The organism is Sinomicrobium halophytocola, assembly GCF_052983395.1.
Genome location: NZ_JBRKIT010000028.1, coordinates 288358 through 337290, shown reverse-complemented (window position 1 = coordinate 337290; position 48933 = coordinate 288358). Strand labels below are relative to the sequence as shown.

32 protein-coding genes (1 of these 32 only partly in view) are annotated in these 48933 nt (G+C 46.0%); 16 read left to right on the top strand and 16 right to left on the bottom strand.

The window, feature by feature from the left end; translation table 11 throughout:
• The first annotated feature begins 41 nt into the window (after positions 1-41).
• Positions 42-440, top strand: a complete 399-nt coding sequence (locus tag ACVBDY_RS12340; protein WP_447173800.1) for a hypothetical protein — start codon at positions 42-44, stop codon at positions 438-440.
• Positions 441-445: 5 nt separating this feature from the next.
• The gene (locus ACVBDY_RS12335) at positions 446-1333 is read left to right on the top strand and encodes an IS3 family transposase (protein ID WP_447173799.1); all 888 of its coding nucleotides are present in this window, start codon (positions 446-448) and stop codon (positions 1331-1333) included.
• 82 nt (positions 1334-1415) lie between these two features.
• On the opposite strand, the gene ACVBDY_RS12330 is transcribed toward ACVBDY_RS12335, so the two are convergent.
• From ACVBDY_RS12330 to tamL, 5 genes are all read right to left on the bottom strand, one after another.
• Positions 1416-3572 (bottom strand): polyribonucleotide nucleotidyltransferase, encoded by a 2157-nt coding sequence (locus tag ACVBDY_RS12330; protein ID WP_447175789.1) that lies wholly within the window; start codon positions 3570-3572, stop codon positions 1416-1418.
• Positions 3573-3729: 157 nt separating this feature from the next.
• On the bottom strand, positions 3730-3999 hold the full coding sequence (rpsO, locus tag ACVBDY_RS12325) for a 30S ribosomal protein S15 (protein WP_447175788.1): 270 nt from the start codon (positions 3997-3999) through the stop codon (positions 3730-3732).
• A gap of 160 nt (positions 4000-4159) precedes the next feature.
• Entirely contained in the window at positions 4160-5017 is an 858-nt protein-coding gene (gene accD / locus ACVBDY_RS12320) for an acetyl-CoA carboxylase, carboxyltransferase subunit beta (protein ID WP_447175787.1), read from the bottom strand.
• Positions 5018-5322: 305 nt separating this feature from the next.
• A complete protein-coding gene (gene fbaA, locus ACVBDY_RS12315; RefSeq protein ID WP_447175786.1) occupies positions 5323-6390 on the bottom strand; it encodes a class II fructose-bisphosphate aldolase in 1068 nt (355 codons plus the stop codon).
• A 132-nt stretch (positions 6391-6522) separates the two neighbouring features.
• Positions 6523-9084 (bottom strand): translocation and assembly module lipoprotein TamL, encoded by a 2562-nt coding sequence (gene tamL / locus ACVBDY_RS12310; RefSeq protein WP_447175785.1) that lies wholly within the window; start codon positions 9082-9084, stop codon positions 6523-6525.
• Positions 9085-9271: 187 nt separating this feature from the next.
• Here tamL and ACVBDY_RS12305 point away from each other — a divergent pair, with 187 nt between their 5' ends.
• Positions 9272-10009: a TrmH family RNA methyltransferase gene (locus ACVBDY_RS12305; protein WP_447175784.1), complete on the top strand. Its 738-nt coding sequence runs from the start codon at positions 9272-9274 to the stop codon at positions 10007-10009.
• Between the two features lie 878 nt (positions 10010-10887).
• On the top strand, positions 10888-11022 hold the full coding sequence (locus ACVBDY_RS12300; protein WP_447175783.1) for a hypothetical protein: 135 nt from the start codon (positions 10888-10890) through the stop codon (positions 11020-11022).
• A gap of 383 nt (positions 11023-11405) precedes the next feature.
• Here ACVBDY_RS12300 and ACVBDY_RS12295 read toward each other — a convergent pair whose 3' ends face one another.
• Both ACVBDY_RS12295 and ACVBDY_RS12290 read right to left on the bottom strand, forming a co-directional pair.
• Complete coding sequence (locus tag ACVBDY_RS12295; RefSeq protein ID WP_447175782.1) at positions 11406-11546, bottom strand: hypothetical protein; 141 nt, start codon at positions 11544-11546, stop codon at positions 11406-11408.
• A 185-nt stretch (positions 11547-11731) separates the two neighbouring features.
• Positions 11732-12928: a hypothetical protein gene (locus tag ACVBDY_RS12290; RefSeq protein WP_447175781.1), complete on the bottom strand. Its 1197-nt coding sequence runs from the start codon at positions 12926-12928 to the stop codon at positions 11732-11734.
• Between the two features lie 404 nt (positions 12929-13332).
• Here ACVBDY_RS12290 and ACVBDY_RS12285 point away from each other — a divergent pair, with 404 nt between their 5' ends.
• From ACVBDY_RS12285 to ACVBDY_RS12240, 10 genes are all read left to right on the top strand, one after another.
• Positions 13333-16038, top strand: a complete 2706-nt coding sequence (locus ACVBDY_RS12285; RefSeq protein ID WP_447175780.1) for a GH92 family glycosyl hydrolase — start codon at positions 13333-13335, stop codon at positions 16036-16038.
• Positions 16039-16074: 36 nt separating this feature from the next.
• A complete protein-coding gene (locus tag ACVBDY_RS12280; protein ID WP_447175779.1) occupies positions 16075-19188 on the top strand; it encodes a SusC/RagA family TonB-linked outer membrane protein in 3114 nt (1037 codons plus the stop codon).
• An 11-nt stretch (positions 19189-19199) separates the two neighbouring features.
• A complete protein-coding gene (locus tag ACVBDY_RS12275) occupies positions 19200-20669 on the top strand; it encodes a RagB/SusD family nutrient uptake outer membrane protein (RefSeq protein WP_447175778.1) in 1470 nt (489 codons plus the stop codon).
• Between the two features lie 41 nt (positions 20670-20710).
• Positions 20711-21565 carry a hypothetical protein gene (locus tag ACVBDY_RS12270; protein ID WP_447175777.1) on the top strand — a complete coding sequence of 285 codons (855 nt, stop codon included), beginning with the start codon at positions 20711-20713 and terminating at the stop codon, positions 21563-21565.
• A gap of 33 nt (positions 21566-21598) precedes the next feature.
• Positions 21599-22786: a DUF5005 domain-containing protein gene (locus ACVBDY_RS12265; protein WP_447175776.1), complete on the top strand. Its 1188-nt coding sequence runs from the start codon at positions 21599-21601 to the stop codon at positions 22784-22786.
• Positions 22787-22796: 10 nt separating this feature from the next.
• Positions 22797-24173, top strand: coding sequence for a sugar porter family MFS transporter (locus ACVBDY_RS12260; protein ID WP_447175775.1), 1377 nt, complete (start codon positions 22797-22799; stop codon positions 24171-24173).
• 99 nt (positions 24174-24272) lie between these two features.
• Positions 24273-25226 (top strand): ROK family protein, encoded by a 954-nt coding sequence (locus ACVBDY_RS12255; RefSeq protein ID WP_447175774.1) that lies wholly within the window; start codon positions 24273-24275, stop codon positions 25224-25226.
• Positions 25201-26958: a class I mannose-6-phosphate isomerase gene (locus ACVBDY_RS12250; RefSeq protein WP_447175773.1), complete on the top strand. Its 1758-nt coding sequence runs from the start codon at positions 25201-25203 to the stop codon at positions 26956-26958. Before ACVBDY_RS12255 ends, ACVBDY_RS12250 begins: the two co-directional genes overlap by 26 nt.
• 26 nt (positions 26959-26984) lie before the next feature.
• On the top strand, positions 26985-28952 hold the full coding sequence (locus ACVBDY_RS12245; RefSeq protein WP_447175772.1) for a sialate O-acetylesterase: 1968 nt from the start codon (positions 26985-26987) through the stop codon (positions 28950-28952).
• Positions 28953-29052: 100 nt separating this feature from the next.
• Complete coding sequence (locus tag ACVBDY_RS12240; protein WP_447175771.1) at positions 29053-29799, top strand: GntR family transcriptional regulator; 747 nt, start codon at positions 29053-29055, stop codon at positions 29797-29799.
• A 76-nt stretch (positions 29800-29875) separates the two neighbouring features.
• On the opposite strand, the gene ACVBDY_RS12235 is transcribed toward ACVBDY_RS12240, so the two are convergent.
• Positions 29876-31645 carry a RagB/SusD family nutrient uptake outer membrane protein gene (locus ACVBDY_RS12235; protein WP_447175770.1) on the bottom strand — a complete coding sequence of 590 codons (1770 nt, stop codon included), beginning with the start codon at positions 31643-31645 and terminating at the stop codon, positions 29876-29878.
• Positions 31645-34683 carry a SusC/RagA family TonB-linked outer membrane protein gene (locus tag ACVBDY_RS12230; protein ID WP_447175769.1) on the bottom strand — a complete coding sequence of 1013 codons (3039 nt, stop codon included), beginning with the start codon at positions 34681-34683 and terminating at the stop codon, positions 31645-31647. The genes ACVBDY_RS12235 and ACVBDY_RS12230 overlap by 1 nt, the downstream gene beginning before the upstream one ends.
• Before the next feature lie 474 nt (positions 34684-35157).
• Here ACVBDY_RS12230 and ACVBDY_RS12225 point away from each other — a divergent pair, with 474 nt between their 5' ends.
• A complete protein-coding gene (locus ACVBDY_RS12225; RefSeq protein WP_447175768.1) occupies positions 35158-36225 on the top strand; it encodes a phosphatidylinositol-specific phospholipase C1-like protein in 1068 nt (355 codons plus the stop codon).
• Between the two features lie 31 nt (positions 36226-36256).
• Here ACVBDY_RS12225 and ACVBDY_RS12220 read toward each other — a convergent pair whose 3' ends face one another.
• Positions 36257-38107 carry a metallophosphoesterase gene (locus ACVBDY_RS12220; protein WP_447175767.1) on the bottom strand — a complete coding sequence of 617 codons (1851 nt, stop codon included), beginning with the start codon at positions 38105-38107 and terminating at the stop codon, positions 36257-36259.
• Positions 38108-38465: 358 nt separating this feature from the next.
• Here ACVBDY_RS12220 and tssD point away from each other — a divergent pair, with 358 nt between their 5' ends.
• On the top strand, positions 38466-38852 hold the full coding sequence (gene tssD, locus ACVBDY_RS12215; protein ID WP_447175766.1) for a type VI secretion system tube protein TssD: 387 nt from the start codon (positions 38466-38468) through the stop codon (positions 38850-38852).
• A gap of 146 nt (positions 38853-38998) precedes the next feature.
• Here tssD and ACVBDY_RS12210 read toward each other — a convergent pair whose 3' ends face one another.
• The 6 genes in view from ACVBDY_RS12210 to ACVBDY_RS12185 are tightly spaced (at most 51 nt apart) and all read right to left on the bottom strand, a layout consistent with a single transcriptional unit that may run on beyond the window.
• Positions 38999-40498, bottom strand: coding sequence for a family 43 glycosylhydrolase (locus tag ACVBDY_RS12210; RefSeq protein WP_447175765.1), 1500 nt, complete (start codon positions 40496-40498; stop codon positions 38999-39001).
• 23 nt (positions 40499-40521) lie between these two features.
• Complete coding sequence (locus tag ACVBDY_RS12205; protein ID WP_447175764.1) at positions 40522-41622, bottom strand: glycoside hydrolase family 88/105 protein; 1101 nt, start codon at positions 41620-41622, stop codon at positions 40522-40524.
• A gap of 21 nt (positions 41623-41643) precedes the next feature.
• A complete protein-coding gene (locus tag ACVBDY_RS12200) occupies positions 41644-42798 on the bottom strand; it encodes a DUF4998 domain-containing protein (RefSeq protein ID WP_447175763.1) in 1155 nt (384 codons plus the stop codon).
• Between the two features lie 50 nt (positions 42799-42848).
• A complete protein-coding gene (locus ACVBDY_RS12195) occupies positions 42849-44057 on the bottom strand; it encodes a DUF5000 domain-containing lipoprotein (protein WP_447175762.1) in 1209 nt (402 codons plus the stop codon).
• An 18-nt stretch (positions 44058-44075) separates the two neighbouring features.
• The gene (locus ACVBDY_RS12190; RefSeq protein WP_447175761.1) at positions 44076-46016 is read right to left on the bottom strand and encodes a RagB/SusD family nutrient uptake outer membrane protein; all 1941 of its coding nucleotides are present in this window, start codon (positions 46014-46016) and stop codon (positions 44076-44078) included.
• 51 nt (positions 46017-46067) lie between these two features.
• A protein-coding gene (locus tag ACVBDY_RS12185) for a SusC/RagA family TonB-linked outer membrane protein (protein ID WP_447175760.1) crosses the window boundary here: on the bottom strand, positions 46068-48933 show its 3' portion. 371 nt of this gene lie beyond the right edge of the window; 2866 of the gene's 3237 nt are visible here — the last part of the coding sequence; its start codon lies off the right edge, out of view — the gene reads right to left on this strand; the stop codon is at positions 46068-46070.

The following is a 48933-nucleotide window of genomic DNA, read 5'->3' as shown; positions in this document are numbered from 1 at the left end:
TGTCTCGTCCTGAAATAGCGTTACACTAAAATGAAAGTGTAATGAAAAAAGAACCACAGACGACTTATGTAAAGCGCACACAGAAAGACTATACGATGTCTTTTAAACTTCGAGTAGTGGGCGAAATAGAGCGCGGAGAGCTTACCCGATCACAAGCGTTAAGCAAATATGGGATTCAGGCTAAATCGACTATAGTGGATTGGTTGAAAAAATATGGTAATTTTGATTGGGATAATCAAAGTTATAACCCCATGCCCAAGAGTCCAGAACAACGAATCATCGAGTTAGAGCAAAAAATAAAGCTCTTAGAAAAACAGAAAGCCCGTGCAGAGCATATCGCCGAACGAGCAGACAAAAAGGCTATTTTGTTCGATATGATGATAGAGCTTGCTGAAAAAGAATATAACATTCCTATCAGAAAAAACTCCAAACCCAAGTAATCGATATGTTTAGGGCATATTATGATGAAAGTATCTCATCGACCTGTGAGTTACTTGGGGTCAGCAGGCAGGTGTATTACAGAGCAATTACATCCAGAAAAAAACGGCAAGCCACGGCCGAAAAAGTCCTCGAACTGGTCAAAGAGGTCCGTATGGAACTTCCTAAGGTTGGAACAAGGAAGCTGTACCATATCTTACAAGACCCCTTACAAGATCTGTCCGTAGGGAGGGATCGTTTATTTGCTATACTTAAGGCTAATCATTTGTTGATAAAGCACAAGCGAAGTTACCATATAACCACCAACTCGCACCATCGCTTCAAAAAGCATAAAAACCTGATCGAAGATAAGGTTATTGATAGACCAGAACAACTATGGGTAGCGGATATTACCTATATAGGAACCAGGCAAAACCCCATGTATTTATCGCTTATCACAGATGCATATTCCAAAAAGATTGTTGGATACTCCCTATCCAATACCTTGGAAACAGATAGCTCTGTTAAAGCATTAAAATTTGCTATTAAAAACAGAAGTTACCCTAAAAAGCGATTAATACATCATTCCGACAGAGGTTTTCAATATTGCAGTAAAGAGTACCAGAAAATATTGGCGAAAAACCACATAAAATGCAGTATGACTGAATCCTATGACCCTTATCAAAATGCTGTTGCCGAACGTATCAATGGTATTTTAAAGCAGGAGTTCTTGATCGATATCCAAAAGTTAGATATCAATACCGTGAAACAAATCGTGAAACAAAGTATCGCTATTTACAACGCAAAAAGACCACATCTGTCATGTGCTATGAACACGCCAGAAGACATGCACAAACAAAATGAAGTAAAAATAAAATCGTACAAAAAGAAAATATCCCATCAAACGATCGTTTGATGGGATATTTAGTATTTTTAATCCTGTTAATCCTGTAACGCTTTTTTAGGACGCTACATTGAAAAATATATATAACGCTTGATTAAGATCTGTGTTTAGTTTCTCTTCGTTCCGGTCTTTCGGATCTTTCCGGTCTTGGCAGTAACGCTTTTCTGGATACTTTGGGTTTTTTTGTCCTCGGGTCGAGGCCAAAGTATTTTACTTCGAAGACATCTCCCATGTTAACTACATCAGATACATTTTCCGTACGTTCCCAGGCAAGTTCAGATACGTGCAGTAACACTTCGTTTCCGGGAGCTTCAGTAAATTCAACTACAGCACCGAAATCGAGCATTTTGATCACCTTTACTTCATAAACCTTGCCGACTTCCGGTTTGAACAACAAAGAATCAATTTTTGCCAGAACGGCATCGATGCCTTCCTGGTTGGTTCCCAGGATCTCAACAATACCTTGCTCATCCACTTCGTTGATAACGATGGTCGTATCCGTAGTTTTCTGTAATTCCTGTATCACTTTTCCACCAGGGCCGATCAGGGCACCGATAAAGTCTCCCGGAATTGTTCTGGTAACAATTTTTGGAGCGTGAGGTTTTACTTCTGCATTAGGCTGAGCAATGGTATCCGTTAGTTTTTCCAGGATGTGTAAACGTCCTTCACGGGCTTGCTTTAAGGCTTGTACCAAAATTTCATAAGGCAAACCTTTTATTTTAATGTCCATCTGGCAGGCAGTAATTCCATCTGCGGTTCCGGTCACTTTAAAGTCCATATCTCCCAGATGATCTTCATCTCCCAGTATATCGGACAATACCGCATGGCGTTCACCGTCTGAAATAAGTCCCATAGCAATACCGGATACCGGCTTTGTCATCTGGATACCTGCATCCATAAGCGCCATAGTTCCGGCACATACGGTTGCCATAGAAGAAGAACCGTTGGATTCGAGTACTTCTGATACTATCCGAACGGTGTAAGGGTTCTCTTCCGGGATCATTCCTTTTAATGCGCGTTGCGCCAGGTTTCCATGACCGATCTCACGACGGGAAGTACCCCTTATCGGGTAAGCCTCACCGGTACAGAACGGGGGAAAATTATAATGCAAATAAAAGTTTTCTTCTCCCTGTTGTGTCGGCAGATCGATAATATTCGCCTCCCTGGAAGTTCCGAGTGTTACCGTTGCCAGCGCTTGTGTTTCTCCCCGAGTAAAAATCGCCGAACCGTGTACGGAAGGCAGATAATTTACTTCACACCAGATAGGGCGGATCTCATTGGTCTTTCTTCCGTCTAAACGAATGCCTTCGGAAAGCGTAAGTTCTCTTACGGCTTCTTTTTCGGTTTTTTTGAAATAGCTCTTGATCAAGCTTTCGTTCTCTTCCAGTTCCTCTTCACTAAAGAGGGCTAATACTTCGTCTTTTACTGCAGAAAATGCTTCACTACGTTCTTTTTTGCCATAGCCGCTTTTTGCAATATCGTATATTTTCCGGTATGCTGCTTCGTGAACTTTTTCAGCGATTGCATCGTCAGTCTTCTGAAGAGTGTATTCCCTGACCGGTTTTTTGCCGAAAGCTTCTGCCAGTCGTAATTGGGCTTCACACTGAACTTTGATGGCGTCGTGAGCAAACTGAATGGCTTCTGCCATTTCTTCTTCGGATATCTCTTTCATTTCGCCTTCCACCATCATTACAGAATCCGCAGAGGCACCGATGATCATGTCAATATCAGATTCTAATAATTGACTACGGCTCGGGTTAAGGACAAACTTGCCGTTTATCCTGCCCACACGTGCTTCAGAAATAGCACATTCAAAAGGAATATCAGACAATTGAATAGCAGCAGATGCAGCCAAACCGACTAAGGCATCTGGCATAACTTCTTCGTCATGTGACATCAACTGGATCATCACCTGGGTTTCCGTTCTGTAATCGGATGGGAATAATGGACGTAATACACGATCCACGATCCGCATTGTCAGGATCTCCCTGTCGCTGGGTCTCGCTTCTCTTTTAAAGAAACCACCCGGATAACGACCTGCGGCTGCAAATTTTTCTCTGTAGTCAACGGTTAACGGAAAGAAATCCATTGTACTTTCATTGTAAGACGATACTACGGTACAAAGTAACATTGCATCGCCCATTTGTACAACAACAGACCCATGGGCTTGTTTTGCCAGCTTTCCTGTTTCTATGGAAATGGTCCTGCCATCTCCTAAATCAATAATTTCTTTTTTTACTTCAGGAATCATAAATTCTTTTTAATTAATTATACAAAGGGTTCCCGTTTGTAACGGGGTAGTTGTGTTGTTGTAGTTAACCCAATGAAAATTACTTTGCCCTGAGAAATGTCCCGGATAAAACCGGGTATAATAAAACAAAAAAGAGGCACTAAGGCCTCTCCCGGAATTATTTTCTAAGTCCTAATTCTTTTACAATTGCACGATATCTTTCGATATCTTTTTTCTTGAGGTAATCAAGCAGGCTTCTTCTTTTACCTACCAGGCTAACCAATGCCCTTTCGGTGTTAAAGTCTTTACGGTTTCTTTTCAGGTGTTCCGTAAGGTGAGATATCCTGAAAGTGAACAGGGCTATCTGGCCTTCTGCCGAACCGGTGTTATTTCCGGAACCTCCGTGTTTTTTAAAAATGTCTTCTTTTACTTCTTTGCTTAAATACATGCCAATATTATTTAAATGATTCTTATGTATTGAGATAGCTCGTCTATCAGGGCGCAAATATAGGGTAAATAGTTGTAATATTTATGTTTTGTAATAAAAAAGTAGAGACGCAGTACATTGCGTCTCTATTTCGTATTTCTTACCTGTATTGCGATAGTAATTACGACCGTACCTCCTGGTTAAGAATAAGATCCAGGTAGAGATTGATGTTTTTCTTCAGGTCTTTGCGATGGGTTATAAAGTCGAGGAAACCGTGTTCCTGAAGAAATTCGGATGTTTGAAATCCCTGGGGCAGATCCTGACCGGTAGCTTCTTTTACCACTCTGGGACCTGCAAAACCGATAAGCGCTCCAGGTTCGGCGATGTTAATATCACCCAGCATGGCATACGACGCTGTTGTACCCCCGGTAGTGGGGTCCGTACAAAGCGAAATGTATGGGATCCGGGCTTCGGCAAGTTGTGCCAGTTTAGCGGATGTTTTGGCCAGCTGCATCAGTGACAGGGCTGCTTCCATCATCCGTGCTCCTCCGGATTTGGAGATCATCAGGAAAGGTACATTGTTCTTAATGGAATAGTCTATGGCCCTCGCGATCTTTTCTCCGACCACACTCCCCATAGAGCCTCCTATAAATGCAAAGTCCATACAGGCAATAACAAGGTCCTTACCCATCGATTTTCCGACTGCGGTACGAACGGCGTCTTTCAGGTTTGTCTTTTCCTGGGCTTCCTTAAGGCGGTCCGTATATTTTTTGGTATCGACAAACTTCAACGGATCCTTGGAAGTCAGGTTAGGGTCCAGTTCTTCGAATTTATTACCGTCAAAAAGAATGGAAAAATACTCTTTACTACCTATTCTTACGTGATAATCGTCTTCCGGGCTGACGTAAAAGTTTTTCTCCAGTTCCTCGGCTCCGACAATTTTTCCTGTGGGGGACTTATACCAAAGTCCTTTGGGAGTGTCTTTTTTTTCTTCCGTTGTGGTCTGGATACCTTTTTCTTTTCGTTTGAACCAAGCCATGTTTTTATTTTTCGTTATGTAAGTATTGTTGAGTTGTCCGTTTACCGGGCTTTTCTGTGGTGCAAGTTATAAAATCTGCACGACAATACATTAAACCCGGTAAGCGGCTGTACTCGTCAGCTTGTTTAGAGCATGTTTAAAAAGAATTCAATTGGCTAAAAAAATGCCCTTTTTGCCCCATATTTTGTCTTTTTCTCGCCCCATAGCTACGGCTATGCTCCCGATAATCATCGGGATCAAAAAAGCCTTCATATGGAACAAAAATCATCATTTTTCGCTACAATCAATCCTTTTTAAACATGCTCTTATAAGGTATTTACATTATTCAGGTCTTCGAATGCCTTTTTCAGCCTGGCAATAAAGGTTTTTTCTCCTTCACGTAACCATACCCTCGGATCGTAGAATTTTTTGTTGGGTTGATCGTCTCCTTCCGGGTTTCCTATCTGGGCTTGCAGATAATCTTTTTTACCCTGGATATAATCTCTTATACCTTCCAGGAATGCATACTGAAGGTCGGTATCAATATTCATTTTAATAACACCATAACCGATAGCCTCACGGATCTCTTCCAGGGTAGACCCGGAACCTCCATGGAATACAAAGTCTATGCTGTTTGCAGGTACATTGTATTTTTCGGATACGAACTCCTGAGAGTTTTTCAGTATTTTGGGAGTAAGTTTTACATTCCCCGGTTTGTATACGCCGTGAACATTACCAAAAGCAGCGGCTATGGTAAATTTAGGACTTACTTTCATCAGTTCTTCATAAGCGTAGGCTACTTCTTCAGGTTGTGTATAGAGTTTGGAAGAATCCACGTCCGTGTTGTCCACACCGTCTTCTTCACCACCGGTAACACCGAGTTCGATCTCCAGAGTCATACCCATTTTGCTCATGCGCTCCAGGTATTTTTTACAGGTTTCAATATTCTCTTCGATAGGTTCTTCCGAAAGATCTATCATGTGAGAACTGAAAAGTGGTTTTCCTGTTTCTGCGTAGTGTTTTTCACTGGCATCCAGCAGCCCGTCGATCCACGGCAACAGTTTTTTTGCACAGTGGTCCGTATGCAGTATAACGGTAGCCCCGTAAGCTTCCGCAAGTTCGTGTACATGTTTAGCCCCGGCAACAGCCCCGAGTATCGCGGCTTTTTGCCCGTCATTGGAAAGTCCTTTTCCGGCATTGAACTGGGCCCCTCCGTTCGAAAATTGCAGAATGACCGGAGAGTTCAGTGTTGCTGCGGTTTCCAGTACGCCGTTTATGCTATCCGAACCTATTACGTTTACGGCAGGCAAAGCGAACCCTTTACTTTTTGCATAGGCAAAAATCTCCTGTACCTCATCTCCGGTAGCTACCCCGGGCTTAATGTTATGACTCATAGTTTTTAAGTTTTCCAGAATTTGAAATTAGTAAAAGGCAAAAATAATAAATTTCAACGGCTAAAACCCAAAATAGGATTCTAAATTAGCACCTGGAAGGTCTATGGGATATGTAAGGAAGAAATATACTGCTCAGAAAGGATAATTGATACCTATATTATAAACGGCATTACCAAAGTTGTAGTCCCTGAACCAGCGTCTGGACATTTGTTCGGCCGGATTATAAGTCTTGAATCCGGTATCGAGACGAATAACAAAGAAACCGAAATCGTATCGCAAACCGAAGCCGGTTCCGAGAGCGATGTCTTTTAAAGAAGAGATGCCGGAAAAAATGGCTTCTTCATCCGCAACATCATCCAGGGCATTCCATATATTTCCCGAATCGGCAAACAGGGCGCCGTTAAGGCTTCCCATAATATTAAAGCGGTATTCCAGGTTTATGGCTATTTTGAGGTTAGCTTCGTTAAAATCATTCCGGGCATCAGTTCTTCCGGGACCTAAAGAGTAAGGCTGCCATGCCCGGTTATCGTTGGTCCCCCCGGCAAAATAACTCCTGGAAAAGGGAATGTTGGTGGCATTGCCGTAGGGAATGGCAAAGCCGAAGAAACTCCGGAATGCGAGGATACCTTCCCTGGATATCTGCATGTGTTTTATAAAATCGAGCTCTGTTTTTACGTATTGGGAGTACTGTACATCAAACACAAGTTTCTTACCGTTTTCGTTTTTGTTGAACTCAATGATTTTAGAAACGGCGGACAAGAAGTTACCCGCAGTCTCCAGTTTGACTTTAAACTGGGAAAAAGTATTGTCACTGGTCCCCCGGCGTGTGTTTTTGGTATAGGTGAAATTGGAGGCAAAAATAAGGTTATTGGCGCTGAGCCTTCTTCTTCGTTCGTCTATACTCGATATGGTCCGGTAATCATCTGAGTTGGGAGTCAGCCCGGTGACCTGTCCGGACAGGGCATCCTGGGTAAACTGATTTGTCCCTTCCGGAATGAGGAGATTTCCGCTATCGTCATAGTAGGCGGGGTCTACTGTGTACCTCTCGGATATATTGTTTAGCCTCTCGTAGCTATTCTGGTATACCGTGAAATAACGGTCTATGTTCAGATTCCGTATAAACTCTATGTTCATCAGCTCGAAGATGTGTTTCTTCTGGAAGGATGGTGTCCAGTTATACCTCAATATGGTATTAAAACTCTGTTTGTCGAGTCCTATGTTTTTCTGAAAGGAGCTACCTACGGATATGCGTGTTTGGGGCAACATATATTTCGGAATAAATTTCCTGGTGTCGAACAGGAAAAATATCCTGGGAAAATTGAGCCGGATGTCGCCGCCGAATTCGGAAATATTGAAAAACCTGTCATTGGGATTGCTGGCTTCTCTTGATGATCCCACGGTACCCCTAACAGAGACCTCCAGGGTCTCCGCTCCCCGGAAAACATTCCGGCTTATGAGTGACGTGCTGAAAGAAACACCGATATCCTGGATGTTGGAGTGCGATATGTCCGTATTGAGACCAAGTGAGAATTTAGGCCGGTGTGTCAGGTAGATATTGGTATTTAGCTGGTCGTCTTTTCCGGAGACATACAGGTATTCTATGTTAGGGTATTTAAAAGTGTTTAAGTTACTTATTTGCCTGTAGGTACGCGTACGGTCTATTTCGCGGTATATATTCCCGGGAGATATGCCAATAGCATCTGCAAGTGCTTTCGGTTTATAGCGAAGCTTATCACGAAAGTAAATGGTGAATTTATCATAGGAGATGGAGTCGAGCGAATCCCGGTCTATGCCAAAAGTATAGTCTGCATAAATATTTACGTTCTTGATGCGGTGTATTTTATACGGGATCTCCCGCAGGGAATCCCCGTCTCTCTCATGGCGGTTATCAATCTGTATTTCTACCGGCATTTTGTAATCGTCATTAGCTACCAAAGTATCGCGGAGCACATTAAAGCGAATGGAAGAATTGGGCTGGAACTGGTATATTCCGGAATTGATGAGAATAGAATTTATACGTTCCCTTTCCGCTTCAAAATGGGTCAGGTCAAATTGCTCCCCTTTTTTTATCAGCTTTCGGGCATCGTACCGGGCATAAATGGAATCTACGTCCTTCGATTTTATTTTCTTGGTTATGCTGTCTACAAAATACGGTTTCCCGGTAGCAACGTGGTAACTTACTTCCCCTCGTTTTTTCTTTTTGGGTACGGAATCAACGGAATAGGTCACCTTATTGTTGAAATAGCCTTTACTGTTGTAATACAGATTGAGCCGTTCTTTCGACTTGATTGCTTTCGATTCGTTGATAATCACGGGGGCTTCGCCGGTTTCTTTCAGCCATTTGTTAAACCCGGATACGGACCTCCCCAGTTCCAGTACCTGCTTTTCAGACAATAGGCGAGTCAGGTGTTTTTCTCTTTTTTCCTTTCGGTGCAACCATGCCAGGTAAGCCGAATCGGATTTGGGCGTGGCCATGTTGTAAATATGGAGTTTCAGGTTAAATCCCAGCAGTGAACTGTTGGAATGCTGTAAAATAAGATTGCGAAGCGTTTCATCTGTTTCCTTTTCCCCGTTTACATAAATATTGTTTTTGGTCAAAAGCAGTTGATCGTCATTCACTCTTTTTACCGCATTACACGATGCTATAGACAGTATTAAAAAGATTACCGCTATTTTTGTGATCAGAGTTTTCAATGGAAAAAAGAAAGGTTTAACAGATTATCGATCCAAAACACATAAAATACATGCCTTTGCAATTAAGCAAAAACAAAGATGAAAAAATTTTGTGTGAATTCCTCCCGGAAAATAGGGTCACAGCCTAATTTTTACCGAATAACCTGAAGTCGGTTCCGGCTTTATAGGGAAAAATACACGATAACGGATGGTTAGCAAGAGCGAAATTAAACTAATAACGGGTTTACACCAAAAAAAGTACCGCAGTATAAACGGAATGTTTGTGGCGGAAGGAGTAAAAGTCATTACAGAACTATATGAGGCCGGAGTGACAATGAGGGAGTTGTATACGACAGATGCCGGTCGTTTTGCCTTTGCGGCAGACTTTGTCCGGGAGATTTCGGACCAGGAACTGAAAAAAATAAGCCAGTTGAAAACCCCTAATAAGGCGCTGGCGCTTTTTGAGATCCCTGAAGCAAGAAAGGCAGGAAATTCCGGTCTTGTACTGGCTTTGAACGATATACGCGACCCCGGTAACCTGGGGACCATTATCCGGTTGTGTGACTGGTTCGGGATTGAAGACCTGGTATGTAGTATGACTACCGTAGATTGCTATAATGCCAAGGTGGTACAGGCGACTATGGGATCACTGGCCAGGGTGAATATTGTTTATACTGAACTGGAAACCTATATTGGTGAATCCGGACTACCGGTTTTTGTTGCCGATATGAACGGGGAAAACATCTATGAAGCAGCTCTCCCGCAAAAAGGTATCCTGGTGATGGGAAACGAAGCTAACGGGATATCGGGAGAGATCCGGTCTCTGGCAGATCGTATGGTCTCCATTCCCCGTTTTGGTCGTATACAGGAGACCGAAAGTCTTAACGTAGCTACAGCCACAGCTATACTTTTAAGTGAATTCCGGAGACAAGGGAGCAGGAGTTGATGAGTCTTGATATTCGGAGTTTTGTAGCGTAATTTTTACAACACATTTATTTGATTCTCCGAATGCTTAATCGATTGTTATAAAGTTGATTAACTAACGACTCCCACTAATGTCTACTAAAAATGAATATGCGTTCTTTGCACTCCTTGTACGCCATAGCTTTCCATCCTTTTTTATGACGTGACGATTTGAATTGTATGAATGGCACTTCCCTTGCTACTTCACCAGGTACGGACAGGTTTTCAAAACTCTGCCCATCTTCAGAAGACCGGGGTACTCATCATAAGCGTATTTCTTTTCCATACCCTCCTGTACCGGGACCCACAGAAAAACGCTCCGTTTCTTTCCGCTTTAAAGGCCGGAAAACGGTCATTTAAGGGATTGTGTATATGCCGAACCGGGTCCGGTATGCGGCTTATCTGTTTCTTTTAACCGCTTACCGGGTTACTTATGATATCATATACAACTGCTTTAGTCGCTAACCGGGTTATATTTACGGCTTAAGGGAACGGGTGTGAAATCCTAAGGGATCCGGTTTGCGGCATACACAGTTCCGTTGACTGTTTACCGGGTTACCTGTGAAATCATACGCAATTGCTCAGGCGGCTAACCGGGTTTTGTTTGCGGCGTAAGGGAATGGGTACGCGGCCTAAGAGATTTCGTTTGCGGCATACACAGTTGCGTTGACCGTTTACCCCCTAGCTTGTGAAATCACAAGCAATTGCTTAGGCAACTAACCGGGTTGTGTTTACGGCTTAGGGTAATGGATATGAAATCGTAGGGGATCCTGTTTGCAACATACGCAGTTCCGTTGACCGCTTACCGGTTTGCTTGTGATATCATAAGCAAACCGGTTCGGTGTAAACACAATCCCTTAAATGGCAAAAACCGGCTCCGGATTATCCGGCCGGGGATACGATATGACGGTCGGGCGGCAAAGGCAGGCATATCTTTACAGGCAGGCTACCCGTCCCGAAGTTGCCGGGAAACCGGCGGTGGTGCCATCCGTTTGACAGTTATATCCCTACCGGCATCCCACCGGCAGCGATGCTTTTGGTTGTAGCCCGGGGGTTTTACCGAACGGGGACTGGGAAGTCAGAGATATTCGCAATACCAGAAGGAGTACATTCCGTATCCGGATTTCCAAGGTGATAATAGCCTATTACTCAACAGTAATAATACATGATAACCGGAGAGTGGATCGTTTAACTTACGAAACAGTACTAACTCCGGATACCTCGCTACCGGACAAAGTAGCTGTAAAAAGAACTGCTTGGAAATACAGACTACCATTATCTCAAAGAACACAAGTGTAAATATATGAAAATCAAACTCCCATAAGTGGGCGCCAGCCAACAACCCCTAAGCTGATCAACTCCAGGACTAAAAAAGCTCCTCAATCCTTTCCCCGGTTGAAAAGAAACCCCAGGGGCAGAATTAAAAAAAGAAAGAAAAACTTGCCGGTCACCACGCCGATAATGGTCAGGGCCGCAGCTATAAGCATGATGATCTGAGATGTTTTTTTGTTTTTGAACATGATAAGCGGTCAATTAGATGTAATGTACAGGTCCATCTTCTCAGTTTCAAAAGTATTGCTTTTTGCAGGATAACCCAAGCGAGGGGCGCATACATTTTGATGATCTTTCTCCGCGGGTATCTACCAATAGAAACCCTCCGGGATGATTATATCCGGGAGGGTTACTTTATAAAACCATACTTTATTTAATTCCTGCTGCGCGACGTTGTGGTTTGTCTGCCGGTGCTACCGGAAGTCCGTGTTGCAGCATTGCTCTGTCTGCTGGCCGGAGTGCCGGTTTGTACTCTCGTCGTATTTTGTGAAGCAGCCTTGGTCTTGCTTCGGGGTGTTGTATTGTTTCTGCTCGCATTGCTGTTTACACTGTTTGTCGAACGGCTCTGCCGTGCAGTGGTACCGGTACTTCCCGATGTGCTTGAGGAAGTACTGTTCCTTCTTTCGGTAGCAGCGGTTGTACTGCTACGGTTTGTACTGTTCCCGGTCGTAGCGGAACTGTTACGCTTTGTGGTAGGCGCAGTGTTATTTTCCATACTGCTCCTACTTGCTTCGGCTCCGGTAGCAGAGTTTCGTCTCGCAGTGTTGCTATTGGTATTTGCAGTGGCAGAAGTCCTCCTTGTGGCGGAAGCATTGTTCCTCAAAACCGTATCATCTCTTCTGTAGGTAGTGCTATTAGTGCTATTTCTTCTCTCCGTATTGCTATACGACTTGTTTATAGCAACCCTTCCGTCCTGATAGTGCATCCTGCTCCCCGGCAGGTAAAAATCCCTTCGGCTGTTGGAATAGGACCTGCTGTTTGCGTAATGGGACTTATGATAGGTATAATTATATCGTACCGGGGTGTAATATCTTCGGTACGGAGTGGTGTAAACCACACTATATGTATAGTAAGGAATCGTGTAATAGGTATGCCACGGTCTGTAAACATACGTTCTGTTAAGCGCGTTTATGTATCCGGTATAATGCGTATAGTGACCGAAATTGTCATAATGTACCACCAGTCCGCCTATCTGAGTAAGATAACGGTCGTTATAACGGATAAATACATTCCCGGCCCTCATAATACGACCGTAATCGTCATAGTAAACAGGGACATTTTCTATCTGGATCACGGCTCCGTAGTTATCGTATTGAACATACGGATCGTAGTTATAGCCCGAATTAAAATTTATGGCTACACCGGGAGAACCGATACTTATCTGTGTTCCCCCGCCACCCAGGTAGGCAAAATCGAATTGTCCGTCCGGAAAAACGGAAAACTCTATATTACCCTCTACGAAAATAAAGGAATCGCCGGTATACGAACGAAAATTATCTGAGGTTTCTGTCGCTGCTTTTATACCCGTACCCAGGAGCATAGAAGCCAATAGTATAAATATATTTTTCATAACGTCAATTTTTAAAGGGTTAGTAATTGTTTGTTGTGGCCACAATTACTTCACAGCAATGGTATACCAAAGGTTGTGCCAAAAATAATGGCGTTGCGTAACTGTTTGATATTCAAGTTTTAATTTTTGAACCGTAGAGATATACATTTAAGGAGCATTCTCCGGATTACTTCTTTTTACATAGAGAAGAAGGGGAAGTAACCCGTTTCTGTTTTCATGCTAAATTTCATGTCTTTATCGGAAGATGGTGCTGTTTCATGAAAATAAATTCTCTCAAAAACATAATAATTCAATAAATAGCAGAAAAAAATATGTAATCGGTAATTATTGTATTGTTTTTTATTTACATTTGTATAATGTTCATATGTATGAACATATTAACATCAACCTATAACTTTTTCACAATGACACCATATAAAATCAGGCTTTGGAGTATCGGTTTATTTTTCTGTCTGGTTCATTTCGCAAAGGGGCAGACGGGAAACATAGCGGGTGAGGCAAAAATATCCGCTTCTACCGCTTTATCCGAAATGTTTCTTCCCGAAAATGTAGCGGACGGGATCATTGGAATTCCGGGAACAGGGGAGTGGGCTTGTGAAGGTGTTACTACGGATTGGGGTTATATACGTTTTCCATGGATAGAACTTCGGTGGGACAAACCCAGGAAAATAAATCGTATCGTTTTATACGACCGTCCTTCCGAAAGCGAATTTACTGCAGGGGGAAAACTGGTTTTCAGCGACGGAAGCCTTATTTGGGTCAACCGTATACCGGATAACGGGGAAGGCAAAGAAGTAAAGTTCGATACCAAAACCGTGGACTGGGTGAAGTTCCGGGTGACGGATGGCAACGGTAAAGATCTCGGGCTGTCTGAAATAGAGGTGTTCGCAGCCCCGGAAGATAATAATGATTTTGTCTCATGGGTAGATCCTTATATAGAGACCAATCGCGGGCGGTACCTGTTTTTTATTACCGGGTCCAGGCCGTTCGGTATGGTAGGGGCAGCTCCTTTAACCCGCAACAAGAACCAGAACGGGGGTGGCTATAACTATAACGACGAATACATCCTGGGGTTTGAACAGATACACAGCTGGATGCTGGGCGGCCTGGAGATTATGCCGGCCCCGGCGGTTATAGATCCTACCCAAGGGCAGGAGGGATGGAAGTCGGCATTCCGTCATGAAGATGAGGTCGTACAGCCCGGATACCAACGGGTCTATTTAAGCGATCACCACATATGGACTGAACTAACCGCTACCGAACGGGTGAGTTTTTACCGTTTTCGTTTTACCCGGGATATGGAAGCCCAGGTATTGACCAATCTCGGCGGATATGTCAGTAATGTACAGATGGAAAATGCCCGTGTCTCGCGTGTGTCAGATACGGGAATTGAAGGATATTTCAGCACCACAAAACGTTTTTGGGGCGGCCCGAAAGATGTTAAGGTGTTTTTTGTAGCCGAATTCGATAAACCTTTTCAAAGGTTGGATGGCTGGACGGGTACGAAGCGAATCAAAGATATTCGGGAGATAGAAGGGGACAGTACCGGGATTACGGCGATCTATAACGCTGTTGCCGGGGACGAGCTGCAAATGAAGATCGCTATTTCCTATACCAGTGTAGAGAACGCCAGGAATAACCTGGATACGGAATGTCCGCATTGGGACTTCGATAAGGTTCACAGCGAATCTGTAAAGATATGGAACGATTGGCTCGGAAAAATAGAGGTAAAAGGAGGAAGCAGGGAACAAAAGGTTAAATTTTATACCGATCTGTGGCATGTGCTTCTCGGCAGGCAAAAGATCAATGATGTCTCCGGCGATTATCCGGATCGTACTTCCGGAACCCGGGAAGGCTCCTTTACGGATGCTGAATTCAAAATAAAGACGTTACCGAAGGATAAAAACGGGAACCTTAAATTTAATATGTACAATTCCGATGCCTGGTGGCTTACACAATGGAATTTAAATGTGCTGTGGGGGCTTGCGTGGCCTGAGGTCATGGACGAAATGTCCGCTTCCATGGTACAATATGCCGTCAACGGGGGCCTTCTCCCCCGGGGCCCTTCCGGTGGCGGTTATTCCTATATCATGACCGGGTCTCCCGCGACCAACCTCATTGCCGCAACTTTTCAGAAAGGCTTACTTACCAAAATAGATAAACAAACGGCTTATGATAAGGTAAAAGAAAACCTCCTGCCCGGCGGGATGCTCGGAGATGCCGACGATATCCGGTTTTACACGGAAAATGGCTACTGGCCCGGAAACGCAGGCATTACCCTGGAAGCGGCTTTTCAGGATTATGCCCTGTCACAGATGGCAAAAGCGCTTGGGAAGAAAAAGGATTACAGTTTTTTCAGCCAAAGAGCAGCCGGATGGAAAACCCTTTTTAACCGGGAACAGAAACTCATTTTTCCCAAAGACCGGGATGGAAATTTTATGCATAACGATCCTCTTTCCGGCGAAGGCTGGATAGAAGCCAATGCCTGGCAGGCTACCTGGTCGGTATCGCACCAGATCGACGAACTGGCTTCACTTATGGGCGGAGAAGATGTTCTGTGCGAAAAGCTCAATCACGCTTTTGAAATGGCAGAAAATGATGATTTTGTCTTTGCTTACAATGATGGTTATGTGAGTTATGCCAACCAGCCCGGTTGTTCCAATGCCCATGTTTTTAATCATGCCGGGAAACCGTGGCTTACCCAATACTGGGTACGGAAGGTCAAGGAACAGGCATACGGAGGCACTACACCGGACCTGGGCTATGGCGGCCACGATGAAGACCAGGGACAAATGGGAGGCGTCAGCGCCCTGATGGCTATAGGGCTTTTCAGCCTGGACGGCAATGTTTCCGAAAACCCGGTGTACGATATCACCAGTCCCGTTTTTGATGAAGTGGTCATTAAACTCGATCCGGATTACTACAGCGGAACCGAATTCAGGATCATTACCCATAATAACAGTACGGATAATATGTATATCCAAAAAGCCCTTTTGAACGGAAAAGAACATACGAAGTTCCGGTTTCCGCACCAGGTTTTTCAAAAGGGAGGAAGCCTCGAACTTTACCTCGGACCAGAACCTAATATGCAATGGGGAACTAAGGATTAAAACCGAAAATTAGTATCAACCAAAAATCTGTTTCTTATGGAAATATACCGATTAATAAGGGCGTGTGTCCTGTATCTGCCCCTGCTTTGTTTCGGATTATCCCTGCAGGCCTATGCTCTTCCGCAGCAGGAAGGAATAAGGGTCACCGGAACGGTCCGGTCTGCCGAAGGAGAGGTCCTGCCGGGGAGTAATATTGTGGTAAAGGGAACCAATACCGGTACCATTGCGGACTTTGACGGGAATTTTGAAATTGAAGTTCCCGACAGTGATGCCATATTGGTATTCAGTTATGTAGGATTTGCTTCCAGAGAAGTGAAAGTGGGGATGCAGACCACAATTCAGGTGGAACTGGAACCCGACATGGGAAAACTCTCTGAAGTTATTGTCATCGGGTATGGTAGTCAGCGTAAATCGGACGTTACCGGAGCGGTTTCATCTATAAGCGCCAAAGAACTCCAGGCGGTCCCGGCTTCCAGTTTCGAGCAGGCCCTGCAGGGCAGGGCTGCCGGCGTACAGGTAACCCAGGCTTCCGGAGTACCCGGGGGAGGGACCAACATCCGGATACGGGGAACGAGCTCCGTAAACGCCAGTAGCGAACCATTGTATGTTATAGACGGAATGCTCGTAAACAGTGACGCTAATGAAACGTCGGCCGGTAACAGAGGGCCGGGGACGAGTCCGCTTTCTTCTATTAATCCCAATGATATAGAATCAATCGAAATACTGAAAGATGCTTCCGCAACAGCCATTTACGGTTCCAGGGGAGCCAACGGGGTCGTATTGATAACGACCAAAAAAGGAAAAGAGGGGAGAGAAACCATAAGTTTTAATGCCTATCACGGCGTACAGCAAGTGGCTAATAAGCTCAATCTCCTCAACGCGCGGGAATATGCGGAACTTGTAAATGAGGCGGAGATGAATGCCGGCAGAAACCCCGTTTACGTAAATCCGGCATCACTTGGTAAAGGCACCGACTGGCAGGAAGAACTTTTCAGGGCAGCACAGATATCCGATTACCAGCTCAGTTTTTCGGGAGGAGATGCCAAGACCAGGTATGCGCTTTCCGGGGGATTATTTACACAGGACGGTATAGTCACAGGCTCCGATTTCCAAAGATATTCTTTCCGGGTAAACCTGGAACGGAATGTAACGGACAAACTGAAAGTAGGGAACAATCTTTCCTATGCGAGAATTACATCCAACGGGGTACTTACAGGGCCAGGACAGATCGTACCGGGGGTAATTGCCAATGCCTTGCAGATCAATCCAGTCCTGCCGGTATACAACCCGAACGAACCGGGAGGTTATACCTTTGAACACGACCGCAAAGATGCCGTGGCCAACCCGGTGGCGGAAGCCAGGGAATACGAATCGAAAACCGTAACTTCCAGGCTTTTGGGGAATGTGTTTGCCGAATATGCCCTGACCGAGAACCTCGATTTCCGGACCAGTTTCGGTATAGACCTGTTACACACCAAAAACAGCGCTTTCGGACCTAACTTTCTGAAACGTACGGAGAGCAGCCGTGGCGAAGCCTCGATCTCTACGCTGGATGCACTTACCTGGCTGAATGAAAATACGCTTACCTATAACAAAACCTTTGAAGGCGGGGATAACCTTACGGCTCTTTTAGGGTTTACATTGCAGGAATTTCAAAACGAGTCCCTTACCAGTATAGCTTTCGGTTTTCCCGATGGCCGGACAGGGTATCACAACCTTTCCGCAGCAGAAAACCCGCAGCCGCCTGTCAATAGCGAATCCCGGTGGGCATTGGTGTCTTATCTCGCACGGGTAAATTACGTTATGGATAATAAATATCTCTTTACTCTTTCCGGAAGGGTAGACGGATCGTCCAAATTCGCAAAGGGAAACCAATACGGTTTCTTTCCCTCCGGGGCATTTGCCTGGCGGGTGATCAATGAAGATTTTATGAAAGACTCGCAACTTTTCAGTGATCTGAAGTTGCGGTTGAGTTACGGGGTTATCGGTAACCAATCCATAGGGCCGTATAATTCGCTTGCCCTGGTAGCGCCTTTCGGTGAAGGTGTTTTTAACAATGGTCCCGGAAGCCCGGAAGTATTTTACGGACAGGAACCCAGCAGCTATCCCAATAGTGACCTGAAATGGGAAACCACACGGCAGGCCAACCTGGGACTCGATATGGCATTCTGGAACGGCAAGCTGCGGTTTACTGCCGAGGTATACGATAAGAAAACCTCCGACCTCTTATTGGGAACCCCCATTCCCTTTACCACCGGGTTTCAGAATACGTTGTTGAATGTAGGAAATGTACAGAACCGGGGTTTCGGGCTGGAAGTAGGTGCGGATATCCTTAACGGACCGTTCTCCTGGAATGCTTCCGGAAACTTTTCCGTCAACCGGAATAAAGTGACCAACCTGGCCAGGGACGAAGATATCAACCTCCTGGTAGCCGGTAGCATACTGAGGGAAGGGAAACCCATAGGGACTTTCGAAGGTTATGTTTTTGACGGCATCTATCAGACCAATGAAGAAGCTGCCACGGGTCCGGCTCTACGTGGACAGGCACCGGTTGCGGGAGATCGTAAATACAAAGACATAAGCGGTCCGGACGGTAGCCCCGACGGATTTATAGACGAATATGACCTGGCTATCATAGGAACCGCTCAACCCGATTTTACCTGGGGATTAAATAACGAGTTCTCCTTTAAGAATTTTAGTCTCAGTGTCTTTATACAGGGAAGCCAGGGGAACGACATGGCAAACATGAACCTGCTCAACCTGGAAAATATGAACGGCCAGCAGAACGTATTGGCAAAAGCTGGCAAAAACCGGTGGACACCCGATAATCCGGGTAATGTTTATCCCCGGGCATCCGGAAATGATTCCTTTAACAGCACTTTCTCTTCTGCTTTTGTAGAGGATGCTTCTTATGTAAGGGTCAAAAATGTAACGTTTGGGTATAATTTCTCCCAAAAATGGATGGAATATATCGGGGTGAGTAACCTGCGTATATATGCCAGTGCTACCAACCTGTTCACCTGGACGAACTACAGCGGTTACGATCCGGAAGGTAATGCCTATGGCGGAACCACCAATATTGTTGGAGTAGATGACGGTAACTATCCCCAGACGAGAATGTACACCTTTGGAATTAACCTTGGATTTTAACACAAAAAGACATGATGATGAAATCAACAAATAATTTTCCGGTAAAGGTATGGAGCAGTGTACTGTGTGTATTACTCCTTTTTTCCTGTAGTGATTTCCTGGAAGAAAATCCGAAAAACCAGGTAGGAACCAGTAATTATTATACCACAGAACAGGATGCCCTTGCGGCGGTAAACTCCATATACGCCAATCTCGGTTCTTACGATGCTTCGCGGGGTAATACCGCCGGGATATATCACAGTACCTTCTGGGTAACACAGGGACTGGCATCTGACGAAATGGACAACAACCAGTTGGGAGCACCGCAGTACGATCAGCTTGCCACTTTTACACATAATGCCGATAATGCTGCCCTGCAGGAAATATGGCAGGTACATTACAAGACCATTTATCTTGCCAATGTGGCTATAGACCGTATTCCTGCTATCGAAATGGATGAAACCCTTAAAAACCGTTTTATTAACGAAGCCAAATTCCTCCGGGGATTGCTCTATTTCAACCTGGTACGTATGTTTGGAGATATTCCCTTGATTATTACCGAAGAAGCGCCGCTAAACCCGGAAGCCGCTCCGGCAGATGAGGTCTATGCCTGGATAATTCAAGACCTTACCGATGCGGAAGCCCTGCCTCCGGATGGCGAAATACAGGAAGGACGAGCCACACAAGGAGCGGCACAGGCATTGCTGGCAAAGGTATATCTGCGTACAGGAGAGTACCAGCTTGCTTCGGAGAAAGCCCTTGATGTCATGGATTCCGGGTTGTATGGGCTTTGGAACCGTTTTAAGGATGCTTTTCGTATTGAGAACCGCGGGGGAAAGGAAGCCGTTTTCTCCGTAGGGTTCGGAGACGCGGGCGGAGCCATTTCTTTCTGGGAAGTAGGACAGTTTAACGTAAGGCTGTTACCGGCAGCCCTGAGCGCCGAAGTAGACGGGATTTCCAATACACAGGGCTGGCAGATAGCCAATGCGAATATGTATAACACTTTCGCCGCTTCCGACGAACGTCGCGAGGATACATTTATGACCAGTTTTATTGCTTCCGATAATTCTACCGTAAACCTGGACCACGTGTACATCGATAAATACTGGGACATGGACGCAGACCCGACCGCAGGGGGATCTTTCAATGATTTCCCCGTGATCCGTTATTCCGATGTAGTGCTTTCCTATGCCGAAGCACAGGCCAGGCTCGGAAATTTTGATGTAGCCAATGATTACCTGAACGACATAAGGCAGAGAGCTAACCTGGGAGAAGCGGAAGCGGACAATATCGAAGGCTTTGTAGACCTGCTGGCAGAAGAAAGAGGTAAGGAGTTTGCAGGCGAAGGACAACGATGGTTTGATCTTACCAGGCTGGGCAGGCTCAGACAACGTGTGGAAGCCATAAAGGGGATTTCGGTAGGAGAACAATATAACCGGTTCCCCATTCCGCAACGCGAAAGACTGGTAAATCCCAATTTACCACAAAACCCCGGCTTTTAGTACCGGTATGCCAACCTATTGTTCAACCAAAAATACTGTATATGAAAACCAGAATATATCACCTGATTTTTCCTGTGATCCTTGGATTGCTGGTAAGTTGTAACGAAGACGAGCAAGGCCCGGAGGATTATTACGATCAGGGAAACTTCCTGGTTAGCCTGGGAGCCGAAAAAATACCCGGCCAAGGCCAGTACCGCAGCCGCCTGGAATCCGGGGACACCCTGAACCTTGCAGTGCTTGTGGAAGCACCAGAAGACCTGGAGAAACTCGAAATAACCAAGACGATAAACCTGCAGAAAGATACTTCATTCGGACAGGAAGGAGTATTGCGGGTAGATGCTTCGGGAAAAGAATTCAGTTATACGTTTATCTATATTCCCCCGGTGGAAGATGTGGATAAACTGGTAGGGTTTAGTTTTAAAGCCGCTACATCCGGAGGGAAAGAAAGAACCAGTGACCTAACTGCGAATGTAACCCTTAGTCCGCGGGATAACCTTCCGCGCCGCAGGTGGGAGTGGAAATCCATTCTGCATGTCAATAATGAAGACGATCCGAATGCTGAAGTCATAGAAGATTGTGAAAAAGACAATGCCTATCTTTTCAATGCGGATGGTAGCATGAGCCTGGAATACGGTGCCGATACCGGCGCCGGGGCCTGCGCCTTTGACGGGCTGAATGTTTTTAGCGGCTGGTACATTACCGAAGACGAACAACATTTTATCATGGAAAAATACAATGTTTTTACGCCCAATACCATTGTGGCCGATACGTTTGCAATAAAGACACTTACCGTAGAAAAACTGGCTTTGGAACTTACGGTGGATCTGTCCGAACTGGGACTCCGGGAAGAAGAGGTTTTCCTGTATACGTTCGAAGCCGCCCAAAGGAATGATTAAACCAAAGGATGAAAACCAAAAACAACGCATATAATGAACCTTAAAAAAAGAAAATATATAAGCATTTTCGGCGGGATATTTACCGTTCTCTTTACTTCCTGTAAAGACGATACCCGGGATAAAAATGCAGAAGATGATCCTTCTCCGGAAGAAATCACCTTTACCGTAGAACGGGCGCCGGAATGGACGGCGGTATTTAAAAGAGATTCCGGCTGGTTCGGCGGGGACGGTATTTTTGCCATACCTTATTCCGGGGAAGACAACAGTAAAGAAGCAGATAGTATTGTTTTTTTGTTCAGTGACACTATGGTCGGGGAAATCATGGGGGATTCCCTGGTGCCGGGTTACAGCATGGTGAATAATTCCATGGCGCTGTACCGCAAAGGAGATGTCCCGGCAAGCACATCGTTTTTCCTGGCTAAAGACAGTGAAGGAAAAGCTACGACTATGTTGCTGCCGGATACGGAGAATGAAGAATACTACTGGCTGGGCGACGGTTTTGTAAACAGGAAAGCAGGAGGAAAGCTATATGTATTTGCCTATCGCATCCGCAATACCCATACGGACGACCTGTTGCCGTTTGAAGAAGTGGGGAACGACCTCCTGGTAATAGATGATAAAAGCAAAATACCTTTTCAAAAGCCCCGTTCCTCGGAGATACCCTTTTTTACTTCCGGGGATGATTCGGATAAGATATCTTTCGGGGTGGGAATATATGATGGTGAGGGAGAAGAATATGTGTATGTATACGGTGTTCGGGGACAGCATAAAGAACTCGTATGTGCCCGGGTAAAATATGAGGAAATAGAAGATTTCAACGCCTGGGAATTCCGGAAGACAGACGGCTGGACCCAAGACAGGGAGCAAATGACTGCTCTTGCGGACAGCGTATCTAACGAGCTTAGCGTATCCCGGCTGCCCAATGGCCGTTATGCCCTTATTTACCAGTACGGGGGAATTTATCCGAATATATATATGCAAACCGGGGAAACTCCCTATGGCCCGTTCGGAGAAGTAAAAGAAATATGGAATACTACGGAGGACATAAGCGATCCGGACCTTTTTACATACAATGCCAAAGCTCACCCGGCAATTTCCGCGGAAGGAGAATTACTCGTAAGTTACAATGTCAACAGTTTTAAGTTTTTCGATGTTATCGGAGATAACCCACACCTGTACAGACCGAGGTTTATCCGTATTAAATTCGACTCCGGGAACTAAAATAAGATACATGAAGGATCAAAATAATAATGGGGGAACATCCCGAAGATATATTATCCGCATAACCGTAGTGGCAGCCCTGGGCGGATTGTTATTCGGGTATGATACGGCGGTGATAGCAGGGGCGATCGGCTATCTCCAGGAGAAATTTTCCCTAAGTCCGGCCCTTGTGGGCTGGGCGGCCAGTAGCGCCATTTGGGGATGTATCCTGGGTGCGGCAGTAGCCGGTTACGTCAGCGACCGTTTCGGCAGAAAGAAAGTACTTATTATCACCGGGCTGTTATTTTTTATTTCGGCCCTCGGATCTGCCGTTGCTTCGGACCTGAATGGTTTTATTATAGCGCGGCTTGTCGGCGGAATAGGAGTGGGGGCAGCTTCCATGTTGTCCCCGCTATACATTTCGGAAGTCGCCCCGGCAAAGTTCAGGGGGCGGTTGGTGAGTGTATATCAACTGGCCATTGTATTCGGTATCAATATTATTTACATAGTCAATTACCTGATCTCCGTTTCCGGAAGCAATGCATGGAATGTGGAATACGGGTGGCGATACATGATAGGCTCGGAGGTTATACCGGCCATAATCTTTTTCGTACTGCTGTTCACCGTACCCGAAAGCCCGAGATGGCTTATGAAAAAAGGTAAGGATACAAAGGCCGGAGAAATACTTTACCGGATAAACGGAGATAAGGCAGAAGCTATCCGGAAAGAGATCCGAAGCACCCTCAATATGGAATCCGGCAGGTGGAGCGACCTTTTCGGCAAAGGATTACGACTGGCCCTTATCGTTGGCGTTGTCCTGGCCCTGTTTTCACAGATTACGGGGATCAATGCCGTTATCTATTTCGCTCCCGAGATATTCAAAAGCATAGGTTTCGCAGTGGAATCGGCATTCTACCAGACTATTTTTATCGGGATAATCAACACGGCTTTCACTTTTGTCGCCCTGTGGCTTATTGACAAAACGGGACGTAAAAAACTGTTATTGTGGGGTGTATCCGGAATGGTACTATGCCTGTTTGCTATAGGTATTTGTTTTTATTTCGAAATCACCAAAGGCCCCTGGCTTATACTGTTTGTTCTCGGTTTTATAGCGTGTTTTGCATCTTCGCTCGGACCTATCCCCTGGGTGATGATCGCCGAGATATTTCCCACTAAGATCAGGGGGATAGCCATGTCGTTCTGCACATTAATTCTGTGGATAGGCGTCATACTCATTACCCAGCTTACCCCGGTGATGCTGGACAGCCTGGGAGGAGCCTTTACTTTCTGGATATTTATGGTTAATTCCGTATTCCTGCTGCTCTTTACCTGGAAATTTGTCCCCGAGACCAAAGGGAAAAGCCTGGAACAGATAGAAAAAGGCTGGATCGAATCCGATGAAGAATAGTTTATGAAATGCCTATTAACATAAGTTTCATAATACCGTTCTGATTATTCTTAACAGAATAAGGCCCGACTTATGAAAAACGAATTAAAAAATTAACAGATGATAAGTGTGAATATCGGCATCGATATGGGAGGAACCCGTATAAAAATGGGACTGGCAGACGAAGAAGGGAATATCCGGGAAAGCCGGTCTTTCGATGCCAGATCAGGACGTAGCCTGTACCATGTGCTGAAAGACCTGTCAGTTCCGGTAAACGAACTTTGTAACGATAAGGAATACCGTGTAAAAGGTATAGGTATAGCCTTTCCCGGAATAGTGGATGCCGGGAAGAACACGGTGCTATCGGATTACGTAAAATACCCCGGAGCAGGGCAGACGGATTTTGAAAGCTGGGGAAAGGAAAACTGGGGATTACCCGTAGCCCTGGAAAACGATGCCCGTGCAGCTCTGTTAGGAGAATGGCAATATGGCGCGGGAAAGGGTTGTGACAATCTCGTAATGATCACCCTGGGAACGGGAGTCGGATCGGCAGTACTTATAGAAGGAAGATTGTTGCGGGGCAAAAACTTCCTCGCGGGGAACCTGGGCGGACATATGAGTATAGATTATAACGGGCCGGAATGCAATTGCGGCAACATCGGATGCGTGGAAAGCCTGGCGTCTACCTGGGCATTGAAAAAACACCTGGAAAAAAGTAAGGATTATGCAGGGAGCGCCCTGTACTGTGAAGAAAACCCGGATTACGAAAGTATTTTCCGTTTTGCACGTTCCGGGGACAGGATGGCTATGGAGGTGCGGGACAAAAGTATAAAGGCATGGGGTACAGGGATTGTAAATCTCATTCACGCTTACGATCCGGAAAAAATAATTATCGGGGGAGGCATTATGAAAAGTAAAGAAGATATACTTCCGGGAATAGAAAAAATAGTGGAAAAACACAGCTGGATACCATCCGGAAGTCTGCCTATAGTGGTTGCCAGCAAAAAGGAAACAGCAGGAATATTAGGAACAAGTTACATATTAAACAATGAAAGGAAAAAAAATAACATCTAATTACGACAAGTATCCCAGAATACGGGTTAGTGGAGGCAAATACGAATGTATACGTGGCTGGGAAGCCATATGCCGTGCTATAAAAGACAAAGCAGGAGACAAGGGGAAGATCGTTATCGAAACCTACCAGGGTGTCGATACCGAAGAGATAAAGACTGCTCTTAAAAAAGTATTCGGTTCCTGTAAGATATACGACAGTACCGATGCGATGAAATCTGCCCCGGAGATTGAGAAAATGGTCTATCCCTATGTTACGGACGACAGGGTCTTCGGGTATATGACAGACCTGGATCTTAAAGATTTTTTCGATCCTGAGAATTGCCGGAAGTTACGGGAAGAGACCGGAAGAACAAATGAAGAGATACAGGTTGTACTGGGGCCGGGAGCGAGCTTTTGTTGTGACAAAAATCATCTCCTGGTATATATGGATATGCCCCGGTGGGAATTGCAGCTTCGTATGCGCAGGCATGAGGTGAATAATCTCGGGGTGTTCAATAAGGAAACGGAATTTGCCTTACGTGTCAAACAATCCTTTTTTGTAGATTGGAGAGTGTTGGACAGGCATAAAACAGCCCTTTTTGAAAAAACAGATTTTTTTGTCGATACCGTCCGGTCCTCAGATCCTAAGATGATTTCCGGTGAAGCGCTGAAGTATGCACTGGAAACAGCCAGCAGGCAACCTTTTCGCGTTGTCCCGTTTTTCGATCCGGGCCCCTGGGGAGGACAATGGCTGAAAGAGGTCATCGATCTCGACAGGGACAAGGTGAATTTCGCCTGGGGATTCGACTGTGTTCCGGAAGAGAACAGCCTGCTTTTTGATTTCGGGGGAATTACTTTCGAAACGCCTTCCATAAACCTGGTGCTCACCCGTCCGGAACCGCTACTGGGGCGGCAGGTCTATGAAAAATTCGGCGCCGAGTTCCCCATACGGTTCGATTTCCTGGATACGATGGAAGGTGGAAACCTCAGTTTACAGGTACACCCGACCAAAGCATATATAAAAGAACAGTTCGGGATGGCTTATACCCAGGATGAAAGTTATTATATCCTCGATGCCGGGGAAGGTGCCGAAGTGTACCTGGGTATCCGGGATGAGACCGATCCGGAAAAAATGATCGCAGACTTGAAGAATGCCCGGGAGCAGGGCGGAACTTTTGATGCGGGAGCCTATGTCAATAAATGGCCTGTAAAGAAACACGATCACTACCTGATCCCCTCGGGAACGGTGCACTGTTCGGGAGCAAACAGCGTAGTACTCGAAATCAGTGCTACCCCGTATATTTTTACCTTTAAACTGTGGGACTGGGGCCGGTTGGGACTGGATGGAAAGCCGAGACCGATACACCTGTTTCACGGCGAAAATGTTATCGACTGGAGCCGGAGAAAGCAGTGGACAAAGGACAACCTGGTAAACCGTATCGAAGAAATAACACAAGGAGAAGGCTGGAAAGAAGAAAAGACCGGCCTGTACGTTTCTGATTTTATCGAAACGCGACGGCATTGGTTTACCGGGAGCGTGGCCCATAACACCAACGGCAGTGTTAATGTGATCAACCTGGTGGAAGGACGGGAAGCCATCGTGGAAAGTCCTGAAGGGAAATTCGAGCCTTTTGTGGTGCATTATGCGGAGACTTTTATAATTCCCGCCGAAGTCGGGGATTATACCATACGCCCCCACGGAGAGTCCGAAGGTGAAGAATGCGCTACGCTGAAAGCTTTTGTGAGAGAATAACAGCATGAATAGATTTTAAAAGACCGATGATGAGATCCCTATTGTTATTGCAGTTTATCCTGGGTATTTATTTTACCGCTTATGCCCAGGAACTTCGATTGCCCGCATTTTTTACCGATAATATGGTATTGCAACGCGATGCTCCGGTAACCTTATGGGGATGGAGTACTCCCGGGCAGGAAATAAAGGTAGAAATAGCTAGGGTGCAGCAGAGTACCAGGACAAATAAGGAAGGAAAATGGAAACTGCAATTACCCGCTCTACCGGCAGGAGGACCGTATTCCGTCAGCATAAGTGACGGGGAGTCGAGTATAGAATTGGAGAACGTTTTGACGGGAGACGTATGGCTTTGCGGTGGCCAGTCCAATATGGAATGGCCCTTAAAACAAACACCTTACCGGGAGTCCGATACTGCATGGCTTGAAAAAGGACAAATAAGGCTCTTAAAAGTAAACCCGGAAACGGATTACCGGCCGAGAGAAGATATAAGTTCTTCCGGCTGGATGGTTGCTGACCCGGACAATATTGCCGGATTTTCTGCCGTAGGGTATCATTTCGGGAAATTTGTTCAGCAGGAAAGTGGCATCCCGATAGGCCTGATCAGCGTAAATCTCGGGGCAACAGCCGTGGAAACATGGATGAGTAACGAAGCCCTGGAGGCATTTCCCCAGTTTAAAGAGGAAATAAAACATACGGGAAGTTTTGCCGATGTCCGGAAGGCATTTGAGAAAAGCAAAAAGCATTGGTATAACAAGTACTATTATACCGGACCCGGGGTAACCGGAAAATGGTACCTGCCGGAAACAGATATCTCTTCCTGGGATACCCTGGAAGTTGCCGGTAATACCTGGGAAGAAGAGGAAGACCTGAAAGATTTTGACGGCGCCATATGGCTTAGGAAGAGTTTTGACCTTCCGGAAGGGTTTAAAGGAGATTCCCTGCATTTACAATTGCTGCAAATCGACGATTATGATATTAGCTGGGTAAACGGACACCGTATCGGTGAAACGTTTGGCAGGCATAATCACAGAAATTACCAGGTACCTGCCGGTATTCTTAAAAAGAAAGGCAATGTACTGGTCATACGTGTTTTTGATGCCGGGGGAATAGGAGGTTTTACAACTTCTGCTTTCTGGGGGAACGATATACTGTGGGGAAAGTGGCACTACAGGAAAGGATTACAGCTCGATACCGGTAGATTCCCGGAACAGGAACTGGTAAACGTTACTCCGTTTTCTTCCCCGGGGGTGCTATACAATGCTAATGTGGCACCCCTTACAAGATTGCGTGTAAAGGGAACGATCTGGTACCAGGGAGAATCCAATGCCGAAAGGGCAGCGGAGTACCGGGAGTTATTCCCGGCTCTTATTCGCGACTGGCGAAATCATTTCAATAATGAAATGCCTTTTCTGTGGGTACAGCTCGCAAACTACGGTAAAGAACCCGAAATTCCGGGCCCGTCGTCCTGGGCGGAACTCCGGGAAGCCCAGGCCATGGCACGGGCCTTGCCGAATACGGGCATGGCGGTAACGATAGATATAGGAGAGGCAGAAGATATCCATCCCCGGAATAAGGTGGATGTAGGTAAACGTCTCGGTGCCTTGGCTATGAACCTCGGTTATGGCGGAAAATACCCGGCACAGGCCCCCCGGTTTAAAGAAACGGAGAAAAAGGGAGACAGTCTCCTGGTGCATTTTACCCTGGCAACGGATTCCCTGAAAACTAAAGACAAATACGGATATATACGCGGTTTCCAACTGGCCGGTAAAGACGGGAAATTTTATTGGGCCAAAGCTTTTTTACGTGAGAATACCGTAGTGGTATACAGCCCGGAATTAAAAGATCCGGTGGAGGTGCGATATGCCTGGAGTGATAATCCGGGACCTTTGGATCTCACGGATCAGAACGGCCTCCCGGCAGAACCCTTTCGAAGTGACGACCGGGAACTCAGTACCGATGGCATATTATTCGATAATAAGGCACCCCGGTTTTAAAGGGGATTGTATAACAATTGCGGTCAAATATGTTGGAACATTTGGATATATAAAATTAGTATCTTTGTTTCTTCATAAATTCCAAGGGAAAAGAGCAACAATGCAAAAAGAGAGACCTATTGAATTTAAAGTGGATCATCACAACGGGATACCCCTGCATTTACAGGTGGAGCAGTTGTTGAGAGAACTTATTGAAAAGACCGAATACAAAGAAGGAAAACTGCTTCCCAAAGAAGTGGAACTGGCTAAAATGCTTGGAATTTCCCGTAATACAGTGCGGCAGGCTACCAATAAGCTGGAACATGAAAAGCTTTTGATACGCAAAAAAGGAGTGGGAACACGGGTGGTAAAACAAACACTCAGTACAAAACTGAGCAACTGGGCTAGTTTCAGCGAGGAAATGCACAGTAAAGGAGTGGAATTTGTAAATTACCAGATCAACGTATCGTGGACAGAAGCAGACCAGGAAGTGGCCGCTGCTTTACAGATAGAAGAAGGCAGGGAAGTGCTCCGTATGGAACGTCTCCGGGGACTGGATAAAGGACCTTTTGTTAACTTTATTTCATTTTTTCATCCCCGTATCGGTCTAACCGGAAAAGAAGATTTTTCCCGGCACCTATACGAAATACTGGAAAGAGATTACGCTACCATTCCGTCCGTATCCAAAGAACGTATCAATGCGATCCCCGCAACCAAAAAACTGGCAGAATTACTGGATGTCAAACCGGGAAGCCCCTTGTTGTTCCGAAGGCGTCTTGTGTGTGATCCGGGAGACCGGCCCATAGAGTACAATCTTGGATATTACCGGGCGGACAGTTTTACTTATGAAATAGATATTAAGCGTTAGTTAGTCTACGCTTTTTATATAAAACAGAAACAGGAGGCAAAGCCTCCTGTTGTCTTATGTTACTATTTCGGGAAAATCAATATCCCTGGTTTTGCGAAAACTCTTCGGTGACATCGATGGTCTCCTGGGGAACAGGAAAAATTCTCAGGTACGGTTCAGTTTGTGGTTTCGCCGTGTAGGGGTCGTCAAATGTACCAAACCGTATCATCTGTTTCCTACGATACATTTCCCAGTACATTTCATACCCTATTTCATTATACAGGACCTCTTCCGTAAGAGATGTAACGGGCTTTCCGGGTTCATTGTTAAATAAGGCTTCCCTTGTTCTGCTCGTTTTAAGCATATTGATATCCGCCAGGGCTGCTGCATTTTCACCATTGCGGAAGTATGCTTCCGCCCGCATACAGTAAATACCGCCGAGACGATATAAGGGGATATCTACATTGCTATTGCCATTACCGTTTTCCGGGTCAAACTCATATTTGAAAACCCTGACACCCTGGTTAATTTCCGTTTGTGAAAAAACAGCCTGTGACGGGTTGGAAAAATTGAGTGCCGGAGTAAAATCCATAGGCAATGTTGTGGTTTTCTCCATATAAAGCATGCTTAGCTGTATCCTTCCGTCCGGGGTCATTGCAAAATCTCCGTCTTCCGTAAGCGTAGGCCCGTATTGCTGCCCTGCAAGTAAACCGCGGTTAAAGTGAAACCAGGGCAACCCGTTACTTCCGGGAACAACATCTTCTGCGGGTACGCTGCCCGTGGTACCATCATTCATAAACCAGGTACCGTCACCGTACTGGTAATACCGGTGAAAACGGGGATCGTCAAAATTATCTTCCCAGGTATTATAGAATTCTTCGGTTATACAGGAAGCGTTCGTACCCCTGTTATTCGGAGAGGGTTTCTGGTTTCTTCCGGCGGACATATAGGCAAAATCGTTATCGCTGTTCCGCATGTTATCATTCTCCTGGACCACTACAAAAATCAATTCAGATCCCCCCGAATTATTTATCGAGAAATTGTCAAAATAATTACTTTCCAGTTGAAAATTCCCGTCTATAAGAAGAGAAGTATAGTGAATTACTTTATCCAGGTCCGTCCCGTCGTTATCAACAGCAGTTTCGCGGAAATTAAACTGTGAAGAAGTATTGTACCTATCTTTGTAAACCGCACGATTAAGGTACATATCGGCCAGTAAAGCATAGGCGGCCTGCTTGGTGAACCTCCCGTTATGTGTGGATTGCGCCCCGAGTTCGGCAAGTTCCGGGATCAGACCTTCGATTTCCGTAATAAGACTGTCTACGGCTGTCCCTGCCTCCAATATCTGAAGTTCGGCATCAGGCTCGAACGGATTGCGGAATGGGGCCTGGTTGAAAAGATCCAGGGTGTGATAAGTGTAAAATGCCCACAACCCTTTGGCTTCTGCCATAAAGAGGTCCCGATCTCCAAAACCCTCATCTGCGTTTATGGCCTGAATGGCTGTCAGGGATTTGGTAATACCACTTACGAGGTTGTTCCAGGTTGAGGTTACCACATCATTATCGGGTTTCCATGTAAATTCATGCATGGCCCGCCATTTTCCGCCGTCTCCCCAGTCGCTTCCCCGGGTAGGGAGCAAGGCTTCGTCCGTGGAGTATTCCTGGAGTGCAAAAACGTTCCCATGATCTACAAAAGTGGCATCACCGAGCTTTCCGTATGCTGCCGCCAGAGAACTTTCAGGATCGGCACTCTCATTGCCCAGTACTTCATCGATCACCTCTTCATCCAGATCCGTACAGCCGGACAGGTTAAAGATAAACAGGGACAAAAAGAATATTCTTGATAGATATATTAAATTCTTCATCATTATAGTTTTAAAGTTGCACCGAGCATATAGGTTTTGTTGGAAGGATAGGTAGTGTAATCAACTCCTATGGATTGGTTACCGTCGCTGGACCGCGGACTGTTAACCAAAGGATCGTAACCGGAGTATCCGCTCAGGGTAAACAGGTTCTGGGCACTTACGTAAATGTTAAGTCCCTTGATCCAGTTCAGCTGCTCCACATTAAAAGTATATCCGAGACGGAGATTATTTAACCGGAGGAAATCGGATTTCTCCATATACAAGGTAGAGAGTTGTGGAGTATTTTCCGGGTTGGCTCCGTCATTGTAGTATTTGGCCAGCAGGTTACGGTCGGAAGCCAGGTTGTTGATATTCAGGGCCAGGTTGGTGTTGTTTACAAGGTATCCGCCTGTTTGTCCGATGAACGACATGGAAAGGTCGAATCTCTTATATTTCACGGCCGTATTGATACCAAAGGTAAAGTTTGGCAATGCCCCTTCGAATATTTGTCTGTCATCACTGTTAATAACCCCATCGTTATTGATGTCTTCAAAAATATCGTTCCCCTGTTCATCGTATCCGAGATGTTTCAGCATGAAAAAAGAACCGGCTTCGTATCCGCTTTTATAGATATTGGCTCTTACACCCGATAATCCCGGTCCGGCAATACTTCCGGAATATACTTCTGATATCGGGAGATCTTCTATGACATTGTCCAGCGTTGCCCCGTTAATATCGGCTGTCCAGGTAAATTCATCGGTTTTTACCAGTTGCGATCCCAATGTGAACTCCAGTCCCTTGTTAATGATCTTGCCATCTATGTTCTTCCAGACATTTGTTGTCGGGCTAAGAGGTTCGGACGGAATATTCAGAATGGCATCGGTCGTGGTTTTGTTATAGTAATCGAGCGATCCGTAGAGTTTACTGTTCCACAGGCTGAAATCAACCCCAATGTTGTATTGGGTCACTACTTCCCATTTAAGGTCCGGATTGGCCGTGCGGTTGATAACAATACCGTTCACGAGTTCCAGGTCGTCATACAGGTAATACCCTCCGGCAGCTGATTGGGAATAACTTGCCTGTGTAATTTTGTTCTGTACTTCCTGGTTGCCTGTTTGTCCCCAGCTTGTTCGTAGTTTTAACTGATCCAGCATGTCGGTATCCACAAGGAAATCCTCCTGGTCCAAAGCCCAGGCCAGGGCAAAGGAAGGGAAGTATCCGTATTTATTGTTTTCTCCGAAACGCGTAGAACCGTCTGCCCGTAAGGAAGCGGTTACAAAGTATTTGCCGTCGTAATTGTAGTTCACCCTTCCGAAATAGGATTGCAGTTCGTTCTCCTGGGCATATCCGCTTACGCCGGATTGTACCCCGGAATACCCGGGATTATTGGCCGGTGGTACGCCTTCTCCTTTCGGATCTATATTCTGGATAGAAAATGAAGTACCTGAAAAGTAGAATTTCTGATAAGAGAAACCGCCCAGGAGCTCAAATTTGTTTTTCCCCGTTTCCAGGTTATAGGTCAGGTAGTGCTCAAGCAACGTGCTTTGCGATTCCAGGTTATTCTGTATATAAGCTCCCAGCGGGGTCCTGTCTGTTACGTTCGGGTACATTGTAGAGTTACGCTCTGATGTAGAACGGTCAATACCGTAATTGAACTTGTATTCCAGTCCCGGCAGAATGCGAAATGTGGCCTGGATATTTCCCAGTACCCGTAGGGTTTTGGTTTTATCTTCAAACACGTCGAGCAGGTACAGGGGATTGTAGTGTGCATTCATGTTGAAGTTGGTATATTGCCCGTTCTCGTCAAACACGTTTCGGGTAGGGTTTGCCATCAGGGCATGGACGATCACCTGTCCGTCCGAACCGGCATCCGCCCCGTTCGGGATACCGTTTTCCCTGATTTCACTGGCGGTAAGGTTCATCTGCACTTTAAGCCTTTTGTCATCCAGAAAAGATTCTTCTGCGTTTACCCTGGCCGTGGTCCTTTTAAAGTCATTGGTTTCCACGATACCTTCCTGTTCCATATAAGACAATGATGCGTAGTAATTTCCGGAATCGGTTTGCTTGGAGAAAGAAAGGTTGTGGTTTTGGGTCATTGCGGTGCGGAACAATGCGTCCTGCCAGTCAGTATTCCCTCCGTGATCGTAGGAAGGATCGGTAATTGCTTCACGGTATTGGTTTGCGCTCATCAGGTCCATTTTTTTTATGACCTGGGAAAAACCCGCATAGGTATCATAGGTAAGAAGAGCATCTCCCTTTTTTCCCTGACGCGTAGTGATAAGGACCACCCCGTTGGATCCCCTGGCCCCGTAAATGGCAGCAGCCGAGGCATCCTTAAGGACGGTAATAGATTCGATATCGCTGGTGTTGAGAAAATTTAAGGGGTTTTTGGGAGAGGAGCTTCCCAGCCCGAAGTTGGCGCCACCGGCACTTACGTTTTCATTACTCAAAGGTATACCGTCTACTACAAAGAGTGGCGTACTACCACTTCGTATAGAGCCTATACCCCGTATGGAAACGTCAATACCCGCCCCGGGTTCGCCGCTGGAGTTAACAATACGGACCCCGGCTACTTTCCCCTGGATGAGATTATCCGGGGAAATATTGACGCCCTGTTTGAAATCTTCACTGGATATCTGGCTTACGGACCCGGTAATGTCTTTTTTTACCTGGTTACCGTACCCTACTACCACAACTTCTCCCAGTTCCGAAGCATCAGGTTCCAGTTGAATGGTCATGGAAGTATTTTCAACAGTAACTTCCTTTGTCTTATAACCAAGGTAGGAGACTTGTAAAACCTGCCCGTTTTCGGCACGTATTTCAAATTCTCCGTCAAAGTTTGTTGTGGCTCCAATAGAAGTACCTTTTACCACAATGTTAGCTCCGCCCAAAGGGATGTTGTTTTCATCAACAATAATACCGTTTATGGTTTGTTGTGGAACGATGCGCATATTTCCGGTAAATGTATAGAATTCACCAGCTTGTCCTGTCCTTGGCGATAAAGCAAGAAAGCCCAAAACAAGTATGCTCTTTAATTTTGAAAAAGTAGTTTTAGAATACATCAATTTTTAGTTATTAGTTGTATGATAATTCATCTTACTCCACAATTATGTATAATAATCATGGCTTTCCGGATCAAAAAATGGCTTTGTTTTTGGTTACATAGAGTTGTTTTTTTATACGATCGGTTTTTAAATTTAAGGAAATACAGGGTTATTACCGCAAGGTAGTTTGGGAGTTCGGTACGTAGGGGCGTTTCGGAATATCGATGCGCTAAGTAAAAAAAGCCCCGGATGACAAACATTTTGAAATCGTTATATTATAATTAATTTCTGCAAGGTTTATTTACCTGTTATTAAAATTCGGCTCCTGGGAATTAAGCTTAATTTTACATTCGGACAGGCCCGGAAGAACCTTCGGCCGGAGTAGCCGGTAACAGTTTCACGGAAAGATATTTTTTACTTTACCTTTTCTTAATTTAAGCTCTGTATTATTGCCAAACTTGTTTTGTAAATCTAATTTCCTCTCCTGGTATCATGAAATACTTTTTTAAGACCGTTTTCACCTGGATAGCCATAAGCTTTGTTTCCTATGGACAGACAAATGCTTTAGGCATTAATAAAATACAACTTATCGGATCGCATAACAGTTATAAACAGGCCATAGCCCCGTCCTTATTCCGTTTTCTTGAGGAAAAAGATACCACAGGCGGCATAGGGGGACTGGAATACGAACATATAAGTATAATCCGGCAACTGGATATGGGACTGCGCAATCTGGAACTGGATGTATATATCGACGATGAGGGAGGAAAATATGCCCATCCGAAGGGATTAGAACTGGTTGATGATCAGCCTGCATATGATCCGAAGGGTAAAATGAAACTGCCCGGATTTAAAATGTTGCACGTACCGGATATAGATTTCCGCAGCGAATATTTCACGCTGGAAGACTGTTTGGAAGCTTTACGCAAATGGTCGGAAGAACATTCCGGTCACACTCCCGTATTTATTACTCTTGAAGCCAAGGATGGAAATGCCAATCGTTTCGGAACAACTCCCGAACCTTTCGATGAGGCCGCTTTCGATCGGTTAGACAGCGTACTACTGAAACGCCTGGAGGACCATCTGATTGTACCGGATGATGTAAGGAGAAGCAAGGCCACCCTGGAAGAAGCTGTTCTGAAACAACAGTGGCCTTCCCTGAAGGAGGCAAAAGGAAAGTTTCTTTTTATACTGGACGATAAAGGGAGAAAAAGGGACCTTTATAAAAAGGGGCACTATGCCCTGCAAGGTCGTGTATTATTCATTAATGCAGAACCCGGAACTCCCGAAGCAGCAACAATGATAATCAACGATCCTTATGATAACCGTATCCGGGAACTGGTAAAAAAGGGATATATTATACGTACCAGGGCCGATGCCAATACAAAGGAAGCCAGACAAAATGATTATACCCGTTTTGAAGCAGCGCAGCGATCGGGAGCACAAATTATTACTACCGATTATTACCTGCGCAGTAGTCTTTTTGATTCATCCTATAAAATACTGTTCGAAGGTGGAACTTATTTTAGGGTAAATCCGCTATTTTCCAGTGAACTCTGATTCCTTCCGGCAGAACAGAAAGAAGGAAAGCTTATTTTATTTCCTTTAGTTCTCCCGAATCCAGGTCTATCTCAAAATGATCGGAGGGAGCGCCGTGTGTAAAATGATAAAGACATTCGAATACGGTCTTTAATTGGTTCTGCAATTCCGTATTGCCGGGTAATTCCCTGTATTTTTCGGCGATAAAATTATAATGCGCAATACGCTCTTCCGGAATGTCTTTAAGTGCAAGCATATCCGCATTGCGTAATTTATAGAAATCAAGCAAAAGGTCATTCCCGTCCCACTTTCGGAAATCTTCAGACTTTAAACCGGCTTTTTGTAATTGCAGATATATTTCCTTTTCTGTAAAAGTCGCTGTTCCGGGCAGTACGGACAGGAAATCTGTACCCTTTCGCATCCGTATGGAGTCGTAGAGCTTTTCGGGCCAGTCTTTTGCAAAACGGAGCCTTACCAGTTCTTTAAGATGCCACAGTGTGAAATCGGAGTACTGTTCTGTCTGGAGAATGGACTTGTTCCAAACAGGTTTCCGCTGGTCCTCCTGCAGGTAATCATATTCCAGGGAATACAAGGGAAAAAGTGTCCGGAATTCCGGGACTTTGAGCAGGGAAACAGTTTCTACTTCCAACGGTTGTCCTTCCCTTATGGTCAGTATTTTATACCCGGGCATATAAGCGGCGGGGGAGGGAGACTGTATATTGACCAGCCAGTTCCCGTCCTCATACGTTCTTATCCCGGTATCGTTGATGTGCATATGTCCCCCCACATGTATACGAAGCCCTGCTGTGGCAAAGGTCTTGGCCACGTTTTCAGGCGGAACGCGTTCGAGCTGCCATTTTTTACCGCCGAAAAGCCTTTCCAGTAGGGCAGAAGCATCGTCATTAAAATCGATCATTGGAAAATGGCTGAAGGCGATAAGTGTTTTGTTCTTTTCCCTGGCTTGCGAAGCTATTTGTTCTACCCAGCGGATAAGGTGTTTTTTATGTGTGAGTACGTTTTTATATCCTGTCCCTGCACCAGAGTAGTTGTGTGCTATGGCCGGATCGGCAGAAGCGTCTTTCGGAATATGAACATCCCCGTCTATAGCTAACAACCATATACCGGGTACCGGCTCAACGATATAACTGGCATCCGGTATCGTAAAGCCTGGAATCACATCATACATACGGTTTTGCAAGAGGGCGGCTTTCTCTGCCTTTTCGAAAGAATAGGTGCCAGGAGTGTAATTGCTGAAGGGTGTTGCCCAGTAGAGATATTCCGGGGAAGGAGAAAAACCGAAATCTTTCAGGCTTTCCATAATGTCTTTGTAGCCTGACTTGGCAATATCCTTGGAAACAACTACAGGCAATTCATATTCCCCCGTATTCTTTACCAGATCTTTCCTGCTGGTTATTACCTGGTTTTGTCCGCCTTGACCCAGAAAATCGTTTTTGCCGGCTTCCTGGCGGAATGGACCTACAGGATCGTGATTTCCGGTAGTGATAAAGAATTGCATACCGTACCGGTCACTGTATTTTTTCAGGATGCGTTGCAGGCCGCGTATATGTATAGGCTGTCCGTCATCTGAGTAATCCCCGGGAAGCGCTACCAGGCGAATACCTCTCCCTGCGATATCATCCAGGGCCGTGAGGAAGGCAAAATAGTTCTCGTTAAATATACGAGTGGAGTGCAGTTGTGAACCCATGGTCCGGAGAAGCGTGTATTTCCCGGTTCCCGGATTGCGGACACCCCGGTAATCTGTATCTGTAAAAGTGCCGTAGAGGTCCTGGAGGTGCACATCGGCCAGGAAGGCTATTTTAATGTTATCGGGAGAAGGCTGTGAAAAGCTAGGTATGGTAACGACCAGTGATACCAGAAGCGAAAGAAGAATACGGTGTTTCATGGTGCTATTATCGTGATGCGGAAATCGTTTTGTGCAAAAATGCGGTAACTTCCCGGCTTATCCGAAAGATCCGGGATGAAATTTTTGTTATTTTTCAGGTATCCGTTTCGGAGGTAAACTGATTTTTCCGGGAAACCCGGTATAGGATTTTCCTTCGTAAGATAAGGATTTACATCACTTTTATTCCATGGTATTTATATGTTAAGGGCATGGGACAGATACTTCTCATAACTCCCTGAAAACCGGTATTTTTATATAGGTTATTGTGTAAGAGGCTAAATTTTAATATATTGCGTACTGTATTTATTCGATATTTGATTTGGTATTTTTATTTATTTAACCTTAATTTTTTAGTATTATGTCATTTAAAGCAACATTATCTGTTGGCGGCAAGAAAGTAAATGTCTTGAACGTCAATTACGATCTGGCACAGGAAGTGGATGCCACAGGACGTCCTTCTTCGGTAACCCGCGGAGGACGGATTTATTTCACAGTAGAGTCCACAGGAGATTCATTCTTCTTTGAGTGGATGACTAACAACTTCGAGCGTAAAAACGGGACCATTACCTATTTAAAACGCGATACGGATGCCAAGCTGAAAGAGGTGAATTTCACCGAAGGCTACCTGGTAAAATACAAGGAGAACTTTGATGCATCCGGAGATAATCCCTTGACGGAAACCTTTACGGTATCGTGCAGAATGCTCGACTGCGGTGGAGGTAATCATACCAACGAATGGGTTTAATGATCCAGCCGTTCAATTTGTTTCCATAAACGAGCAAGTCAAATATTATAAAGGGGGCGGTTTTTGCCGCCCCCTTCTTTGTTTTAGTGAAAATCCTGATACCTATCCCGTTTTTTAATCGCGGGTTTTTCAAGGTCATCACATTGCTAATCAATTATATAAGTTCCTACCTCTGCAAGTCCGGGTTGGGGCTGGTTGTCATAACCTTCCCTGGGGACGATCTTGAAATACCGGAACTGCTTTTGCTGCGGTAAATCCAGGTACTGATCCATAAGGTTAATATTGTTTAATTCGAAGAATCCGAGGCTTTCCCAGTTTTCGTTGTCATTGCCGACCAGGATTTCCAGTTCCTTCACTTTCCGGTCACCGTTTTTCTGTGCAATGATAAAGCCGTCTACCGTAGAAACTTCTCCCATGTCTACAGTAATCCAGTGGTCCGGGTAGTTGGTAGGATCGGAAGAATACCGGGTGATCCAATAGGTGGAAGCTTCATCGTCGATCAGACGGATGGCCAGCCGGCTGTTGTTTACCTCTTCGGAACTAAACCCGGCGATAGACCAGTTGTCTTTAAGATGCCTGTACCGCAATATTTCGCCAGATGGTCTGCTTATCGGTGTGTTTATAGGTACGGGCTCGCCGAAATGAGGTGTACCATCGGCATTCCAGGTAAAGCGCTGAATACGCGGATTTCTGCCACCACCTCCGGCCTGGCTCCGGGCGTGGTAGATGATCCAGTCTTCCGTACCGTCGGGGGATGTGAAGAAGCCATTGTGTCCCGGACCGTAGGCGTTGCTCTCCGCTTTCATGGACAAAACGGGTTCGGGTGTCTTGGTCCAGTCTGCCGGATTCATAGGATCGCCGTTTTCACTGAGTGTCAGCAGTCCCAGGCAATACATGTCCACCCAATAACCGCTACCAGAATACACGATAAATACCTGCCCGTTGGGATTGATGAGTACCTGCGGACCTTCGTTTATCGGGTTTCCGTTCTTTTCCCAGTTGTAGGTAGGGGAGGAAATGACGACTTTTTCACCGGATATGGTCCAGGGGTCGCTCATTTCAGCGATGTAGATCTCCTGTGGCGGTGCCCCGGCATTCCCCCCGGACCACAGCATGTAGAGCTGGCCGTTGCGTTCCAGGACCGTACCGTCAATAGCCCATTGATCTGTGGCATCGGCAACTTTTCCTTTCATCACCCAGTTTCCCTCTACCGGGCTTGGCGAAGTATTTTCAAGGACGTACATGCGATGGTTGGCGTTTTGTCCGTCATCCGCAGCGAAGTAAAAATACCATTTGCCATCAATCTCATGGAGTTCGGGTGCCCATAGGTTCTTGGAATAGAGTGTCCCGGAAGGGGGCGTCCAGACTTCGTACCGGGTGGATGATGCGAGTTCCGACACGTTTTCGGTCTCCAGGATCACGAGTTTACCACCCTGGGTATAGGTGTAATAATACTTACCGTTTTTCTGAACAATCCAGGGGTCTGGTCCCCCGGGCAATACAGGATTGGTAAATGTACTGTCTGCTTCTAATCCGGTAAGGTCCACCGGAGTCTCCGGTTCTTCGGACCATCCCGGTAACTTGTCACATGCATTCAACAGGAATGCACTACTGAGTACACATGCATAAAAGATTGATCGTTTCATGTTATTATTGATTTAAGGTTAAATTATTTTTCCAGCAGGGCAGTGATACACCACAGGTAAGGTGCCTGACCGTGATAATCACCTGTTCGGCGCGGACGGTCATAGTAGTACTGCTTGTCATTCTTTTTATTGGTACCGACACAAACTTCAGATACCGCGCCTTGCGCGTTGACATAAGGTACCAGGGCCATCCATGCTTTCCGGGCTGCAGGGGCATATGTCCGGGCATCCAGCCATCCTTGTTTAACCCCTGTAATAAAAGCGTATGCAAACATGGCCGATCCGGAGGTCTCCGCCCAGTAATCAGGTTCATCGATCAGTTGGTTCCACATGCCTTCGGGGGTTTGAAAATCCTTCAGGCTTTTCATCATTTTCTGATAACCCTTCATAATGCGCGGTTTATCTTTATGATCGTCCGGCAGGTAACGGAGCAATTCCGTTACTCCTGCCGCCATCCAGCCATTGCCCCGGGCCCAGTAGTAAGGAACATCGGGAGCATGGTAAAAGAGACCGTTGGGTCGCTGAAGCTCATCCAGGTACATTACCATTTCTTCGGCTGCCCGATCGAGGTATTTCGGGTCCCCGGTCACTTTATAGGCATTCGTCTGTACGATAGTAATCATATACATATCGTCAATCCACAGGCGTGTTTGCCAGGTATACCCTTTTTCTGCCCAGGATTTTTCTTCAGGTTTCGCATCTTCGGGAACTTCCCATTGCGTATCCGCATAAGGGATTCCGAGTTCTTTGTAACGCTTATCTTTGGTGATCCGGTAAAGCGTTAAAGGCAGGCTGCCAAACATATTCAGGTCGACATGGTTCATAATGGGCAACAATGCTTTCTCTGTCGTAAACAAGGGTTCGAACCTGTTCTGCATAAATTTGATAAGTAACGTATCGTCCGTCAGTTCGGCAAACCGTAGTGTTCCGTTCCAGTAAAATGTTTCCGGGTAACTAATCCATTTTCCCGCATGAAGGGCATGTTTGGCATACACGAAACGATATGCGATAAGTTTTCCTACTTCTTCAGGAGCGTATCCTTCCGGAAAGTCATCCAGCATACTTTTCTGTGCAGGTGAAAATTGAAAAGAGAGGAATAATAACATCAATGCTTTTTTATACATAACTATACATTTTAAAAGGTTTTAATAGTAATAGGTACCTGCTTCGGCTAATCCCGGTTGTTGCTGGGAGTCGTGTCCGGCTGTGGGCACGATCTTAAAATAGCGGAATGTCTTTCGTTCTTCGATATCCAGGTATTGATACTCCCTGTCAATATCAGCCAGCCCGAATAAGCCCAGGTTTTCCCACGATTCGTTATCATCACTGATATGGATCTCCATTTCACGGATCTTTCGGTCCCCGTTTTTCTGGGCGAAGAAGAATCCGTCCACATTCCGTGCCTCACCCATGTCTACGGTAAGCCAGTGGTCAGGATAACTCGGGATCGGACCGCTATCGCCGGACCAGTTGGCAATCCAGAATGTTCCGACATCGCCATCCAATACCTTGACCGCTAAGCGATCTCCTCTTGTCTCCTCGGCGCTAACGCCGGCGATAGACCAGTTTTCCCTGGGGTAAAGTGTGCGTTCGGGTGCGATATAATCTGCCGGATCGATGATCCGGGAAGCTGCATAAAAAGTATCAATGGCCATGCTTCCGGGCTTGTACAAGGTACTGTAACTGAATGTAGAACTTGTTTTGTAGTGCAGGAGTACCGTAGAATCCACGGCAGTAGCGGCAAATATTTCCTTACTTTCACCTGCTTCCGTCTGGTAGGAAACTACGGTTCCCAGCAAGGTGGTATCGGACGTAGATTCTGAAAACCAGTTGACAACGAGGCTATCACTTTTTTTGGTGATATTCTCAATAATCCTGTTGTTGAGATCGGCAATATAAGCTTCACCTAACACCTGGCCGAATATTTCGGCGCGCATAGACTGGTTGCCTTCTTTATCAAGGGTCCGGACATCAAATGTATAGACACCTTCATCGATTTCCGGGATGATGACGTCTTTGTAACGGGCAATATCTTCCGGGAGGATATCGGTCTCGAAACTGCCGTCCTGTCCCCAGGTGATCCGCATTCGTTGTACCCGTGCATCTGTACTGATCAGTGACCGGATACCCGCCCGGTTATTGCCCGGCATAAAAAGCAGGGAATCTACCCGGCCCGGGTAGGCTTTTTCAGAGTTTTCGAGATAATCACTGTAATGATGGTCTATCGGTGTGCACCGGGCAAGTAATAGGGTGGCCAGGACCAGAAAGAGCGCTTGTATGTTGATTCTGTTGTGTTTCATCTTCATGTCAATTTAATAATGATGTTTAAACATTCCCGCAGCTATCGGGGCTAATCGGCTACCGTACCGAAAAATGTAAGTTCTCCAAGGGCTACGTCCGAATTTCCACCCCAGGTATCCAATGTCCGCCAACGCCAGTAGCGGTAAGGCTCTTCCTGGTTTTCCACATTAAATTCCTCACCCGCCCGGGCATAGTTAATGTCGTCTGATGTGTATTCTGTACCTGGTGACCCGGATGGCTTTATTGAAGTATAGGTGCCCACCAGTGTCCAGGAATCCCAGCTACCATCGGAATCCGGCGCATTAGATCCCCATAATTCGAATACTTTGGGATGATTCCAGCGGTATTCGTGATTGAGCCTGGAGTACATCAAAAAACGGCTCAGGGTAGCAGCCACACCCATATCAAATGTAAAATGCTGAGGTATCCCTGTTCCCGGTGTGGTATGGAAGATGGTGGAAGAAACCCGGTCAGCCCCGTCCCATAATACTTTCGGGGTTTTGAAACCACTATGCGCTTCCCAGGTGTCCGTAGGCAGGTTATACTCACTGAACAGGGATTTATCCATCTGCTCTTCAAAAATCGGGAGAAATACTTTAGAAAGGGTATCCGAACGGTTATTCCAGCGGTCTGTTATATATACTCCGAATTCCCGCTCTACCGAAGGAAAGCCGCGGACATTGAATGTTCCGGTGGGGAGCTGCGTATAGAAATCCCGTTCCGGGGCCCATTTGCCGACACTGTCTTTCGTGACAACATGAAGGACAAGGGGAGCTTCTGTCTCATTCTCGAAACGCAGTTGCACACCACCGAAGGTAGCTTTCATATTTCCTTCTTTTGTAATGGATTCCAGGGTTTTGAGGTAAGGAGGGGTCAGTGTGGTTATCTTCAATACCGTGGGGTCCGAATAGACTTCCCCGACGCCTACCGAGATAAGGTCTACCCCGTATTCTCCCGCTTCGGCAAAACCGTCTACTGTTAGGGAATTGTGGTACACGGATGCCTTGTTTTCACGGATACTTCCGTCAGACAGGTTATAAACGGCTTTTACATAACGCAGGTCACTGTTATTGGGCAGTTCGTATGAAATAACAGCTCCCCCGGCAATACTCTCCACATTGTAGGAGGTAATCGGATCGGGTTTATCGCCCTGCCTTGAGGGAGAAGGTTCGAGTTCATCGGAGCAACCGAAGGGCAGGGTACAAATGAAGCACCATACTGTTGCATGTACCAGTTTCTGTATATAGTTTGTGATCATTGTTTCTGTTTTAGATTATTACCATAGCGGAGATTGCAACAGTCCGTCATTTCTTCGTATTTCATTGTTACTGATTGGCCAGAAATATTCACGTAGCGTAAAAGATCTGGAATAAATAACTCTTCTTCTGTAATAGGTTTGCGGATCGCTTTGCAGGATGTCCCAACCGTAAATCGGTGTGTTCAGCTCGAATTGTGCGGTTTTCCACCGTCTGAGGTCCCAGAAGCGCTGGGATTCAAAAGCGAGTTCTATGGTCCGTTCCCGGCGTATAATCTCCCGGAGCCCGTCCTGCGAATTGGGTTTGTCGGGGTGTACGGAATAGTCCAGCCAGGATTCCCGGACACCCCGTAGTCCGCTGCGTTCCCGGATCGCGTCCAGGTATCGGAATACTTCCTCAGAGGGACCATTTACTTCGTTGAGCGCTTCCGCATAAAGCAGGTAAAGATTGCCGAGGCGCATCATGGTAAACGGATACTGATAGGCTGTATAATTGTTATCGCTACCGATCACAGAGCGGTAACTCACCAGTTTTTTAGGTGTGTATCCGGTACCGCTGTACCGGGTAGGGGAGTTTGTGGCCGCACAGTTCCCGCCCGGCCTGTAACTGGTAGACCAGGCTTCCGTATCGCTACCGTGGTTGCTCATAAAATAACGGCCCCCGTCAAATGAAACGGAACCGTAAAAGCGGTCTTCCCTGTCAAAGTGCAGATTTATGGTCGTATAACCCGGGGTGAGATCGTACTGGTAAGGCGATTCACCCAGGGGCACCTCGCGGAGATCATACCGGTTGGCATAGTCGTAAGTATAATCTTCTTCAATGGGAACACCGTTTTTGGAATAGAATTTTTCTACGATATTCAGGGTGGGGGACATAAAACCCCCGGTAGAAGTATTGGCAATTTTTGAGGGATCGGGGCTTCGTACCATAAAGGCATGTCCCTGCTCAGATTGTGTGGCCATACTACTGTTGTTTACCCATATAGCCTCATGGTTGAGGTCCTGTCGTGCGGTAACGGCGCCGCGAATACTCATCTGATTAATTGTGCTCTGCTGCGGTGCCTGGGCCATATTGGTAGGTGGTACCCATTTGTAGAGTGATTTACCCGAACCCTCCGCAGCCTCTATGGCTTCCCGGCAGGCATCTGCCGCCAGTTTCCATTTTTCAGGATCATACGAAGCATTGAACAAGGGCGCTCCACCGGCGTTGATATAACCGGGATAATCGGTATTTCCGTTAAACAAGGGGCTTGCGGCGGTAACAAGAATTTCTGCTTTCATCGCTTTAGCTACAACCTGGGTTACGCGTCCGTTTTCTTCTGCAGGTTGCATGACATCTTCCATAAGGGCCGGGATCGCTTCGTCTATGGTATTGACGATATAAGCAAAAACTTCATCTGTAGATTGCCGTTCGTAGTGGATATTTTCAGGATCTTCGAACGTGTCGGTATTGACATCTACAATAGGAAGAGGACCATACATACGAAGCAGGTAATAATGGTAATAGGCTTTCAGAAAACCGGCTTCTGCCGCCCAGCGGTCTTTTTCCTGCTGATCCATTTCTTCTACTCCCTGGATGTTTTCGATAAAGATGTTACAGTCCCTGATACCCTCCCACAAACTAAAGCCACCGTCATGCCCGTCCCAGTAATTGAGCAGGGGGCTGTTACTGTTTTGTCCGCTCATGGCAATATACCAGTTAGGCCAGCCTCCCTGGCCGAAATTTGTAGTGGAATTCATCCAGAACTCGTCCCCGGCGAGTAAGGCCGCGTTTGTAGAAAGATTGAACCCTTTCGGTATCCAGCTATAGCAGGTATGTAAATATCTTTCGGCCATAGTCCTTGAGGCAAAAGCCATCCTCAACTCCGCGATATTGTCCGGAACAATATCGATGTATTTGTTACATCCCCCCGGAAAAACCAGTAAGACTGCTAACAGTATGATACTTAAAATCTTCTTCATTGGAACTATTTTATGGTTATAATCATTTGGTTTGGTTAATATTTCGATGGGTTATAAGGACATGAGTACGCCGAGGTTAAGTACCCGTTGTATCGGATACCTCAATCCCGATCCGCCCATTTCCGGATCCCATAGTTTAAAAGAACTGATGTTAAACAGGTTGGTCCCGCTGACATAGATCCTGAATCTGTCAATTTTGTACTTACGTGTAAAATCCTGGTTCAAAGTGTAAGCGATCTCCGCTTGTTTCAGCCGAAGAAATGCACCGTTACGCATCCAATGGGTACTGTTTACCGTATTGTTGGAAAGCGGGTTTTGGCTTAACCTCGGCCATAAGGCATAGACATCGCGGTTATCCTCAGACCAATGGCTGTCTGCCCAGGGCTGTAAAAGTGCATTTGGATGAGTTATACTTCCGAAGGGAGCAGACCCGCTGTTATTGGCATCCCCGGTCGTGGGATTAATAAACAGGGAGGTCCGTGCCGCGCCGGTGAAAAAGAAAGAAACTTCAAGGTTTTTATAACCGGAAGTAAGCCCGAAACCGTAGTTGATCTCCGGGACGGTCGGGTAACCGATAGGTACAACGTCGTTATCATCGACAACGCCATCACCATTGACATCCAGGTACTTGATGTCCCCGCCCATGACCATACCGGCAAAGGATTGTCTCGGACTGTTAAAAACTTCTTCATCGTCTATAAACAGGCGTTCTGCGATATAACCATGACGTTGGTTGGCATCCTGGCCGATAAGACTGAGGTAATCATACTCGTAGTTGGGTTCTTCATAAGCCAGGTATTCACCGCGGGCAAAAGTAAATGTCCCCCGGCCCTGGAGCCATAGATTCTCATTGATACTGTGATTGTATACCAGCTCACCGTCAAACCCGTAACTCTTGTATTTACCTATATTAGCCCGTACTTCTGTTGCGAGGCCCATGATGGATGGTAAATGTTCACGCTCTTGTACAATTTTGCTTCGTATCTGCCGGAAAATATCCCCGGTAAAGGTAAGTTTACCGTTGAAGAAGCCCAGGTCTATCCCCAGGTTGGTCTGTCTGGAAACTTCCCAGGTTACATAAGGGTTGGCATAGCGGTTGACCTTTATACCATTTCTTTTATAGTTTTCGTCTCCCTGGCCTATTCCGAAGACGTGGTTCCGGCCTCCTTCGTTCAGGCTCATGTCAGAGAGGTAAAAAAACCGGATGTCACTGATGTTATCATTCCCCACCAAACCATGCGTCAGTCGCAGTCGGGCCGTACTGATGACATCCTTGAGGGGGTCCATAAACGATTCGTTATGTATGGTCCATGCTATACCGGCGGACGGGAAGAAGCCCCAGCGGTGATTTCTGGCAAATACTTCGGAACCGTTGTAACCAAAGGTAAACTGTGCATGGTATCTTTCATCGAAAGCATAAGTGAAATTCCCGGAAAAACTAACATTTCTGTACGGTAGGGTATTGAGTACGGAGCCTCCCTGGTCGCGCGGGAGTTCTACGCTGCTCCGGAGAGTATTAATAAACATACCGGTCACCTTGTGCTTTTCATTGAACGTACGGTCATAGTGGAGTGCGTTTTGCATGTAGAAAGTGGATTCCTGTCCCCTTCCGTCATCCCTGTAATCCAGGTGTTCTGTTCCGTCAAGCGGGTTGAGATTGAGAAATGAGTATTTCCCGGTGGCCGGATCTGTACTTGTAGGCATGTAGTAGAAAGGGTTGTACTGTCTGCGGTAGCGCATAACGGCTTTGCGGGAAGTATTGGCCAGCCCTCGGAAACTAAGTCCTTCCACCCATTGTGAGAAATCCTGGCTGAGCTCTACCTGTACCTGCATTCTGCTATCTGTCCATTCGGAATATCCTCTTACAATTTCAGCGTAAGGATTCAGATAGAGGTTACCGCTGCCATCGTCAAAATTCCCGAACATCGGATGACCGATATAGGACTGTTGCGGTCCCGGTTCGTAAATAGGCTGGAACAATACGGGGTTGGCACGGAGCGCATTGCGGAACGATGAACTCCCCCCTTCGGGAGGACCGCTGTAGTTACGGGAACTAACGATAGCCCTTACCATAAGCTGGGTGGTAGGGGTGACGTTGATATTAATATTGCTCCTCAGGTTATACACCTTAAAATCCACATTGTTGTTGAAATTATTTATAGGGTTTACGCGGATCAGACCATTATCCTGTGTCAGGTTACCGCTCACCAGGTATGTAGCTACCTGTCCGCCTCCGCGTATGCTCAGGTTATAGTTTTGGGTATGAGTACCCGGCTTGGTTACTTCCCGAAGCCAGTCTACCGAAGGGTATCTTATGGGGTCGTCTCCGGCTAATGTTCTCGCTATTTTTTCTTCGGAATACAAGGTAAGGGCCAGCGGATCGCGGGTCAGGATGGCCTCATTATGCAGTTTCATAAAGGTTATCGGATCTGCTATTTCGGGCATTCGTGTAGGTGCAGAATAACGCTGTTCTGCGCGTACCGTGATCCGCGGACGTCCTTCAGTACCTAATTTGGTCGTGACCAGGATAACACCGTTGGCTCCCCGTGAACCGTATACAGCCGAGGAGGTAGCGTCTTTCAGAATCGTAAAGCTGGCAATATCATCGACGGGGATACGGGCCAGGTCATCAGCGGATACTTCCATATTATCGATTAAGATCAATGGCCTTTTATTCACCCCGAAGGTGCCCACCCCGCGAATGAAGAAATCCGCATTGTCCAGACCGGGTTCCCCGCTGCGCTGAAAGGATATCATACCGGCAACCCGCCCCTGCATGGCTCCTGTGAGGTTGCTCATGGGCATACGGAGTTCTTCGGGTTTAATGGAAGTGACGGCGCCAATAAGATCCGCTTTTTTCTTCTGCTGCCCGAAAGCGGTGACCACCACTTCATCGAGCTTGCCCGCATCTTCCTGC

Excerpts from the sequence above, each read along its gene's own strand:
- ACVBDY_RS12340 (WP_447173800.1), top strand. The coding sequence starts at position 42 with ATGAAAAAAGAACCACAGACGACTTATGTAAAGCGCACACAGAAAGAC.
- ACVBDY_RS12335 (WP_447173799.1), top strand. The coding sequence starts at position 446 with ATGTTTAGGGCATATTATGATGAAAGTATCTCATCGACCTGTGAGTTA.
- ACVBDY_RS12330 (WP_447175789.1), bottom strand. The coding sequence starts at position 3,572 with ATGATTCCTGAAGTAAAAAAAGAAATTATTGATTTAGGAGATGGCAGG.
- rpsO (WP_447175788.1), bottom strand. The coding sequence starts at position 3,999 with ATGTATTTAAGCAAAGAAGTAAAAGAAGACATTTTTAAAAAACACGGA.
- accD (WP_447175787.1), bottom strand. The coding sequence starts at position 5,017 with ATGGCTTGGTTCAAACGAAAAGAAAAAGGTATCCAGACCACAACGGAA.
- fbaA (WP_447175786.1), bottom strand. The coding sequence starts at position 6,390 with ATGAGTCATAACATTAAGCCCGGGGTAGCTACCGGAGATGAGGTACAG.
- ACVBDY_RS12305 (WP_447175784.1), top strand. The coding sequence starts at position 9,272 with ATGGTTAGCAAGAGCGAAATTAAACTAATAACGGGTTTACACCAAAAA.
- ACVBDY_RS12300 (WP_447175783.1), top strand. The coding sequence starts at position 10,888 with ATGGCAAAAACCGGCTCCGGATTATCCGGCCGGGGATACGATATGACG.
- ACVBDY_RS12295 (WP_447175782.1), bottom strand. The coding sequence starts at position 11,546 with ATGTTCAAAAACAAAAAAACATCTCAGATCATCATGCTTATAGCTGCG.
- ACVBDY_RS12290 (WP_447175781.1), bottom strand. The coding sequence starts at position 12,928 with ATGAAAAATATATTTATACTATTGGCTTCTATGCTCCTGGGTACGGGT.
- ACVBDY_RS12285 (WP_447175780.1), top strand. The coding sequence starts at position 13,333 with ATGACACCATATAAAATCAGGCTTTGGAGTATCGGTTTATTTTTCTGT.
- ACVBDY_RS12280 (WP_447175779.1), top strand. The coding sequence starts at position 16,075 with ATGGAAATATACCGATTAATAAGGGCGTGTGTCCTGTATCTGCCCCTG.
- ACVBDY_RS12275 (WP_447175778.1), top strand. The coding sequence starts at position 19,200 with ATGATGATGAAATCAACAAATAATTTTCCGGTAAAGGTATGGAGCAGT.
- ACVBDY_RS12270 (WP_447175777.1), top strand. The coding sequence starts at position 20,711 with ATGAAAACCAGAATATATCACCTGATTTTTCCTGTGATCCTTGGATTG.
- ACVBDY_RS12265 (WP_447175776.1), top strand. The coding sequence starts at position 21,599 with ATGAACCTTAAAAAAAGAAAATATATAAGCATTTTCGGCGGGATATTT.
- ACVBDY_RS12260 (WP_447175775.1), top strand. The coding sequence starts at position 22,797 with ATGAAGGATCAAAATAATAATGGGGGAACATCCCGAAGATATATTATC.
- ACVBDY_RS12255 (WP_447175774.1), top strand. The coding sequence starts at position 24,273 with ATGATAAGTGTGAATATCGGCATCGATATGGGAGGAACCCGTATAAAA.
- ACVBDY_RS12250 (WP_447175773.1), top strand. The coding sequence starts at position 25,201 with ATGAAAGGAAAAAAAATAACATCTAATTACGACAAGTATCCCAGAATA.
- ACVBDY_RS12245 (WP_447175772.1), top strand. The coding sequence starts at position 26,985 with ATGATGAGATCCCTATTGTTATTGCAGTTTATCCTGGGTATTTATTTT.
- ACVBDY_RS12240 (WP_447175771.1), top strand. The coding sequence starts at position 29,053 with ATGCAAAAAGAGAGACCTATTGAATTTAAAGTGGATCATCACAACGGG.
- ACVBDY_RS12235 (WP_447175770.1), bottom strand. The coding sequence starts at position 31,645 with ATGATGAAGAATTTAATATATCTATCAAGAATATTCTTTTTGTCCCTG.
- ACVBDY_RS12230 (WP_447175769.1), bottom strand. The coding sequence starts at position 34,683 with ATGTATTCTAAAACTACTTTTTCAAAATTAAAGAGCATACTTGTTTTG.
- ACVBDY_RS12225 (WP_447175768.1), top strand. The coding sequence starts at position 35,158 with ATGAAATACTTTTTTAAGACCGTTTTCACCTGGATAGCCATAAGCTTT.
- ACVBDY_RS12220 (WP_447175767.1), bottom strand. The coding sequence starts at position 38,107 with ATGAAACACCGTATTCTTCTTTCGCTTCTGGTATCACTGGTCGTTACC.
- tssD (WP_447175766.1), top strand. The coding sequence starts at position 38,466 with ATGTCATTTAAAGCAACATTATCTGTTGGCGGCAAGAAAGTAAATGTC.
- ACVBDY_RS12210 (WP_447175765.1), bottom strand. The coding sequence starts at position 40,498 with ATGAAACGATCAATCTTTTATGCATGTGTACTCAGTAGTGCATTCCTG.
- ACVBDY_RS12205 (WP_447175764.1), bottom strand. The coding sequence starts at position 41,622 with ATGTATAAAAAAGCATTGATGTTATTATTCCTCTCTTTTCAATTTTCA.
- ACVBDY_RS12200 (WP_447175763.1), bottom strand. The coding sequence starts at position 42,798 with ATGAAACACAACAGAATCAACATACAAGCGCTCTTTCTGGTCCTGGCC.
- ACVBDY_RS12195 (WP_447175762.1), bottom strand. The coding sequence starts at position 44,057 with ATGATCACAAACTATATACAGAAACTGGTACATGCAACAGTATGGTGC.
- ACVBDY_RS12190 (WP_447175761.1), bottom strand. The coding sequence starts at position 46,016 with ATGAAGAAGATTTTAAGTATCATACTGTTAGCAGTCTTACTGGTTTTT.